Source organism: Saccharibacter sp. 17.LH.SD (genome assembly GCF_009834805.1).
Lineage (GTDB): Bacteria > Pseudomonadota > Alphaproteobacteria > Acetobacterales > Acetobacteraceae > Saccharibacter.
On sequence record NZ_WVHO01000009.1, the window covers coordinates 577,121 to 634,791 of the forward strand.

Here is a 57,671-nt window from a genome sequence, read left to right on the forward strand (position 1 = left end):
TGATGGTGGCTTTGATATGTCTGCAACCGTTAAGGCATATTTTGCTCTCAAAGCAGTGGGGGATGATCCAGAGGAACCTCACATGCGCCGGGCGCGGGCTGCTGTTTTGCAGCATGGTGGGGCCGAGCGTAGCAACGTGTTTACACGTATTACACTTGCAACCTTTGGTGAAGTTCCTTGGAAAGCTGTCCCTGTTATGCCGGTGGAGCTTGTTTTGCTTCCACGTAAGGCGCTTTTCTCCATTTGGAACATGTCCTACTGGTCCCGTACCGTTGTTACGCCATTGCTCGTGCTAGGCGCGCGCAAAGCACTGGCGAAAAACCCTAAAAAGATTCATGTTCAAGAGCTTTTTGTAACGCCTCCTGCGAAGATTAAAGATTGGATCCGGGGGCCATATCGTTCCGTTTGGGGATGTTTGTTTAAATATCTCGATAGTTTCTTGCGGCCTATTGTCCCTCATTTTCCGAAGACGTTACATGAAAAGGCCATTCGTCAGGCTGTATCATTCACAGAAGAGCGTTTGAGTGCAGGGGGACTAGGGGCCATTTTCCCGGCGATGGCGGGTGTTATGATGATGTATCGTACGCTCGGTGTGTCGGATGATAACCCTAAAGTAAAAGAAGCGTGGCAAGCTCTTCAGGATCTTATCGTTGAGAAGGGTGATGAGATGTATTGCCAACCATGTGTTTCCCCCGTGTGGGATACAGGGTTGGCTGGTCTTGCGATGATAGAGGCGGCTTCTGGGCCACAGGCTACGAAACGAGAAGAGACGATGGCGGCGCTGAAGAAAACGGCGTCTTGGCTACGGGACCATCAAATTCTTGATGTTAAGGGCGATTGGGCAGTTAACGCTCCAAACCTAAGACCTGGTGGTTGGGCATTCCAATATGAGAATGATTACTATCCAGATGTTGATGATACCGCAGTCGTTGGGATGTTGCTTCACCGCATTGATCCCGTAGAAAACCACAAAGCGATTGAGCGGGCGCGGGAATGGATTATTGGGATGCAAAGCTCCAACGGTGGTTGGGGAGCTTTTGACATTGATAATGATCTTGAAGCCTTGAATCATATCCCTTTTGCAGACCATGGGGCCTTGTTAGATCCGCCAACGGCAGATGTGTCCGCACGGTGTATTTCGTTCCTTGCACAGTTAGGTCATCCTGAAGATCGCCCTGTCATTGAGCGAGGACTGGCTTATTTGCGGTCTGAGCAGGAAGCCGATGGAAGCTGGTTTGGCCGGTGGGGAACAAATTATATCTACGGGACATGGTCTGTTCTTTGCGCGCTTAATATTGCAGGCGTGCCGCATAATGACCCTATGATTAAGCGTGCCGCTGACTGGTTGGAGAGTGTGCAGAATGCGGATGGCGGCTGGGGTGAGGATTGTGCCAGCTACGAGGGGGCAACACCTGGACGGTATAAAGAGAGTCTACCGACACAAGCTGCTTGGGCAGTTCTGGGGCTAATGGCCGTGGGACGGCGCGATAGTGAGGCGGTGAAGAAGGGGATAGAGTATCTCGTTAAAACGCAGGATGAAAATGGCGAGTGGCATGAGGAGCCTTTTAATGCTGTTGGTTTCCCGAAAGTATTTTACCTGCATTATCATGGCTATAGGCAGTTCTTCCCGCTAACGGCTTTGTCACGCTACCGTAACCTGGGGGCAAGTAACTCTGGACGCGTGGAATACGGGTTCTGATGTTGGGTGTTGTTACAGGTTTGCAGCAAGAAGCACGTTTGATTACGCGCGTGATGCCAGGTGTGCCTCTTGTGCTGAGTCATGCAGATGAGGAACGGGCCTATGCCGGTGTACAGCGTTTGCGTGAAGAAGGTGTTACGGAGCTCCTGTCTTTTGGCTATGCTGGAGGGCTAGCGCCGTCGCTACATCCGGGGATGGTGATCGTCGCGAACCGTGTATGCCAAGATGGGCATTTTTTCCCAACCGATGAGGCTTTAAGTAAAAAATTTGGAGCTTTGGGGGCGATAAGGGGGGACATTCTGCATAGTCCCTCTATCGTAGGAAAGGCGTGGGAAAAGCGACATCTCTATCAGGAAACCGGATGTATCGCGGTAGATATGGAGAGTGGTGTCGTGGCACAGTCAGGGCTGCCTTTCGCCGTGCTCCGTGTGGTGTGTGACGACGCTGGGCGTGATTTACCTCCTGCTGCTTCGGAATGTTTAAAAGATGGGCGTGTGCAAGCTGGTGCTTTATTACGGTCGCTTTTGAAACATCCAGGACAAATTTCTTCTCTTGTCGGCATGGGGCGTGATTCCGCCCTGGCACGCCAGGCGATGGAGACATTTCTAGATGATACCTTGATGTAAGAGGGCTTGTTTTTTTGCTCCCTCTTTCTTAGATAGAGCAGGTCCTCTCTGAATAGAGGGTATTTCGCACGCACGGTCCGGCTATCCTGGTGTCCTCGTCTGCTTGCAGAAGGGCGTTACCGTGCGGAGGATAGAACCAGAGAAAAAAGGTTGCTTTATTATGGCAATGCCTCAATTTACAATGCGTCAGCTGCTCGAAGCTGGGGTACATTTCGGTCACCATACACGTCGTTGGAATCCAGCGATGGCGCCTTACCTTTTTGGTGTCCGTAACCAGGTTCACATTATCGATCTTCAGCAGACCGTTCCTTTGTTGGATCGCGCTCTGAACCAGGTTCGTAACACGGTTGCTGCTGGCGGGCGTGTTCTTTTCGTCGGGACTAAGCGCGCTGCTGCTGAACATGTGGCTGAGGCTGCTCAGCGTTGTGGTCAGTACTATGTGAATCACCGTTGGCTCGGTGGTATGCTCACCAACTGGAAGACCATTACGGGGTCCATCAAGCGTCTGCGTGGCATTGATGAGATGCTGGCTGGTGATACGGCGGGTCTGACCAAGAAAGAGATTCTTGATATCACGAGAGATCGTGAAAAGCTTGAGCGTTCCCTGGGCGGAATCAAAGACATGGGTGGCTTGCCAGATCTTCTGTTTGTCATTGATACAAACAAAGAGAAGTTGGCCGTTGAAGAAGCAAACAAGCTTGGCATTCCAGTCATTGCTGTTCTGGATAGCAACTCTGATCCAAAGGGTGTGACGTTCCCAATCCCAGGGAATGATGACGCTATTCGCGCTATTACGACCTATTGTGATCTTGTTTCTGCAGCTGTTCTGGATGGTATTTCAGCAGAATTGGCAGCATCTGGCCAAGATATCGGTGCTTCTGAAGAGATTCCTGCGGAGGGCATCCCTGCAGAAGGTGAAGCTGAGAAAGCTCAAGCAGAAGCTGCCCCTGCAGCGGGCTAACATATCGCCTTCTGAGCTCTTTGTCTGACAAGATTGAGAGCGTGGCTATATAGTAAAATACGCATGCGGTCAGGGGTAGTGCCTGGCCGCATGGATTTTTAGAGGGTTACGAAAATGGCAGAGATCACAGCAGCACTTGTGCGCGAATTGCGTGAAGCAACGGGCGCGGGAATGATGGACTGCAAAAAGGCACTGACAGAAGCAAACGGCGATAAAGAAGCTGCGGTTGATTGGTTGCGTAAGAAAGGTCTTTCTCAGGCAGCGAAAAAATCTGGCCGTGTTGCTGCTGAAGGTCTCGTTGCTGTGGCTTCTGAGAAGAACAAGGCAGCCGTTGTTGAAGTCAATGCAGAGACGGACTTTGTTGCACGTAATGAGGCGTTCCAAACTGCCGTCGAGCAGATCGCTCAAGCTGCTTTGAAGGTAGGGGATGACCTGGAGACCTTAAAGGCTGCTAAGCTTCCTTCAGGCCGCACAGTTGCTGATGAGTTGACCCATTTAGTGGCAACAATCGGTGAGAACATGTCACTGCGTCGTGCACGTGTACTGAGCGTTTCATCTGGTGTTGTTGCAAGCTATGTGCATGGTGCGTTGCGTCCAGGCGTTGGTCGTATTGGTGTGCTGGCTGCCATTGAAGCTCCTTCAGAGAATGAAGCATTGCTAGCTCTGGGTCGCCAGGTAGGTATGCATGTTGCGGCAACGCGTCCTGCAGCTCTTACTGTAGATGATGTGGATGCAAGCGCGTTAGAGCGTGAGCGTTCCGTATTGGTCGAGCAAGCACGTGCTTCCGGTAAGCCTGAGGCGATTATCGAGAAGATGGTCGATGGCCGTATCCGTAAGTTCTACGAAGAAGTGGTTCTTTTGGAGCAGGTTTGGGTTCATGACGGTGAAAGCCGCGTGAAGAAAGTTCTCGAAAAAGAGGGCGGTAAGCTCGTGGCATTCGAGCGCTTCCAACTTGGGGAAGGTATCGAGAAGGAAGAGAACGATTTTGCTGCTGAAGTTGCGAAGGTTGCAGGTAAGTAAGACCTTTAGCCTTTGAGTTGAGTGAAAAGCCCTCGTTGTGACGGGGGCTTTTTTCGTTGGAGTCATAGTATGGTGGAGTGGGAAGAACCAGCAATTGTCCTTCGTACAACAATGTATGGAGAAACCGGATTGTTGGTCTATCTGCTGACACAAGAACAAGGAGTGTGTCGAGGTTTGGTGAAAGGGGGAATGTCACGTCGGCAGAGGGCAACGTGGCAGGTTGGAACCCTTATTGTCGCACGATGGCGGGCGCGTCTTCCTGAGCAGCTTGGTGCTTTAAGTGGTGAAGTTGTACGGCATTGTGCCGCACCCTTATTGTATTCAGCATTAGGCTTGGGGCTGCTCAGCAGTGCGTGCACCCTTTGTGCCGAAGCTCTTCCCGAGAAGGAAGCCTATCCTGCTCTTTTTACGGAGATGGTTCGCTTTTTAAGCGTGCTCAGTGTTTCACCAGAGAACCCACCTATTGCAGATTATGCACGATGGGAGTGCTTTCTTTTAAAAGAGCTTGGTTACGGACTGGATTTGAGCCGTTGTGCTGTAACAGGACATGAAAATGGTTTATGCTACGTCTCACCGCGTACAGGACGGGCCGTCAGTGATGAAGGAGCAGGGGAGTGGCGAGATCGTCTTTTACCCTTACCTTCATTTCTGTTCGATGAAACGGATGGCACACCATCAGGGTGGCAGGATGCCTTAACGTTAACAGGGTATTTTTTACGTCGGGCTGTTTTTGCTGCGCATCATCGGCCTCTTCCTGCAGCGCGTCAGCGTTTAGCGGATATGGTACGGGATTATAGTGGGGCGATAGAAAAGCTGGACAGTTCTTTCTAGGGCATGGATAAATTGCAGTACGTTATAAGAGGGGAATAGGAGAGGCTATGGCGGGTGATCAGGCTGGGCATATTGAAGATACACGTTTAGTAGAGGCATTGAGTGAACGGTATGTTGCCTATGCTATGTCAACGATTACATCGCGTTCTTTGCCAGATGTGCGTGATGGCCTGAAACCCGTTCATCGTCGTTTACTCTATGCCATGCAGCAGTTGCGGTTGGATCCAACATCAGGATTTAAAAAATGCGCACGTGTTGTTGGTGATGTGATTGGTAAATTCCATCCTCATGGTGATGCCTCTGTTTATGATGCGCTTGTGCGCCTCGCCCAAGATTTTGCCGTGCGTTATCCCCTCGTTGAAGGGCAAGGTAATTTTGGTTCCGTCGATGGTGATGGTGCCGCGGCGATGCGGTATACGGAAAGCCGTTTAACAGAAACAGCTAAAATTATGTTGGAAGGGATCAACGATAATGCCGTTGATTTCCGTGCAACCTACGATAATGAAGATCATGAACCCGTTGTTCTTCCGGGGTTGTTCCCTAATCTTTTGGCAAATGGTGCGGCTGGTATTGCGGTAGGGATGGCCACAAATATCCCTCCTCATAATGCTTCAGAAATTTATCGTGCGGCACGATTGCTGATTGAGAAGCCAGAGAGTGATACAAAAGCGCTTGTTGCGCTCATGCCAGGTCCTGATTTTCCTACGGGAGGGATTTTGGTTGAGGATCGTCAGGCAGTTCTCAATGCTTATGAGACAGGACGTGGTTCTTTTAGGGTTCGTGCGCGGTGGACGGTTGAGAAAGGTCGTGCAGGCACGTGGGCTATTGTCGTGCATGAAATCCCTTATCAAGTTCAAAAAGGTAAATTGATTGAGCAGATTGCCAATGCGATGGAGCAGCGCAAGCTACCGTTGCTTGCGGATGTACGTGATGAAAGTACGACCGATATCCGTCTTATTTTAGAACCAAGAAGTAAGACGACAGATCCAGAAGTGTTGATGGAGACACTGTTTCGGAACACACTGCTAGAAAATCGTTTCAGCCTTAATATGAATGTTCTGGATCAGGGGCGTGTTCCAGGTGTCATGTCGCTCAAAAGGGTGATCCAGGCATGGCTCAATCATATTCATGATGTTCTTGTTAGACGAACGCAACATCGACTTGAGGCTGTTCAACGGCGTTTGGAAATTTTAGATGGCTTTCTGAAGGTTTATCTCAATCTTGATGAAGTCATACGGATCATTCGTGAAGAAGATGAGGCCAAGGCAGCGCTGATGAAAGCTTTTGAACTCAGCGATCTTCAGGCTGAATATGTATTGAATATGCGGTTGCGGTCTTTGCGTCGCTTAGAGGAAATGGAACTGCGTCGAGAGCACGATACTTTAGGGAAAGAGCAGGCTTCTTTGGAGCGTTTACTTGGATCAGAAAAGCGTCGTTGGACGCGGATCAGTGACGACCTGCAAAAAATGGAAACCCTTTTTGCCAAAGGAACGCTAGGCGCACGGCGAACGCTGATTGCAGAAGCGCCTGCGGAGATTGATACATCAGAGGCTTTGGAAGTAGAACGCGAGCCACTGACCGTTTTATTGTCACAAGAGGGATGGATCCGCGCCGTCAAAGGACATGGTTTAGACCCAGAAGCACATCGTTTTAAGGAAGGTGATGGAGCAGGGTTAACGGTTGAATGTCAAAGCACAGATCGCCTTTGCCTCATGGCCAGTGGTGGCCGTGCTTTCACATTGAAGGTCTCTGATCTGCCACGAGGGCGTGGTTTGGGACAGCCTGTGCGGACAATGGCTGATGTTCCGCAAGAGGATCAACCAATTGCATTATTCGTGGTTGGTGATGAGCAAGAAAGACGTTTGATTGTCAGTTCTGATGGGCGTGGCATGCAAATGGTCATGAAAAGCCTTATGGCGGAGCGTCGGACAGGGCGGCAGGTGTTTAACCTTAAAGCGGGGGCGCAGATTCAATTTTGTCTTCCCGTAGAGGGGACGCATGTCTTGTGTCTCAGTGAGCAGAAACGCGCTCTTATTTTCCCTTTAGAAGAAATTCCAGAGATGAGTCGTGGCGGTGGCGTTGCTTTGCAAAGACTGAATAATAGTGCGTTGCGTGACATACGTCTGTTCAATTTGGAAGCGGGGCTTATGTGGCGTGATGGGCAACGTATCAGACCGAAGAGTGATCTGGAGGTCTTTATGGCTCGGCGTGGTGCTGTGGGACGTGCTGCACCGCAATGGATGTTGCGGAAGTAGTTTTTGATCATTCAAGAATTGAGTGGAAGGGGGGATATGCAGCATTTATCTTCCATCGCATTTTTATTTGCCGCTTTACATATTCTCCTCTCCATTACGGTAACGGTTCATGTTCTTTTAACTAAACGTGAAACAACGGCTGCGACGGGATGGATCGGCATTTGCTGGTTTATGCCTTATGTAGGTTCTCTGCTTTATCTTTTTTTTGGGATTAATCGGGTCAGACGGCGTGCTCAAAAATTAATGGATGATGAGCCGCCAGAATTTTCTAATCATCATCTGATTAATTTGGAAAGCAAGGGATTAGAAAATCTTCGACCTCTCGGGTTGATGTTGGACCAATTGTCTGAGCAGCCCCTTTTGGGGGGGAATAGTGTTACCTGCTTACATGATGGAGATAATGTTTATCCACTTATGTTAGAGGCTATTGCTCAGGCGCAGCGTTCTATCCTTTTATGTTCATATATTTTCCGAAATGATACGGTTGGTGAAAAATTTGTTCAGGCGCTTGTTGCGGCACAACAGCGCGGCGTAGAAATACGTGTTCTCGTTGATGGTGTTGGCAATGGTTATTTCTATAGTGGGATTCAAAGCCGCCTTCGAAGAGAAGGAATTATGTGTGCACGTTTTATGCACTCATTTTTGCCGTGGCGAATGCCTTTTGTAAATTTACGCAATCACCGAAAAATTTTGGTTGTTGATGGGCTCATTGGGTTTATGGGAGGGCTCAATATCGGGGCGGAAAATATTCTAGCGCAGCATGATGACGCGCGGAGAATGCCCGTTTCAGATACCCATTTTTGTTTAAAAGGGCCTATTGTTCGGCAGTTAGCAGAAACATTCGTGCATGACTGGTTTTTCACGACGGATGAGAGTTTGGAAGGAGAACGTTACTTTCCTGTTCCAAAATTATGTGGGAATGTTCCCGCACGTGTCGTAACCTCTGGACCAGATGCAGATGTAGAAAAAATTGAATATACCATTCTACAGGCAATTATTTTAGCGCGGCGTCATGTCTGCTTCATGACGCCGTATTTTTTACCCGATAATCGTTTGGCGACAGAACTAGGCTTGGCGGCATTGCGGGGGATACGCATCGATGTCGTCGTGCCGCGCCGGAGTAATCATGCGCCTATTGATCATGCACGAGATGCTGGGCTTTACCGTCTTGTTGAAGTTGGATGTCATGTATGGATGGGGAATCCACCTTTTAATCACTCGAAACTTATGACGGTTGATGGAGAATGGAGTTTCGTTGGCAGTGCTAATCTTGATCGGCGGTCTTTACGTCTTAATTTTGAGGTTAACGTTGAGCTGCATGATAAGGAAACAGCGACGCACTTAGAAGAATTTATGAAACAGCACTGGCACCATGAGGTGACGTTGGTGGAGTTAGTGTCGTTACCTTTATGGAAGAAGCTACGAAACGCAGCCCTTCGTTTGTTCTTACCGTATCTCTAATAGTCTAAGGCGCTCGGAATAAGTGTGACAGCGATGGGGTAATGATCCGATCCGAAGCGTGGGTAGACGCGTGCGCCGAGCGAAGAAAAGCCATGGACGAGGCACCGGTCAAGACGGAAAGGGACGTGGTTTAACATGCGATGTGTTGTCTCTCGTGGTCCGACATCGTGAAAATTAGGCAAGAGGGCGGGGCCGACGATGTTAAAATCTCCCATAATGATGGCACGTTTATCAAGTGAATTACGAATAAGGCGAAGTTGGCGGCGGTTGAGGACCTGCCCGTGAGAAAGATGAACATTCGCAACAGAGAATGGTCCACTTTCTATTTCAAACTTCAAGAGTTGTGCGAAGCGGCGGACAATAAGACCTGGAGGTAAGGGATAAAGTTGAGGTTCAGCGGCAAAGGGGAGACGACTCCAGCACGCTGTCCCATGGACCCGGCCGGGAAGCGTGACGCGATTATAATATCCTCCAATAAGGTCAGGAAGGCGATTAATCATAGTACGCGCTTCCTGCATGAGCAGAATATCCGGTCGTGTCATTTGCATGAGAAGACGGATATCCTCTAACGTGGCTCCATCTTCGTGAAAGAGGTTCCAACTGACGATACGCAGTGCCGATGCCGGGGTAGGGGCGATACTAGGTAAAAGCTGCTGCATAGGAAGTGAGTTGGCCTGTTGCGAGAGTAAAAACGGCACGTTATCGAAACATATAGTGTTTCTTCGCAAGATAAAATTATCGGATAGATAAATCACCACATGAGAGGCCCGTGTCAATGGCAAAAGAGCATAGTCCTTGGGACGCAAAGCAAAAGGATGTCCTTCAAGATGTGGGGCGTGGATGGCATCGCTTATCGACGTTTCTAACGCATGTAGGGCGTCCTACGCCTCATTCTGACGGTGTGTTTGTTAATCACTCTGTTGCGCGTGGATCGACGGTACTGTTCCCGAGCATTTCTGAGATGAATGCCGATGGAGAAAAAGCCTATCAGCATCAATTAGTTTATGGTGCGATGGGTAACCCAGTGCAGCATGAACTTGAAAAGGTACTCACGGCTCTAGAAGAAGGTTTGCATACACAGGTTGTCAGCTCGGGCTTAGCGGCCTGTACAGTGGCGTTGCTTGCTTTTCTGGGGAGTGGGGATCATCTCCTATTGCCAGACTCAGTCTACGGCCCAACACGACGTTTTGCGATGCGGTTTCTAACGCGGTTTGGCGTGGAAACCAGTTTCTATCCTCCTATGGCAGAGGAGGATCAGATCCGCGCGTTGATCCAGCCTAATACACGCGTCATTTTTGCTGAAAGCCCAGGAAGCCATACATTTGAGGTGCAGGATATTCCTATGCTTGCGCGTGTGGCGCAGACTCATGGTGCACGACTTTTGTTGGATAACACATGGGGGATTGGCGCCTTTAAGCCTTTTGATCATGGTGTTGATGTGTCTATCCAAGCATTGACGAAATATCCCTCTGGTCATGCAGACGTTGTTATTGGGGCGATTATCGTTTCACGTGAAGATGATTGGAAACGTCTGCGCAGTGCGGCGATTGAAATGGGAGAATGTGCGGGGGCAGATGATTGTTGGCTGACGTTACGCGGGTTGCGGACTATGGCCGTACGTTTGGAGCAGCAGTCACGTTCGGCATTATCTTTAGCACGATGGTTGAAAGAGCGTCCTGAAGTAGCGCGTGTGCGTCATCCAGCTCTCCCAGATTGCCCAGGTCATCATTTTTGGAAACGTGATTTTATTGGAGCAAGCGGGTTATTCGGTGTTGAGCTGAAGCCAGAATTCTCTGCTTCTATGATGGAACGTATGTTGGATAGTTTTCATTTATTCGGCATTGGTGCCAGCTGGGGGAGTTTTGAAAGTTTGGTGCTCCCAACAACAGGCGGTGTGACGCGGACACATCCAGACGGTTTTGAAGGCCCAGCCTTTCGAGTCAGCGTTGGGTTGGAGGATGTGCAGGATCTGAAGGAAGATTTTGTGCACGCTTTTCGAAAACTTATGGAGTAACGCGCTACTCATCTTGTTCATTATGTGCTGATGGTGCTGGGGGAAGGTGATTATTGATCCACTTGACAGCCAGCCGTAAAACCGTATTGGCGGTTAGAATAAAGAAAGTGAGCAGACCGGCCTCGGCAATCATGTCAGACCCAGCACAAGCCCCGATGGCGGCGGAACACCATAATGTCGCGGCTGTGTTAAGGCCGCGTACGTTAGGGCCATCCTTCATGATAACGCCTGCACCAAGGAAGCCGACGCCAGACACAACATAAGCGATGACTCTAACCGATGAAGCGCTGCCATCAATACGTTGGGCGAGATCAACAAAAGCGGAGGCACCCAAAGCGACGAGCGCGTTGGTGCGTAGCCCTGCGGTGCGTTGTCTGAATTGGCGTTCAGCTCCGATAAGGGCCCCGAAAATAAACGCCGAGAGATAGCTTCCAAAGGTATCTAAAAAGGATTGGAAGTCGAATGTATGCAGGAAATGCATAGGGAGATTCCTCGTGCAAAGGTCTCAGTATTTAGCGTGGGTTTTATACGCGATAACTCAGTGCCTCGGCTATGTGATGGCGTTGGACGGTGTTGCTTTCAGCAAGATCAGCAATGGTGCGGGACACACGAAGCAGGCGTGTCATCCCCCGGTTGGATAGTCTCAGGCGTGTCGCCGCTTGTTCCGCAAAAGAAAGCGCAGCTTCCTCAATATTAAAATGTTCTGGAGAGGCCTGCGCATTGCAACACTCTTGACGCATAAGCTGGCGTTGCCGTGCCGTTTCGACACGCGTTCGAACATTCTCGCTGTTTTCTCCCCGTGGAGCGCGGCTTAATTCAATGGGAGAGAGTGGGGTGATCTCGACTTTTAGGTCAATACGATCGAGCATCGGGCCTGAAATACGCGATGTATAATCTTCTGCGCAGCGAGGAGCTTTACGGCAGCTTCGTTCACTATCGCCCAGATAGCCGCAGCGGCAAGGATTCATTGCCGCAATGAATTGGAAGCGTGCAGGATATTGCGTGTGACGTGCAGCGCGAGAGATTGTGATGGTTCCGGTTTCAAGTGGCTGGCGTAAGGCTTCAAGACACGAACGTGAAAATTCAGGAAGTTCATCAAGAAACAACACACCATGATGAGCGAGACTCACTTCGCCGGGCTTCGCTTTACTGCCGCCTCCAACCATGGCGGGAAGGCTCGCGCTGTGATGAGGGGCACGATAGGGAGGGCGTGAGATAAGACGTCCTGATGTGAGAAGGCCACTGATGCTGTGGATTTGACTCGCCTCAAGTATTTCTTCGCGTGTGAGGTTAGGAAGAATACTTGGGAGACGGCTGGCTAACATGGATTTACCAGAGCCAGGAGGGCCGCTCATGAGGAGGGAGTGCCCTCCAGCTGCGATAATTTCGAGCACGCGTCGTCCTATGACCATGCCTTTAACATCGGCGAGGTCAGGCCCGTAGTCAGGGGATTGGACTGTCGGTTCGGGTACGGAAGGAAGAACCTGATCACCACGGAAATGGGCAATAAGGGCGTTAAGAGAGGGTGGTGCGAGGATATTAAGGTCAGGGTGGCCCCATCGGGCTTCCGCCCCTTGTGACAGGGGGCAGATAAGACCGAGCTCCAAAGAAGCCGCTCCGATGGCCGCACATAGAACGCCACTCACAGGATTGATATTCCCATCCAGTGAGATTTCACCCAAAGCGGCATAAGAAAGAATGCTATCGGAGGGAATGATTCCCATAGCAACAAGAAGACCTATGGCAATGGGGAGATCAAAATGTGCGCCTTCTTTGGGTAAGTCAGCGGGTGTTAAATTGATAAGAATGCGTTTGGGTGGAAGAGACAGTCCCATGGCAGCCAGTGCGGCTCTCACGCGTTCACGGGCTTCTCCGACCGCTTTATCAGCCATGCCGACAATAAGAAAAGAAGGAAGGCCACTCGAGAGCTGCACTTCCACCATGACGGGGATGGCCTCAATGCCCGAAAAAGCGAAGCTTTGAATACGGGCAAGGCTCGGTGCATAGACGGTGGGTGCAGGAGAGGCAGACATTCTTCTGTAACATCCTTTTGAGGCGGACGAAGAGAAGCATCATCCGACGATAACAATTTTCTCGTCGGATGATGAGCTGCTCTTAACCCTGTGAAACAGGGTGTATCAGACGGGCACGCAGTGTGCCATCAAGAGCACGAAGCTTCCTTAAAAGGTCTTGCTCAAGCTCAGTCGCATTGCTTCCCTGATTCGGGGTGGCTTCGACGACGACGTAACCAAGTTCACCATCTGTCTGTAAAAACTGAGAGGTGAGGTTACACTCAGCAGCGGCAAAGATATCGTTAATTTGTTTGATAATGCCGGGCTGATTGGAGTGAACATGCATAAACCGCATGCCACGAGGGCCTTCAGAGAGCTGAACTTGTGGGAAGTTAACAGCACCGATGGTCGAGCCCACGTCAGAATATTCGACGAGCTTGCTAGCTACTTCGACACCGATACGCTCTTGCGCCTCCATGGTCGACCCTCCGATATGAGGGGTGAGGAGAACATTTTCGATCCCTTGAAGAGGCGAAACGAAACGTTCTTGTGCACTTTTGGGCTCTACGGGGAAGACGTCAATCGCGGCTCCCATAAGGTGACCGTCCCGAAGGGCACGTGCAAGAGCTTCAAGATCCACCACTGTTCCGCGTGCGTTATTGAGGAGAATGGAATTCGGCTTCATGGCACGAATTTCTGCTTCCCCAATCAAATTACGGGTGTCGGGTGTTTCAGGAACGTGCAGTGTCACAATGTCAGATTGAGAGAGAAGGTCGTTGAGCGTCTCTGTTGCAATCGCGTTCCCGTGTGGAAGGCGAGGGGCTATATCATAATAGAGGACACGCAGTCCGAAGCTTTCTGCCAGAACAGAGAGCTGAGAACCAATTGATCCATATCCGACGATACCGATCGTTTTACCACGTACTTCCCAGGCGTTGGAGGCTGATTTCTCCCAGTCACCACGATGGCAGGCTTCCGAGCGGGAAGGAATGCGGCGAAGCAGCATCACAATCTCACCCATAACCAATTCGGCTACGGAACGTGTATTGCTAAAGGGAGCATTAAAAACAGGGATACCTGCCATCCGAGCGGCTGGGAGATCCACTTGGTTTGTGCCAATGCAGAAACAGCCAATAGCCATAAGGCGATTAGCGGACTGAATAATATCGGCAGTAAGTTGGGTTCGGCTACGAATTCCGACGATATGCACACCCTGTAGCGCCTCTTTGAGGGCATCGCCTTCCAGAGCGCCTTTCAGGCGTTTTACTTCAAGATAGCCTTGATTCTTGAGGTAATTTACAGCGCTATCATGGATGCCTTCTAAGAGCAGAATACGAATTTTGTGTTTGGGAAGAGAAAGCCGTTGGGAAGAGCTCATACTACAATATCCTCGTCAGGGCCCGGGTAGCCCATCTGGTCTCGTGGAGGTTTCATCGATCTGTAACGAATGCAGCGGGATCAGGAAAGGGTCTCGATGATATGAGGTAAGAGGGTAGGGTTTCCGCAAGCGAGTACAGTTCCGTCACTTTCTAAGTGTAAGGGCTGACCTTTCCAATCGGTAATGGTGCCACCAGCCCCTTCAATGACGGGAACGAGAGCCGCCCAATCCCATGGCTTCATCGTATCTTCGGCGATGATATCGATCTGTCCTAATGAGAGAAGACCAAAAGCATAAGCGTCTCCTCCCCAAGAGGTGCGCCGTGTTGCTTTCTGCAGAGCATGAAAGCCCGCTTTTTTTTCTGGGCGAAGGATATCGGGAGAGGTACAGGAAAGCTCTGCGTCACGTAGAGCGGTATGTTTTCGTGTTCCGATTTTCCCTGCAAGACGTGGTGAATGATAGCGGCTTGGTTGCCCTTTTATGCCTGTCCAGCGTTCTTCTGTGACAGGTTGATCAATAAGGCCAAGCACCGGGCGCCCGTAATGGAACAAAGAAATTAAGGTGCAAAAACTTGGGCGACCTGTGACGAAAGAGCGGGTCCCATCAATAGGATCAATGACCCATAACCACTCAGCATCCATTGTGCCTTCTTGGCCACCTTCCTCGCCCCACATGCTGTGATGGGGATAATGTTTTTTAATGAGGGTGCGCATAACGTCTTCAGCCTGACGATCAGCCAGGGTTACAGGACTATCATCGCTTTTCGAAAGTGTTTCTAGCCCCATACGGAAATGGGGAAGGACAGCCTGACGAGCCGCGTCTGCACATTGATGGGCAACGGTAAGGAAGTGATCAAAAGAGGCTTCAGTCATGGAGAGTATTTCGATCCTTTTGTAAGGCTTCTGATTGACGCTTAGAAGGAGGAGCGGCATCAAGGGGGGATGATGCATCCTGTTATTGTCATTCCTGCTAGACTTGCCTCCACGCGCTTACCACGCAAGGCCTTAGCTGATATTGGTGGTGTGCCAATGATTGTACGCGTGGCCCAACAAGCGTTAAAGGCTGATATCGGGCCTGTCTACGTTGCTGCGGGTGATCAAGAAATTTATGATTGTGTGTCAGATGTTTCTGGCGTGAAGACTGTGTTAACGGACCCGACTCTTCCCAGTGGGTCTGATCGTGTCAATGCCGCGTTAGGGGTTATTGACCCGCAAGGTGTGTATGATTGTGTCATTAATGTTCAGGGGGATTTGCCTCTTATAGAGCCGCAGCAGATAAGAGCAGTTCTACAGCCATTGCATGAACATCAATGGGATATTGGTACGTTGGTGACGCAAATTCAAAGTGATGAGGAAAGAGCAGCGGAATCGGTCGTAAAGGCTGTATGTGCCTTTGGGGATGGGCGTTCTGTCACGCGTGCTTTGTATTTTTCGCGTCAAGCCGTTCCTTGGGGAGAGGGGCCTTTGTGGCATCATGTGGGGCTTTATGCTTGGCGCCGTGAAGCCTTGCAGCATTTTGTCTCTTTACCGCCGTCATTGTTAGAGCAGCGTGAGAAATTGGAACAATTGAGGGCTTTGGAAGCCGGTATGAGCATTGGATGTAGTCGAATCGATAAAGCACCTCTTGGCGTTGATACGCCGGCAGATCTAGAAGAGGTGAGGAGAATGCTATGCCGGTGATTGCCTTTCAGGGACGTCCAGGCGCTTATTCAGACCTTGCTTGTCGGGCGGTCCGACCAGGGTGGGAGACGCTGCCATGTCGTTCTTTTGCAGAGACAATTGATGCTGTTCGCGATGGTCAGGCGGATGAGGGGCTCTTGCCTTGTGAGAATTCTCTTGCCGGACGTGTCGCCGAGATTCATGCGCTTTTACCGCATGCCGGACTTAAAATCGTAGGGGAACATTTCCAGCGTGTTGAACATTGCTTGTTGGGCGTGAAGGGGGCGACCATAGGCGATATTCGACGGGTTCATACGCATCCTGTTGCAATGGCACAGGTAAGGAATCTTCTTCGGGAGTATGGATTTGAGGGAATTACGGAGTTTGATACGGCCGGTGCGGCTGAAATGGTTGCACGATGGGGAAATCCTGAGGACGCTGCGGTTGCGTCGTCTTTAGCAGGGGAGCTCAATGGTCTTGAGGTTCTTAAATCTAATGTAGAAGATGCCACTCATAACACGACCCGTTTTTATCGTGTGACACGGCAGGAAAAGCCAGAGGAAAATCTCAGGGCCGTCCCAACGATGACGACCATGTTGGTGCATGTTCAGAATATCCCTGGATCTCTTTACGAAGTCTTGGGGTGTTTTTCCCGTTATGGGGTCAACATGACGCGTATTGAGAGCTATATGCTTGGGGGCTCTTTTGCAGCAACGCAGTTTTTGGTGGATGTTGAAGGACATCCTGAAGAAGAAAGGTTGCGAAAAGCTCTTGAGGCATTAGCTCAAGAGAAACATAATTATCGCATTCTAGGTGTTTACCAACGTAGTGAATTTCGTGAGGCTTTATCGAAAGATCATCTCCCATAATTAAAGGAGGTGATGAGGTTGATATGGTACAGGCTAGAGCGAAGAGAGATAGGGCGAGGATGACGAATGGCGCACACAATTAATAATGTTTATCGCGGCTCACTAACTGCCCTGGTAACGCCTATGAATAGGGATGGTAGTGTTGATGAGCGTGCTGCCACAGATTTGATTGAACGGCAGATTCAGGGTGGGACAACAGGTCTTATTCCTTCTGGGACGACGGGTGAAAGTCCAACATTGACCCATCATGAACATGGTCAGGTTGTTGAACATTGCGTGAAGGCTGCCAATGGTCGGGTGAAGGTCATGGCGGGGGCTGGTTCCAACAGCACGCGTGAAGCTGTCGAAATGGCGCGTCATGCTCATGATGTTGGTGCGGATTCTGTTCTCGTTGTTGTGCCTTACTATAACAAACCAACCCAAGAAGGGTTATACCGCCACTTTATGAGTGTTGCAGATGCGACGCCTTTGCCGGTTTGGCTTTATTGTATTCCAGGTCGTTCTGTTGTGGATTTAACGCCCGAGACATTGGGAAAACTTGCGAAGCATCCCAATATTGTCGGAACGAAGGATGCAACAGCTAATTTGAGCCGTCCGATTGAGGTGCGGCGTGTTGCTGGGGCGGAGTTTAATCAGCTTTCTGGTGAAGATGGTACGGTTCTTCCTTTCCTCGCAGCCGGTGGGCATGGTTGCATCAGTGTGACGTCTAACGTTGCTCCTGAGCTCTGCGCTAAGATGCATCGTCTTTGGCAGGAGGGAAAAGTAGCTGAGGCTATAGCTTTGCAGGACCGTCTCATGCCTTTGCATGATGCTTTGTTCTCGGAGACGAGCCCTGGTCCTGTAAAATACGCGCTTTCCCGTTTGGGGCTGTGCACGTCGACATTGCGCTTGCCGCTTGTAGAGCCGCGTGAGGAAACAAAGAAAAAGGTCGATGCTGCGCTTCGGTCCGTAGGGCTTTTGGGCTAAATAACGCATTATGGCAGCTAAAAAAGCAAAAACCGGTATGATCTCGCATGGGATCGCCGCTCAAAACCGTAAGGGGCGCTTTGACTACACCATTAAGGAAACTGTTGAGGCTGGGATCGTTCTGAAGGGCGCAGAGGTAAAAAGTCTGCGCTTGGGACGGGCTGCTTTGACAGAGGCCTATGCGATTGAGCGCGATGGTGAGTTGTGGCTTCTTAATTCCTATATTCCGGAATATCAGGGCGGTGTTCTGTCGCGGTTTGATACACGTGCGCCGCGTAAACTTCTTCTGCATCGCAAGCAAATTCGTCATTTTATCGGGGCGATTACACGTTCTGGTGCGACTTTGGTCCCGTTAGACATCCATTTTAATGCCCGCGGTGTCGCGAAAGTTACGCTTGGTTTGGGGCAGGGCCGTAAGAAGGTGGACAAGCGTCATGCCATTGCTGACCGGGATTGGCAGCGAGATAAGGCACGTTTGATACGCAATAAAGGCGCTGATTACTGATTGTTAGGAAAGGGAGCGTCTTTCTGGAGAGATAACGTTCTTAAGGGGAAGGCCCCATCAACAAAAAAGCCCCGCAGATTTCTGCGGGGCTTTTCGTGTTACCAACTGAAATTAATCTGTTGTAACTTCTACGGCTTCAGGACCTTTGCGTCCCTGAATAACCTTCATGCCAATAGCTTGCCCATCAGCAAGGGTCTCAATACCAGAGCGCCCCAGAGCGGAAGCATGAACAAAGATATCCTTCCCGCCATCGTCAGGCGTAATGAAGCCAAACCCTTTGGTGCCGTTGTACCATTTTACGATACCACGAACGTCCTCAGCGGAAGACATATCAGGCGCTGCTGAAAAGCGTGGCTGCTGCGCTGGGCGCGGAGCACGTGGCGCAGGCATTGTCTCGGCTGTGCTGGCATCAAGCGAAACGATTTCAGCTACTTGGCGGCCTTTAGGGCCCTGACCAATGCGGACAACCAAGGTCGTGCCAGGAGCGGGGTCAGCGTAACCAGCGTCATTCAGCGTGTTGGCATGGAGGAAGATATCACCACTGCCATCACTCAAACCGACAAAGCCGAAACCACGTTCCGTGTTGAACCACTTAACTGTGGCACCAACTTCGGGTCCGGTTGGGGTAACTTGTGGGCCACCACGTCCGCCACTTGAGCGACGTGGCGCACCGCCACCAAATCCACCACCACCGCTACTGCGTGGCGCGTTATAGCCACCACTGTTACGGTCGTCATAATAAGAGGGCTGGCTCATAAAGTCGCGGTCAAATCCGCCTCCGCCGCGGCGTGAAGAGAAGGAGCTGCGGTCGGTTCTGTTATTTCTCAACGGTCTAGGTCCCGGAAAACTGGGTCAAATAGAAGGGCGCGGCACATAGTCCACGGCCTCCGGGTCATCACTAGGCGGGATGCAAGGCAACCGCCTATAAGGACCGTAACACGGATTCTTTTAAAATAGCCAGAAGAAAAATAACGAAAGTGATATATTCTCAAAGTGATTATTTTTATTGTCGAAACCCTATAGACATTATCTATGGTGAAATAAACAGGAAATGTCATTATTTGTTCATATTTCTTTAACCGGATATGAGGAGCCGCTCAGGGCTTGCACGATCAAAGAGGTACAAAAGCGCTTGTAATGCAGCCCCTCTTGGCCCGGTGAGTTGTGGGTTTTGTATGAGCTCACGTTGCGTGTCATGGGACATTGTATGTGCGAGGAGGGCAAGACGTGTTTCTCCCGTAAGGCGGAAACCAGGCAGGCCCGATTGGCGATTGCCAGCCAAGTCGCCACCGCCACGAATACGAAAATCCTCATCTGCGATGAGAAAGCCATCTTCCGTTTCGCGGAGAAGGCTGAGGCGTCGCTTCCCTGTTAGAGTGGTTTCTTCGCTATGGAGCAGTAAGCAGTAGGAACGCTCACTGCCGCGGCCAACACGTCCACGGAGCTGATGGAGTTGTGCGAGCCCAAAACGTTCTGCTTGCTCGATGAGCATAATCGTCGCGTTAGGAATATCGACTCCAACTTCAATGACGGTTGTCGCAACAAGGAGGCGTGTTTTCCCGTCACGAAAATCATCTAACGCCTTTTGACGCGTTGTTATATCCTGCTTTCCATGGGCGAGTCCGATAATAGGGCCGAAGCGTTTTGTGAGAGTTGCCCAGCGTTCTTCTGCTGCCGCTGCACTTTGTGTCTCGCTATTTTCGATAAGAGGGCAAACCCAGAAAATTTGCTTCCCATTTTTTAAGGCGCGTTCAATCCCTGCGAGAATATCCTCGAACATAGCCATGTCATGGACAGTGGTGTGGATTGGTTGCCGTCCCTTGGGTTTGCTATCGAGCCGGCTAACGCCCATTTCTCCCCATTCCATCAGTTGAAGGGTTCGGGGGATGGGGGTTGCGGTCATAATTAACAGGTCGGTTGCTGCTCCTTTATTACTGAGTTTCATCCGTTGTTCGACACCGAAACGATGTTGTTCATCAATGACGGCTAGTCCGAGATTGGCAAAGGTAACGCCTTCTTGAAAAAGAGCGTGCGTGCCGATGATGATTTTGGCGGATCCTTCTGCAATGCGCATGAGGGCATATTGTCGGGCTTTGCCTTTGATGCTTCCACTCAGAAACACACTGGAGACAGGGGCCAAGCGTGCAAATGTTTCGGCATGTTGTTGGGCAAGAATTTCTGTTGGCGCCATCAGAGCGGCTTGGGCACCCGCTTCGACCGCTTGTAGCATTGCCATCAGCGCAACAAAGGTTTTTCCTGATCCGACATCGCCTTGCAATAAACGAACCATAGGCGATGGTTTTTCCATGTCCGCGGAAATTTCAGCAATGGCGCGCTCTTGCGCTTGCGTCGGTGGGAAGCCGAAGCGTTCTCGTGCTTGTATTTGAAGGGTTCCATCCCCGCGAAGCGACCGGCCCGGGCGTTGTTGGGCTTGATTGCGGGCGAGACCGAGACACAGTTGGTCAGCGAGCACTTCATCCGCCGCAAGGCGCGCGCGGGCACGTTCTAAAAAGGGGGCAGGGTCTTTTCCTTCCGAAAGCTCAGAAAGGAGAGAGGCGGGTTGATGCATCCATGTGAGTGCTTCTTTAAAACTCGGCCATGTGTTCTTCGTGACGAAAGCTGGATCATGCCATTCTGGTAAGTCAGGAAGGGCGTCAAGCGCACTGCTCATGGCGCGTCTTACCGTGGAGGGGAAAAGCCCTGCCGTAAGGGGCCAAACAGGTTCCAGCCATGGGAATGTTTGGCGTTTTCCCCAGGGGTGGAGATGGTCAGGGCGGGAGAGGGTGAGGCGGTCCTGAAAAAATGTGACTTTGCCTGACACAAGGAGTTCGGTCCCTTGAGTAGGGAGCGGAAATTTCCCCTTTTGGAAAAAGGCAATATCCAGAGAGCCTGTTTCATCCTCCGTGACGAGAACCGTTGGTTGGGAAGGACGGCTAGGGCGTCGGATAGCGGTGACGCGAACACGGGATGTCAGAATATCGCCGTGAGCAAGGTTCCGTCCTTCAGCAATGCTTATGAGATGTCGGCGATCAATGAGTTTTTCTGGTAATGTAAAAAGTAGGTCAATAACGCGTCGGCCTTCGCTGATTTTTTCAAGCAAAGAGGCATGGCGTGGTCCAACGCCTGGAAGCGTTTTAAGAGGCGCTAAAAGTGGGGTGAGCACGCTAGACGGCGGAAGAATGGACATAAACGTTCTGACCAAGGCCTTTGGGCTGACAGAGTGAGACGAGATGGCTATAGAGTAACTTCATTATAACTCAACACGGAACTCTTGCCTAAGAGGGGCTTGCCCATGCCAGCTGATACATCCCTTATCGCGTCTTTTGGTCCGACGGTGTGGGGGGTGCCAGAAGGGTCTGTCGCTTTTTTGTTACGACAGCGTTTGGCGGAACATCAAGGGCCATTACTGCATGTTGCGCGTGATGATGCGTCTATGGCTTCTTTGGCAGATATGCTGGCGTGGCTTGTGCCTGAGGTTGAGGTGTTGCGTTTTCCCGCGTGGGATTGCTTGCCTTATGACCGTGTTTCGCCGAACCCAGCATTGGTCGCTGAACGCGCAGCAACATTGAGCCGGTTGTTAGAGCCTGCACCTAAAGCAGGGCGTATTGTGCTCACAACCGTTCATTCCTTGCTGCAACGGGTACCGCCGAGAGCTGTTTTCGAAGGGCAGTCCATTCATATCCGCGTTGGGGAGATATTGGATGCCTCTATGTTAGCTGAGCTGCTTATAGGGCACGGTTATACGCGGGTCGATACGGTGATGGATCGCGGTGAGTTTGCAACGCGTGGGGGGATATTTGATCTGTTCCCAGCAGATGCAGGAGAGCCCGTTCGATTAGATTTATTTGGCGATGAAGTCGAAAATATCCGGGCCTTTGATGCCGCGTCACAACGGTCAACGTCTGAGCTAAAAGAGTTTCGTCTCTCGCCTGTCTCTGAATATGCGTTAGATGCTGCCAGCATCAGCCGGTTTCAGACAGGGTGGCGTGATGCTTTTGGGGCGGGTGCCTTGCAAGATGTTCTGTATCGGCAGCTTTCAGAGGGGCGCCGTGCTGCAGGGGCGGAGCATTATCTTCCACTTTTTCATGATGGTGATGGCCATCATATGGAAACGCTGCTGGATTATTTGCCTCAAGTCGCGCTGAGTTTTGAGCGTGATACGCCAGAGATTCTCGCCAATCGTTTAGAAATGATTGCGGACCATTATCAGGCACGATGTGCGGCAAAGCTGGAAGGAGAAATGCCTTATCGTCCCTTGCCGCCACATCGCTTATATTTGAATCAACATGGTTGGGGTAGCATGTTGAAAGACCGTCCTGCGGTGATTTTAGCCCCATTTGCTCAGCCTGATGAGGGGCAAGGCCTTGATGCAGGATATCGACCAGGTCCTGTTTTTGCGAGTCTTGGTGGCGCGGCACGAGAAGGTGTTTTTGAGGCCTTTGGCCGTCAGGTAGAAGAGTGGGCTAAAGCGGGGCGACGCACATATGTAACGGCTTGGAGCCGTGGCTCACAGGAGCGCATTGCGCATTTGTTGCAAGAGCATGGTGTTAAGGCGGTTCAATTTCACAATTGGGCAAAAGCCGCGGGAATGCCCAAAGGCGAGGTTGGGCTTGTTGTTCTAGGATTAGAACGTGGTTTTGTTGCGGATCGACAGGTTTTTGTTTCTGAACAAGATCTTTTAGGGGAGCGTATTTCCCGCCCGCCACGTCGCCGGCGCAAAACAAGTGATTTTATTACACAGATTGGCGAAATCTCCGATGGCGACCTGGTGGTGCATGAGGAATATGGCATTGGGCGCTACGTGGGGTTAGAGACGGTTACGGAAGGCCGTGTTGCGCATGACTATCTCTCTATTCTCTATGATGGAGAGCAGCGCCTTCTTCTCCCGGTAGAAAATATTGATCTCTTAAGTCGTTTTGGGTCAGATCACGAGACAGCGCAGCTTGACCGCCTAGGGGGGACGGCATGGCAAGCGCGTAAAGCGAAGATGAAAACGCGTTTGCGCGAGATGGCGAGTGAGCTGATTCGCACAGCTGCCGCGCGCGCCATGAAGCAAGCGCCGCTCATGGTCCCGGAAGAGGGATTATGGGACGAATTTTGCGCACGTTTCCCCTATGTCGAGACGGATGATCAATCGCGCGCTATTGCTGATGTTCTCGAGGATATGAATAGCGGCCGCCCGATGGATCGCCTCGTCTGTGGTGACGTTGGGTTTGGAAAAACAGAAGTGGCGCTAAGGGCGGCTTTCGTGGCGGCTCTATCGGGTATGCAGGTTGCGTTGGTTGTCCCGACGACATTGTTGGCTCGCCAGCATTATCAAGGTTTCAAACAGCGTTTTGAAGGGATGCCGGTCAAGATAGCCCAGCTCTCACGTATGGTAACGGCTAAAGAAGCGACAAAAGTAAAGGAAGGGCTGGCCGACGGGTCAGTTGATATTGTGATCGGAACGCATGCTCTTTTGGCAAAGAGCGTTTCTTTTAACCGCCTTGGGATGCTGATCATTGATGAAGAGCAGCATTTTGGCGTGTCGCATAAAGAAAAGCTTAAGGCATTACGAGAGGATGTGCATGTTCTAACGCTTTCAGCGACACCTCTGCCGCGCACCTTACAGCTCTCACTCACGGGTGTGCGTGAGATGAGCTTGATTGCTACCCCGCCGACGGACCGCTTATCGGTTAGAACATTTATAACCCCCTTTGATCGTGTGATGATCCGTGAGGCCATTCAGCGTGAACGTTTTCGAGGAGGGCAGATTTTCTGCGTGGTGCCGCGTCTGACAGATATGCGGCATATGGCAGAGCGCCTGAAGGAGATTGTGCCGGATGCTAAAATTACAGAAGCACATGGGCGCCTAACGCCGACAGAACTTGAAAATGTCATGACGGAATTTTCTGAAGGAAAATACGATATCCTTCTTTCCACCAATATTGTGGAAAGTGGGTTGGATATGCCGGCGGTGAATACCATTATCATTCACCGTGCGGATATGTTTGGGCTTGGGCAGCTTTATCAGTTACGTGGGCGTGTAGGGCGTGGCAAACAACGTGGTTATGCGTACCTCACATGGCCACAGGCGCATGTCTTGTCGGCGTCATCCATCAAGCGGCTTGAAATTATGCAGACGCTTGATTCATTGGGGGCTGGGTTTACGCTCGCGTCTCATGATTTGGATCTTCGTGGTGCTGGGAATCTACTAGGGGAAGAGCAGTCAGGGCATATTCGTGAGGTCGGCATTGAGCTGTACCAGCAAATGTTGCAGGAGGCTGTGACAGATCTTCGCAATAGTCGCGGGAAGGAACTGTTAGAGGATGAAAGTTGGACGCCAACGATCATTCTTGGTTTGCCTGTGCTGTTGCCAGAAAGCTATGTGAAGGATCTTTCAGTACGTCTGGGGTTATATCGCCGTATTGCGAACCTGAAAGATGAAGCTGATGTTGATGCAATGCGCGTTGAGCTGGTGGATCGCTTTGGGTCCTTGCCTGAAGAAGTTCAGAACCTGCTTGATGTTGTGATGATTAAGAAAATGTGTCGCGAAGTAGGGGTGGAACGCGTAGAGGCTGGACCGAAGGGAATGGTGCTTCAGTTTCGAGGGAATCACTTTGCGAATGCGGATGGGCTTATCCGCTGGGCCGCCAGAAATCAGCGTGCTGGTGTGAAGATCCGTCCTGATCAAAAATTGGCTATTGTAAGGGAAATGACGAATGCCGTGCGGATCAGTATGGCTCGTAAAATACTGACGTCATTACAGAAGCTTCTTCAAAAAGGGGCGGAGAAAAAGCGTGAAGCAGCATAGAACTTCTATGCTGCTTTGGAGGCTCCTCGGCTCCTGAATATGGAGAGAAAATTTGTGACAGAATGACGCACAAAGACGCGCAAAATGTATAATTATGTACAATGCGTTAATGTGATTTCGTCAATGCACCCAAGAGAAAAAATCTATAGGCGAAGGGGGCGGCATGTGATGAGGTGCCTAGGTGCAGCGATTTTGTCCGTTACAGGGGGAGGGGCGCACAGTGCGACTGACACTTCATACCGACTATGCCTTTAGGACATTGATCTATCTTGAGACACAGAAAGATCGTCTTGTTTCGATTAGCGAAATCGCCCGTCTTTATCAGATTTCAGAGAGCCATTTGATAAAGGTCGTTCATCGCTTGAGCAAGCGGGGGGTTGTGCAGGCCTTTCGGGGACGCAAGGGTGGAGTCCGTCTCGCTCGACCGGCCCATGAGATCTATTTGGGTGATGTGATCCGTTGTATAGAGGATGATCTCCCGCCTGCAGCGTGTTTGCAAGCGCAAGAACTACCTAAAGGGTGTTTGCTCGTAGGTGGATGTCGCCTCAAACAAACCCTTATCAAGGCGCAACATGCCTTTATGGATGTGTTAGACGAGGTAACATTGGCAGATGTTACTGCCCGGCATGAACGGACTGTGTTAATGCAGACCGTTCATGCCATGCAGGAAGATTTGATGATGCCGTCTTTAATGGATTAATCGATATTTTCGCCGTGGAATCCTTGCGCGACCACGTAAAGTTCACTTGACTCTTTACGAGAGGCAGGGGGTTTTACGTGGTGAACGGTTTTAAAATTTCGCTTCATAATCGTGAGCATGTCTTTTTCTGACCCACCCTGAAACACTTTGGCAATAAACGTACCATTGGGGGCGAGAATTTTCAGCGCAAAATCAAGAGCATTCTCTGCTAGGCTGACAATCCGAATATGATCTGTTGCTGCGTGGCCTGTTGTATTAGGGGCCATGTCAGACATGACAATATCCGCTGCGCCACCAAGCATCTCTTGTAGTCGCTGTGGCATAGCATCATCCATAAAATCCCCTTCGATGATTTCTGCACCATCAACAGGATCTACAGGTAAGAGATCAACACCAACAACAATACCTGCTTGTCGTTTAACGGCAATTTGCGCCCATCCGCCGGGGGCAGCCCCTAAATCAATAACACGACAACCGGGGGAAAAAATGTGGAAGCGATCATCTATTTCAATCAGCTTAAAGGCGGCACGTGAGCGCCAGCCATGCTGGCGCGCGGCAACAACATAGGGATCATTCAGTTGCCGGTTGAGCCAACGTTGTTGGGCCGGTGTACGACCGCGTGCTTTTTTGAGCCTGACGCTGGGGTTGCGTAGTTGCTTGGATGAGGCTGAATCATCTTTCGGGTCGCGCGTGCCCGGCGTGCGTGACTGGCGGAGCGGCTTCCCTGGAATGCGCGGTGGGGAAGAAGAGGGGCCACGTGATGATGGAGGGGTCTTTTTTGACGAACTCATGATGGAACAGCAAAAGCTCCTGGGGGTAAATAGGAAGAAGAAGGGCGACGATGACGTCGCGATGTTTTCCGGCGTTGTTCACGGGCCATACGCACCACCATACCATCACGCAACCCACGGTCAGCAATCATGATACGATCGGTTGGCCATAGAGATTGAATAGCATCGAAAATGGCACATCCGAAGAGTACCATGCTCGACCGACGTCGGCCTATGCAGGGATGGCGTGCAATGAGGTCGAGGGGCATATCATATAATTTTTTGAGGGCATGCACTAATGTTTGTCGGCCAAGGGAAAGACCGTCAATAAGGGAGCGGTCATAATGACCCAACTCCAGGGCGACGCTGGCTAAAGTTGTCACCGTGCCAGACGTGCCGATCATGCGGACGTTTCCTTTTTCAATATCCCGGCGAATACAGTGTACATCTTCGAAAGCGCGTAATGTTTGCGTTGCTTGTTGGAAAGCAGCTTTATAAGCGTCCTGTATAGGGAGATGTGCAAAACGCTCCGCAAAAGAGGCTGCACCAAGTTTAATGCTGGTTGTGCCAATGAGGTAATGGCGAGAGGATGCGTGATCAAGGCGTATCCATGAGAGCTCTGTGGAGCCACCACCAATATCGAAAAGCAAGGCGCGGTTTGGTAAAAATCCTTCTCCATTGACCACAGCCATAGGAAGCCATGGGTCTATAAAACGAGGGTGGACACCTAGGAGCGGAGAGCAGCTTTCAAGGGCGAGTTCTGCTTCTTCACGACTGCTGATGATCCGGAGGGCAAGACCTGTCTCACGTCGTGCTCGTTCAATAAAATCATGCGCATTGGCTGCGCGACGGCATGCTTCTGTTGTAACGGCGCGTATTCCGGCAATGGGCCAGCGTTTCAAACGTTGTACATAACGCTTCAGTGTTGCTAGAGTACGGGACATGGCTTCCTCGGTAAGGAAGCCATTGTGGTTAAGACCTTCCCCTAGCTGGACGGGCCGACTACAGCGTTCTAAAACGTGAACTTTATTATGAGAGTAGCGCGCTACCAGCAGACGACAGCTGGTCGTTCCAAGGTCAATAGCGGCATAAATGGCTGAAGAGGAAGCGCGTGTAAAAGAGGGCAACGCTTTCTGAGAATGAACATTTCGTATGTGAGGGGGCATGTGGGAAGTTACCTTTCGCCCATTAGTGAGCAGGCAGAATGGAATGGTATGGTGCTGTATGTAAAGAAAAATCCAAAACTATGAAAAAACATTTCATGCTCCCTCTTGCATTATAGGCATCCTCTCGATAGAAATCCCGAGCATACCGACTTTGGGAGATAGTTTAGCGGTAGAACTACCGGCTCTGACCCGGTCAGCCCTGGTTCGAATCCAGGTCTCCCAGCCATTTTGACATGGTCGAGATTACGATCTCGGATTGTAGGCTGTAGGAAGTCGCTATGATGGGAGATAGTTTAGCGGTAGAACTACCGGCTCTGACCCGGTCAGCCCTGGTTCGAATCCAGGTCTCCCAGCCATTTCTTTAATCTTCAGAAAATTAATAATCTTCCTCTTCCCATGAGGGGGTGTGCTGCGTTATAAAGCCCCGCCAACGGCCAGAGCGCCTTGGCCTCTGGTTTATTTATCGTCATCGCGAGATGTGTGAACAGGGGGCAAGGGAATGACCGATTTCAAAAATAACAATCCACTCTACGGGCGTGTGCGGGATGCGTTGGCTTTTGATGATGTTCTCGTCCAGCCTGCTGCGTCATCTGTTCTTCCCGCGCAAGTGTCCACCCAGACACGTTTAACACGCAAATTGGGGCTCAATATTCCTTTGCTTTCTTCCGCTATGGATACGGTGACGGAAGAGGGCATGGCTATCGCCATGGCGCAGCAAGGTGGCTTGGGTGTTATTCATAAAAATTTGAGCGTTAAAGAGCAGGCTGAGCAGGTCCGGCGTGTTAAACGTTTCGAAGCGGGTATGGTGGTTAATCCTGTGACGGTTGGCCCGGATCAAACACTCGCTGAAGTGAACGCGATCATGAAGCGCTACGGTTTTTCTGGTCTTCCTGTTGTCGCAGAAAAAGGTCATTTGGTTGGAATTTTGACCAATCGTGACATGCGTTTTGCCAGCGATCCTCATCAGCGCGTGCGTGAATTGATGACGCATGAGAAGCTGGTAACAGTGCAGAATGGTGCATCCCCTGAAGAGGCTCGGGAGTTGCTCCATCGTCATCGGATTGAAAAACTTCTCGTCGTTGATGATGAAGGCCGTTGCGTTGGTTTGATTACGGTGAAGGATATGGACAAAGCGACGGCTTATCCATTGGCCGTGAAAGATGCCAAGGGAAGTTTGCTCTGTGCCGCGGCTATTGGTGTCGGTGCAGATGGATCGAGACGTGCTGAAGCTTTGGTGAATGCGGGGGTAGATGTTCTCGTGATTGATACAGCGCATGGTCATTCACAAGGTGTATTGAAGACGATTGCTCAGTTGCGTGAGCGTTATCAGGATGTTCAGTTGATTGCTGGCAATGTGGCCACACCTGAGGGGGCGCAAGCCTTGATTAAGGCGGGTGCTGATTGCGTAAAGGTTGGTATTGGTCCTGGTTCTATTTGTACGACACGTGTTGTGGCAGGGGGTGGTGTTCCTCAGTTCTCCGCTGTTTTGGAAACAGCGGCGGCTTGTCATGAGCTAGATATTCCTGCGATTGCTGATGGTGGTATCCGTACGTCTGGCGATATCGTGAAAGCGATTGGCGCAGGGGCTGATGCTGTCATGGTAGGATCATTGCTTGCAGGGTGTGAAGAAAGCCCTGGTGAGACCTTCTTGTATCAGGGCCGTTCGTACAAAGCCTATCGTGGAATGGGCTCCATGGGCGCGATGGCAAATGGTTCTGCCGATCGGTACTTCCAGGCGGAAGTTCGTGATACGTTGAAGCTTGTTCCAGAAGGTATTGAAGGACAAGTCCCTTATAAGGGTCACATGGCGGCTGTTGTTCATCAATTGGTCGGCGGTCTGCGCGCGGGAATGGGGTATACGGGGTCGGCTGGAATAGCGGATCTTCAAACAAATGCTCAGTTCCGTCGTATTACCAATGCAGGTTTGCGTGAGAGCCATGTTCATGATGTGACAATTACGCGTGAGGCTCCAAACTATCATCTTGATTAAGGGAGCTTAAGGCTTCCGAGCCGTTTGTAGAGAGAAGAAGTTTTTTGTCCCTTCGGGCTTTCCCTCTTTTCTCTGCTGACGAAACCGGGTAGGCGGGGGACATGACCCCCGCTGCTCGTCTTTCTGGTGCGATTGATCTGCTTTGTGCGATTCAAAATGCGCCCCATCGTCCCGCTGATGCGGTTGCTAACAGTTTTTTTCGTGAACGCCGCTACATTGGCGGTGGTGACCGTCGCGCAATTTCTAATATAACGTGGGATGTATTGCGCTCTTGGCGCCGTCTGCATTGGCATTTACGTGCAGATGTGAAGGAGCGCCATAGTGACGTGTCACCGCGTCTTCTGTGCGGTGGTATGGTTCTTTTTTCGGGGAAAAGCCTGCGAGATGTGCAGGAGCTCTTTAGTGGCGAGCGTTATGCCCCTTCGGTTCTCACGCAACGTGAAATAGTCATGTTGCAAGGGCTTGAGGGAGAGGCGTTGACCGTAGAGAGGCAGCCTCTTGCGGTTCGTTTGGAAATTCCTGATTGGATTATGCCTTATCTGCAAGCTGACTTTGGTGATCGGCTTGAGGAAGAAATGGCTGCGTTGCTTGAATCTCCTTCGCTGGATTTACGCGTGAATCTTCTCAAGTCTTCCCGTGCGGGGGCTATGAAAGCATTGCAGCGTGAAGGCTTCGATGTTGAGGAGACACGTTATTCTCCTTGGGGTATGCGCCTAGAAGGACGCCAGCCTGTGACATCGTCACAGACATTTCGTGATGGTGTGGTCGAAATTCAGGATGAAGGAAGTCAGCTTATTGCTGCGGCGATAGGTGCACAGCCAGGACAGCGCATTCTGGATTACTGTGCTGGTGCTGGGGGGAAAACACTTGCACTGGCGATGACAATGGAAAATCGTGGGCAAATCGTTGCCTGTGACGTGTCACGTGTGCGTCTTGATGGTGCCGTAAAAAGATTACGGCGTGCAGGGGTGCATAATGTGATGCGTCACTTGCTCGTGTCAGGTGATAAGTGGGCGAAGCGTCGTGAAAAGAGCTTCGATACGGTTCTAGTGGATGCACCATGTTCTGGTACGGGGACATGGCGGCGTAACCCGGACGCGCGTTTACGCCTGACAGAGCAAGATATTCAGGAATTATGTGTCAAACAGGCGCATATTATAGAGATTGCTGCGCGACTTGTGCGCCCAGGTGGGCGGTTGATTTACGCAACATGCTCCTTATTGAGTGTTGAAAATTATAAGCAAGTTTCAGCTTTTCTAGAGAAGCATCCAGACTATCAATGGCTGTCTCCTGAACAAGGGTCTGCTTTGTTACCAGAAGCGTTACGTCAAAAAGCACATTTTGCTTTAACGCCCTATCAGCATGGTACGGATGGATTTTTTGTCTCTATTCTCCAGAAGCAATCGCCATAATTCTGATGAAATAGGGTGATCTAACTCGGTACTACTCTTTGGGTATTCGATAGCAGCAGAGGAGCTATCGGAGACAATAGTCTCCTGCTATGTTATAAGCGCATATCAGGATATAATTCGATGTACAATGTCGATCGTGATGGTTAAGGTCTCCTGGTCGACAGGATGGCGAGACGATGTGTGCCGCGGAATAAGCACCTAAAGAGTGATTCTGGCCGAAAGGGGGACAGCGCACCTATATGCAATACGATATTCTTCTCGGTGTAGTGACAACATTTGGTGCGGGGATGCTCGCGCAATGGGTGGCATGGCGCTTTAAGCTGCCAGCGATTGTTCTTTTATTCGCTTTAGGTCTGCTTTTTGGTCCCGTCATGGGATGGCTCCATCCTTCAGAAGCTCTGGGGGGAGCATTCCGCCCGATGGTATCAATGCTGGTGGCATTGATCGTGTTTGAAGGTGGGATGGCCCTTGATATCCGTCAGCTTCGTGAGGCAGGCGAAGGTGTTGCGCGCCTCACGATGCTTGCTTTGCCGATCAATTGGATTCTTGGGGCTCTCGCGGCACATTATATTGCCCACCTTGAATGGGGAATTTCGTTTTTATTTGGTGCGATTGTTGTCGTAACTGGCCCTACAGTTGTGTTGCCTTTGTTGCGAAGTGCAAAATTGAAGCCACGGGTGGCGGCATTCTTGCGGTGGGAAGCAATTGTTAATGACCCGTTGGGAGCCATTCTTGCCGCAGTTGTGATGCAGGTCTTGATTCTGCATGTTGATTTTCAAAATGGGCTCTTTTTTACAAAAACACTGCCAAACATCTTGATTGCGGGAGCCATTTCGATCGCAGCAGGTATTTTACCAGCTTATTTGATGCGGTTTCTCTTCACCCGGGATCTGATGCCGGAGCTTTTGAAAGCGCCCGTATTGCTGTCGATGGCATTGGTGATTTTTGAGCTTTGCACGCTTGAGATAGAAGGAGCAGGCCTCATTGCCGTAACGGTGTTTGGGATGGCATTAACCAACCTGCACATTCCGGGTATGAACGAGTTGCGGCGTATCAAAGAGTCTCTTGTTGTTCTTATGGTCTCTGTGCTGTTTATTCTATTAACAGCTGATCTGCATCGTGATGTTTTAGCACGGTTGTCTGTGCCGATCGTTTTATTGACGCTTGCCGTTATGTTTGTTGTGCGTCCATTGGGTATTTTCCTCTCCACACTCGGTGGGACGGCCACGACGTGGCAGGAGCGTCTTTTTGTTGGGTGGATTGCCCCACGTGGGATTGTGGCTGCGGCCGTGGCCGGGGCTGCGGGTATTCGCCTGAGTGAGGCGGGCTATGCATCAGCAGACCTTGTCATGCCTGCTGTGTTTGCTGTCATTGCGGCGACGATGCTGTGCCATGGTTTTTCCTTAGTGCCGCTTGCACGTGCTTTAAAACTGACCTTGGTCAATGAATCAGCCATAGCTATTTTGGGAAGTAGTACGTGGTCGGCGAATTTGGCGCTGTGTTTGCGTAAAGCAAAGGTGCCGGTGCTGCTTATTGATAATAATGCACGTGACCTTATGAAGGCCGCCCGTGATGGTGTTCCCGTGCTCAAAGCGGAGTTGCTTTCTGACCATGGGCAGGAATCTTTGGAAGAACGTCCTGTTGACTATCTTATCGCAACCACGGGTGATGGGATTTATAATGGGATGGTGTGCGGGCATTTAGCCCCACATATGGGCCGTCAGCGTGTGTTTCAAATTAGCCCTGGCGTGGCACGTCTTGATTTGTATCGTGGGCTTTCAAGGGATGCCCGCGGAAGAGTTTTGGGCGAGCCATCGTGGAGCTATTCATTTTTTGACACACTCTTTAGTCGGGGATGGCGCTTTGTTAGCCGTTCTATGACAGAGGAAGATGTTCAGAATTTTAAGCAGGATGAAAACCGTCTTGATATTCTTTTAGTCAGGCGAGGAACCGGCATTCTCATTCGTTCTGCTGAAGATTCGATCCATATTACGCCAATGGCAGGAGATATCATGGTGTCTATGGTGCAAGAAGTGGAAGCGCCTGTGGAGAAAAAGGAGACGGTAAGCCTCCCTTCCGAAGCATTGTCGGGCTAGGTTCAAAAAAGTTCCACATCGTGTATGACTTGTAGGCTTTTGATAAAGAGATAAAGTCATACTGCGATGTGTGAGGCCAGGGGGAGATATGAGTAGTCGTCATTTTGTATTTATTGTGAATAGTGACGATACATTAAGGCTCCAACTGAAGGAGTATATCTGTCAGGAAGAGAGCCTAGAAGTCTTTAGTGTTGCGACCTGTGAAGAAGTGAGACAAATTTTTGCAGATGGTGAGCAGCGCGTTGATCTCCTTTTGATGGCGGATACGCTTTCCGATGGAGATGGTATTGAATTCTGTCAGGAGTTACGCCTGATTGGTGTAAAAATTCCCATCGTTATGATGACGGATTCATATGACGAAGAACATATCGTCAAAGGGTTGGATTCCGGTGCGAATGACTATGTTATTAAACCCTTTCATTTCAAAGAATTACTGGCACGTTTGAGAGCTCAATTGCGTGCTTTTGATACAAGTGAAAATGTTGTTTTTGATATAGGTCCCTACATCTTTAGGCCATCATTCAAGCAATTAATTGACCCAAACAAAGGGTACCGTATTCATTTGACAGAGAAAGAAACGGCGATCCTGAAATATTTATCCCGAGCGGGGCATCAGCCTGTTAGCCGTCAAATATTATTGGATAAAGTGTGGGGCTATAATGCGACTGTGACAACCCACACATTAGAGACCCATATTTATCGGCTGCGCCAGAAAATAGAGCCGGATGCGACACGGACGTCGTTACTCATGACAGAAGGCGGAGGTTATCGCCTAAAAATGGATTAACGCTGAGAGCGGGCGATATATTCTGTAGGTCAAGGGGCGCAGTAATGGCGCCCCCTTTTGTATTAAAGTTCAAGATCGAGAAGCACAGGAACATGGTCGGAAGGACTGTTCCAATCGCGTATATCCTTCAGCACATCAATGGATTTGAGGGCAGGTAAAAGGTCAGGCGTGAGCCAGACATGGTCCAGTCTACGTCCTCTATTAGATTTTTTCCAATCCCGATTGCGGTAAGACCACCATGTATAGAGCTTTTCAGTCGCTGGGATGACATGACGCATCGCATCTTCAAAACCGGTTTCGAGCCATTTTTGTAAGCGTTCGGTCTCTGGTGGTGTGTGGCTGACAATTTTGAGAAGCTGGCGGTGACTCCAAACGTCATTTTCAAGGGGAGCGATATTGAGGTCACCAACAAGAATACTGCGCGTTGGAGGGTTTTTCTGAAACCAGTGTGTGACTTCTTCAATAAAAGAAAGCTTATGCGCGAATTTGTCATTCACATGAGGGTCAGGGATATCGCCTCCAGCGGGAACATAGAAATTGTGAAGCTGAAGCGGTTTTTGATGTGTTTCAACAAACGCAGCAATATGGCGGCAATCTTCTTTATGACACCAAGTTGGCGTTGTTTCGACGAGCTCTAGTGGCAAGCGTGAGAGGATGGTTACCCCATTATAGCTTTTCATGCCGCGATAAAGCTGATGGGTATAGCCAAGCTCTTTGAGGGCTTCGAAGGGAAAGAGAGGGTCGGGAACCTTCGTTTCCTGCAAACAGAGTATGTCAGGGCTGTATTCATCCACAAGACGCTGGACAAGAGGAAGCCGCAAGCGAAGAGAATTAATATTCCATGTAAGAAGACGCATGGGCTTCTGATGCCCTGAATCTCTTTTTTGATGCAAGGGGGTTGTGAGATTGTATGAGGGGCGCAATGTAGAAAAGACACAGTGTGAGGAATTTTATGACACAGCCGCCTCTTACCGCCTTTGATACGCATATTGATATTCCATGGCCAGAACGGACAGCTGACGGATTGCCAGCATGGGAAGGTGGAGCACGAGAGGATGTGTGGTCTGTGGAAACAGCGCGTCGTTTCACGGTTCCTAAAGCGCGACAAGGACAGGTGGGGGCGGTGTGCCTGGCGGCTTATATTCCTCAAGCTACTTTAAATACGGCAGGCATAGAGGCAGCCTGGCGACGGACACAGGCTATGTTGGATGTTATTCATCAGATTTCGTCTGGAGGGCAGGCTGAAGACGTTCGTCTTTGTCGTACAGCAACAGAGATTCGATCCGCCATTGAGGGCGGTGCGTTGGCCATTGTACCTGTTGTTGAGAATGGCTATGGTATTGGGGATCATCCAGAGCGTGTTGCCTATTTGGCGCAGCATTACGGTATTCGGTACATTACGTTGACGCATAATGGTCATAACCAGTTGGCCGATGCTGCCGTTGCGCGTGGTGAGGATGCACGGAAGTATGGTGGCTTATCGGATTGTGGTCGCGCTGTTATTGTTGAAATGAATCGCCATGGTGTTCTTGTGGATGTGTCTCATGCGTCCAAAGAAACCATGATGCAGGCGAGTGAGCTCTCTTCGACACCGGTTTTTGCGAGCCATTCATGTGCTAGAGCGTTATGTGACCATCCGCGTAATCTTGATGATGAGCAGTTGGATCGTTTGCGTGAAACGGGAGGGGTTATTCAGGTGACGGCTATGGCTCCTTTCCTCCGTCGGGGGGGGGGTGGAACGTTAGAGGATCTTGTGCGCCACATAACTTATATTGCGGGGCGTATTGGTGTGGAGCATGTTGGCTTTTCATCAGACTTTGATGGTGGCGGTGGGATTGAAGGATGGCAGGATGCGAGCCAAACCCATCACGTGATGCGAGCCTTACAGGAGGCTGGTTTTAGTCGAAATGAGTGTTACGCCTTATCAGGAGGTAACATGCTACGTCTTCTAGAAAAGTCCGAGGAAGTGGCAGATGGTATTGTGTCAAGGGGGAGTAACGGCCTTTTCACGTAAGATCCTTAAAAATTGTCCACTATTTTTTTCGTGAATGGGATTGACATGAATAGGAAGAGGAGAAGGAATCAGAAAAGAGTGATGGAAAGAGAATTGGAGTAAGAATTGTTTATTTTCATAGAGTTAAGTCTTTTGATTAAAAATTAGGCAATCTGAAGCCGAGAAAGAAAAAGCCTGCCTTGTGTGAATCTGCCCTGAGAGTATTCACAGGGTTGTCCACAGGAATAGTGGATGAGTGGCGTAGGGCGCCCTGTGTTAGGTTCGTGATGATATGGAAGAGAGAGGCACAACCATAGAGGAGCAAGAGAGAAAGCATGGGGTGGCGGTTATTAAAGAGCAGCTCCGCCATATTCCAGAAAGCCCAGGGGTTTACCGTATGCTTGGGGCTAAAGGAGAGGTGCTCTATGTTGGAAAGGCTCTAAGTCTTAAAAAGAGAGTAGCATCCTATACACGCATAGGACGTTTAGAAGAGCGTATTCGTCTTATGGTCTCCCTTACGGCCGATATGGAAATCGTCGTTACCAGGACCGAGGCTGAGGCTCTTCTTTTAGAAGCGAACTACATTAAAAGGATGAAGCCTCGTTTTAATATTCTGCTGCGTGACGATAAAAGTTACCCGTGGCTTGTGTTGACGGGGGGGCATCCTTTTCCCCGTCTCATGAGGCAGCGTGGTAAACCGCTTAAGGGGGCAACCTATTGGGGGCCTTTTGCATCCTCTTGGGCTGTTGATCAGACGATACAGGTGATCCAGCGTTCTTTCTTATTAAGGACATGCACGGATACTGTGTTTTCATCACGGAGTCGTCCGTGTCTTTTATATCAAATCAAGCGTTGTTCAGCGCCATGTGTAGAGCGTGTTTCAGCTTCTGAGTATGAGGCGTTGGTGAAGCAAACACGAGCGTTTTTGGGGGGCGGGGGACGAGAGCTTCAGCAGCAATTAACGCGTGAAATGGAAAAGGCCTCTGAGGCCATGGCGTATGAGCAAGCTGCATTGATTCGCGATAGAATCCGTGCCTTTGCGAGTTTGCGTGCGTCTAATGCGATTAACCCAACGACGATTGATGAAGCGGATGTTGTGGCCTTATGGCAGGCGGCTGGTCAGACTGGGATACAGGTATTTTTCATCCGAGGAGGACGAAATAACGGGAACCGTGCCTTTTATCCTCTTCATGATACGAACGAATCAGCGACATCGGTGTTAAGTGCTTTTTTGTTGCAATTTTATGATGATAAGCAGCCGCCAGCTCAGATTGTCACAAATATTAAACTTGCTGAGCATGAGCTTCTTGAAGAGGCGCTGTCTCTCAGAAAGGGGCGGAAAGTAGAGATCATTTATCCTCAGCGTGGGGATAAAAAAGAAGTTCTAGATCATGCTGTTTTAAATGCGCGCGAGGCATTAGAGCGTAAATTGGCCGAAAATGCTGGTCAGAAACAACTTCTGGAGGGTGTTGCGCAGCTCTTTCATCTTCATAAGATTCCTTCTCGGATAGAGGTGTATGATAACTCCCATTTAATGGGGCAAGCGCCTTATGGTGTGATGATTGTGGCGGGGGCTGAAGGCTTCATAAAGCGCGCCTATCGTAAATATTCCATTCGTGGCCCTGTGGCGCCAGGGGACGACTTTGGAATGATGAAAGAAGTGATGATGCGCCGTTTTGCCGTGACAGCAAAAGTAGAAGATAATGTTTCGACCCCAGAAAATAGGCCTGATCTTTTGTTGATTGACGGAGGGAAGGGACAAGTCAGCGCTGTAACGCAGATGCTTGCAGAAATGGGAGTAGAAGGAATCCCAATTGTTGGGATAGCAAAAGGGGTTGATCGTAATGCTGGGCGTGAATGGTTCTTTGCTCCTGGGCAGGAGCCCTTTCAGCTGCCGCAACGAGATCCCGTATTATACTATCTTCAGCGATTACGTGATGAAGCGCATCGTTTCGCCATTACAACCCACCGGACGGGGCGTTCTAAGCTGCTTACGCGTTCTGGCTTAGATGATGTGCCTGGGATTGGACCGATCAGAAAGAAGGCGCTTTTGACGCGGTTTGGGTCTGTTAAAAATGTGATTCAAGCCACAATAGAGGAGTTGAGTCACGTACCAGGTATTAATCGAGAGCTTGCAGAGAGTCTTTATGGCCATTTTCATCCAGAATGGGTAAGAAAGGGGGGTGCCCTTGTTGATCAACATAAAAGAGATGAGGCATGATACTTCTTGGAAAAAATTAGATAATTTTCATACATAGCCCCCTGGATAAAAGTGGATGCTGACAGACCTTCCGAATATTTTGACGCTTTTACGTATTGCGGCCATCCCTGTTCTTATTGGGTTGGTTGCAAACCAGTCGGGTGGGATGGATGTCCTGGCTTGGGGGGTCTACATTGTTGCTTGTGTAACGGACTATCTTGATGGAGCCTTGGCGCGTAGCCGTGGCCAAATGTCGGATTTAGGGCGTATGATGGACCCGATTGCTGACAAGATGTTGGTTGGGGCTCTATTGCTTATGCTGGCCGGGATAGGGCAGCTTCGCCTTTTTTCTCTCTATGCGGCGATCATAATTATGCTACGAGAGATTGCGATTAGCGGGCTGCGGGAATACATGGCGACATGTAATGAGAAGGTGCCTTCCACACAGTTAGCCAAATGGAAAACGGCGATACAAATGTTTGCCATTGGCTTCTTAGTGCTTGGAGATAAAGGCGCAGCAATACTCAATCTTTCCTTTATTCCATGCGTTTATATTGGAAGTGTTTTGCTGTGGCTGTCTGTTATTCCAACAGTTCTAAGTGGATGGGGATATTTACGGGCTGGTTTTACGCGTATGAATGTGTAAAATCACATTGATTACGTTTTATATTGATATAAAAACAATGGCTTCCAGATAATGGTGGAGTTGTTGTTTTTTTGATACCAGTAGTGGTATCTTTCGCGAAACGACTTGGGGCAAAAGAGAGGTGGAATGAAGAAGGTCGCCGTCCTGATGCTGTGTCTTGCGGCGAGCGGGTGTTCGGGCCTCGGAAAGCATATTGGGGATACCTCCTGGATATTTGGTGGTGATCCTAATATGCCCCATGGCGACAGTGAGACGTTTCGCCGCGTACGGGGTGAGGCGGTCACGGAAACACCGCTCATGGCGCAGAAGGACGATATATGGCCTGGTCAGCCTGACGCTGTGCCAACGATTCAGGATGTTAACAATCCGAACAGTCACTTCAGTCATTTGTTTCGTAACTCTCTTGGTGATCTTAATGAGGACCTCGATGAGCAGTTATTGGCGAATGGTGAAGCACTTTCTATGGGAGAAAGTGTAGAGACGCGCCATGGTGTTCAGAGGCGGAGTACGGCAATCGGCCCGGCTCTTCCTTCTCATGTGACGGATCATGCCCCCAATTATCTAGAGGGGCCTAATCGCGATACGGTGGCTATTCCTAACGGGGATGGTACGACGACACTTGTCGCGCCTAATGGTTCTGTTCGTGTTGTAAGAGGCGATCCATCACTTATTGCCAAACACAATAAATTGGCCACGGCTTCTAGAAAAAGACGGGCGAAACGGGCATATCGCCAGGTGACGCCAGAAGAGAACATGCCAGAGGAGGCAACTAAGACAGAGATAGCACGTCCTCATAAGCATAGGCATCATCACCATCGGGTAAAGCAAGAGAGCCCATTGGAGGAGAAGCCTGTCACAGAGACAGAGGGAGTGTCTCCGCATCATAAACATCATCATCACCGTCATCATCGGATTAAACATCGGGACCATAGTTCTGATGGGGATCTGTATTATCGTGAAACAACGCTGTGATAGTGGGGTTTTTAGTCTCTTGAGGTAAGATATAGGGCAGGGAGGACGTTTCTTAGGCGAGAAAGACTTGACCTTGAGAGCACAACGCATCATTCTCCCCTCCCAAACAGTGGATGTCCTGCTTGAGCGAGAATGAAGCGGCATCCTTAATGCGGCAGTAGTTCGAGGGTATTATGGCCAAGACAAATGTTATCCAGATCCGTCTCGTTTCATCAGCGGAGACAGGTTACTTCTACGTGACGAAGAAGAATGCACGTTCTGCTACAGGTAAGATGGAAGTACGTAAGTATGACCCTGTTGTGCGGAAGCACGTTGTTTTCCGTGAGGCGAAAATTAAGTAATTTCGCCTTGTTTCGTTAGAAAAAGCGGCCATATAGGCCGCTTTTTTTGTATTAAATTCAAATTGTTTTACTCGTTTTTAATAGAGACGGTCATGCTCGCCGTAGGGAACGATAATATCGCCTTCTTGAGCACTGTTAAGCATGGCTCGGCTGCGTTCATCAAGCATGTCCGAATCAAGGGCGTTCTCCCCTAAAGCCGCGACACGCCGGTGCCAAATATCTTGTTCTTGATGCGCGTCGTGGAGGGCTAATTCTGCTTGGTCGCGGAGTTTTAGCTGACTCTGATAGGCTTTAACACCATGGGCACCATTAAGCGTATTCCAGATAAAATAACCTGTTAGGAATAGGAAAATGGCAGGGGGGAGGATATTCCGTATTCCCTGCCTAAGAACCATGAAAGCATTCATTTATCAGAATCCTCTGAGTGCAGCGCCTTGAACCCTTTTATAAGCTCTACAGAGGATAATGGTAAAAAAAAAGCCCCTGCATTAAGCAGGGGCTCCACTCACCGTATTGATAGAGTGATGACTCTACTTAGTGATGAGTTTTTAGGATGCTACGGCCAGCGTATTTAGCGCTCGCACCGAGTTGTTGCTCAATGCGGATAAGCTGGTTGTATTTTGCCATACGGTCAGAACGAGACATGGAGCCTGTTTTGATTTGCCCTGTGTTCACAGCAACAGCAAGATCCGCGATTGTGGAGTCTTCTGTTTCACCAGAACGATGGCTCATCACTGTTGTGTAACCAGCGCGCTGTGCCATTTGAACAGCATGCAACGTCTCAGAAAGTGAGCCAATCTGGTTCACCTTAACGAGAAGTGAGTTAGCAACGTGTTTCTTGATACCTTCTTCTAGACGAAGTGGGTTTGTGACGAAAAGATCATCACCAACCAGCTGGAGGCGGTGGCCAAGGCGCTTTGTAAGCTCTGCCCAACCTTCCCAGTCATCTTCAGCCAAACCATCTTCGATAGAAACGATTGGGAAGCGGTTGCTGAGGTCTTCAAGGTAAGACACCATCTCGCTGGAAGAGAAGCTCTTGCCTTCACCCTTCATTTCATAACGACCGTTCTTGTAGAACTCGCTAGAAGCGCAATCCAGGGCAAAAGTAATATCTTCACCGAGGCGATAACCAGCGTCTTTAACAGCCTTAGAAATGTATTCCAGGCCTTCCTGCGTTGATTTCAGGTTAGGTGCGAAACCACCCTCATCACCAACCGCTGTATTCAAACCGTTGGCAGCAAGATCTTTCTTCAGGTGATGGAAGATCTCAGACCCCATACGGATTGCTTCAGCAATAGAAGACGCACCGACAGGCTGGATCATGAACTCCTGAAAATCGATGCTGTTGTCAGCATGCTCACCACCGTTGATGATGTTCATCATAGGAACAGGCATCACGTGAGCAAAAGTGCCACCGACATAGCGATACAGAGGAAGGTCAAGCTCTTCTGCTGTAGCGCGGGCAACAGCAAGAGAAACGCCCAGGATGGCGTTGGCACCTAAACGGCTTTTATTTGGTGTGCCATCTAGGTCAATCATTGCTTGGTCGATAGCGAGCTGATTTTCAGACTCGAAACCACGAAGCTTCTCAACGATTTCCGTGTTGACGGCGTTAACAGCTTTTAGAACCCCTTTGCCGAGGAAGCGTTTCTTATCACCGTCGCGAAGTTCAACTGCTTCGTGAGCACCGGTGGATGCGCCTGAAGGAACAGCAGCGCGACCAACGACACCAGAGGCAAGTTCAACATCTACCTCAACAGTCGGGTTGCCACGGCTGTCCAGGATTTCACGGGCGGTAATATCAATAATGGCGCTCAAGGGAACTCTCCTGACTCTATACGGCGAGGTCAGCCCGGCCTATGATCAGCCCGGGTCACCCCGCTAACGTCTTATTTCAGTCTCAAAATCGGCGCCCGAGGTCAATTGACATGAAGCCTTTTCCTGTCACAGCAGCCATGTTTCTTTTGCTTGGCGGTCTTTTTGGTTTATCTATGGGAGGATGGCTCTTCTTGGCCGGTGTCCTCACATCGTTGCCACATCTGAGCTTGATATTGCTGGCTTATGGGGGCTGTTTCTTGGCTTTTCAGGGGGCAATCCATTGGGGGTTAACCGCCGAAAATCCAGATATTATTCCTCCGCAAGGAATGGGGCCTATTGAGCGGAAAAGGATTCTTTTAGGCAGCATATTTTTCCTATGGGGATGGGTCTCGTTGTGCGTTGGTTTGCTCTATACCCCGCAAAGTGGCTACTGCATGGAAATTGTTGGGTTTGTTGGTGGTTATGCATTGGAACGAGTCGCTGCGCGGCGTGGGCAATTATTGTCACAGGGGCTTCTGCTCATAAAAGCCGTATTTTCTTTTCTGATGGTGCTTGGGCTCATATTCGCTCTTATATCGCCGCAGGGGCGCTTTTAACGCTTACGTCACATCATCCAGGCTATGAACGGGTAAAGCGCGCCCTAGCCCTCTTGCGGGTCTTAGCAAGAAGGTCAAAGAGTTTGTGGGCATGACGATTCTTTTTAAATCTTATCTCGGAGATGGAGATTCTTTTACGAAATCATCTAGTGCTTTGAGACGTTGGAGAAGGGCGCGCATATGCTCCAACGGGATCATGGTTGGCCCATCGCTCGGTGCATTGTCGGGGTCTTGATGTGTTTCAATGAACAAAGCGGAGACGCCCACAGCGAGGGCTGCACGCGCGAGGGGCTCAACGAAAGAGCGTTGTCCTCCTGTTGCTGTCCCCAATTTCCCTGGTTCCTGCACGGAGTGCGTCGCATCGAACACGACAGGAAAGCCTGTGGCGGCCATAATCGGCAACGCACGCATATCATTGATGAGATTGCCATACCCAAAGCTTGTGCCACGCTCACATAAAAGGATGCGCTTATTTCCCGTGGAGGTGAGCTTCTCAACGATATTTTTCATATCGTGCGGGGCAAGAAACTGACCTTTTTTGACATTAATGGCACGTCCTGTCTGTGCTGCGGCGAGTAGAAGGTCAGTTTGGCGGCATAAAAACGCGGGAATTTGCAAAACATCGACGGATTCAGCCGTTTGAGCGCATTGCTCCGCTGTGTGGACATCCGTCAGGACGGGCACAGAAAAGCGCTGACGTATCTCTGAGAGGATCGCAAGGCCCTTCTCCATCCCAACCCCTCGAGCCCCCTGGAGAGAGCTACGATTGGCCTTATCGAAACTGCTTTTATAAATCAGGGGAACATTAAGTTCATGGCAAAGGCTGGTGAGAGCCTCTGCCATGAAAAGAGCATGGTCACGCGACTCGATTTGGCACGGGCCTGCGATAAGCGTGAAAGGCTGATGCGGGCCTATGGTGAGCGAGCCGAGTTGGAATGTCACGATGACTGACCTTGCGCTGTTTGCCGTTTGAGGCGGTTTTGCTTTGCTGCTTCCACAAAACTCACAAAGAGGGGATGGGGGTCGAAGGGTTTTGAAAGCAGTTCAGGATGGTACTGCACGCCGATGAACCAGGGATGATCCGCGTATTCCACAACTTCAGGGAGTACACCATCAGGGGACATGCCTGAGAAATGGAGAGACGCTTTTTCCAACACATCACGATAATGAAGGTTAACTTCCCAGCGGTGACGATGGCGCTCACGCACTTCTGTGCGGCCGTAAATCTGGGCGACGCGTGATCCTTCTGCGAGCTTCGCCGTGTAAGCCCCTAGACGCATCGTTCCACCGAGATCTCCACCTTCGCGGCGACGCAACAGCTCGGTGCCTTGTGCCCATTCTGTCATAAGGCCAACAAGTGGTTCGCTGGTTGGACCAAATTCCGTTGACGATGCTTTACTGAGGCCTGCCAAAGAACGCGCACACTCAATGACAGCCATTTGCATCCCGAAGCAAATGCCGAGGAATGGAATTCCATTTTCACGAGCATGGCGGACCGCGTTGATTTTTCCTTCAGAGCCGCGTGCTCCGAATCCACCTGGAACCAGGACGGCGTCTGCACCCTGCAGGAGCGCTTCAACATGCTCTGGCTTATCAAGCTCCTCAGAATCGACCCAATCCATGCGCACACGAACGTTTTGCGCGATTCCTCCGTGCAACAAAGCTTCGGCGAGTGATTTGTAGCTATCAAGGAGGGCGGTATATTTACCCACGATGGCGATTCTTACTTCGCCTTTCGGTTCTCTAATGCCCCGTACGATACGTTCCCAGCGTGACAGATCTGGAGACTCTTCATGCGGTAAACCGAAATAGCGGAGGACTTCACGGTCCATTCCCTGCTGATGGTATGCAATTGGGCAGGCGTAAATGGTATCAACGTCTAAAGCAGCAATAACAGATTCTGGGCGAACATTGCAGAAATTAGCAATTTTCTGGCGTTCATTTTGGGGGATGGGTCGGTCTGACCGACACAGGAGAATCTGTGGCTGTAGCCCAACATTCTGTAATTCTTTGACGGAATGTTGCGTTGGTTTGGTTTTTAACTCACCCGCAGAGGGGATGTAGGGAAGAAGGGTCAGATGCACGCACATGGTCTGGTCGTAGCCGAGATCATTGCGGAGCTGGCGAATCGCTTCCAGGAAGGGAAGACTCTCGATATCTCCGACCGTTCCCCCAATTTCAACGATGACAAAGTCATAACCATCTGTGCCAGAGACAACGGCCTCTTTGATGGCGTCTGTAATATGGGGGATGACCTGCACGGTGGCACCCAGATAATCACCACGCCGCTCTCTGGCGATGACATCTGAGTAAATACGCCCAGTCGTAGCGTTATCAGACCGTCGGGCATGAACACCTGTGAAACGTTCATAATGGCCAAGGTCAAGGTCAGTTTCAGCACCATCGTCGGTGATGAAAACTTCACCATGCTGATACGGACTCATCGTACCTGGATCAACGTTCAGGTAGGGGTCGAGCTTCCGCATGCGGACCTTATGCCCACGGGCTTGGAGGAGGGCAGCTAATGCTGCCGAGGCGATACCTTTACCGAGGGAGGAAACAACCCCGCCGGTGACAAATACAAAGCGCGTCATGGGAGGTCTTTATATACTGAAGACAGGGGCAGGGGGAAGCAGCAAGTCATGCTGATTCCCACAAATTCCTACAAATGATGAATTAATGTTTTTGCTCAGGTGCAGGTGCAGGTGCAGGTGCTGCTGGAGCTGTTGGCGTGTTGTTACTTGCTTGTGGTGCTGTCTGTGAGGACGCCGCTACTGGTGGGTGTGCCAGAATATCGCGTGCACCAGAGGAAGCCCCACGGTTGAGGATAGCCAGAATAAGGCAAAGAACCATGAATAACCCGGCCAAAATCCCCGTGCTGCGGGTGAGTAATGTGGCCGTGCCGCGTCCGGTCATGAAGGCCCCTACACCTTGGCCGCTGCCAATTCCCAGCCCCCCTCCTTCGCTACGCTGAATCAGGATAACGCCGATCAGGGCCAAGGCAACGATAACCGTGACGATGAGCAGAAAAGTGGTCATGGGTGTTAAAAGATCCAAATAGTTATGAAGGCGATGACGATAGGCTCTCTGTAGCAGCACGAATAATGTCTAGAAAGCTTTTTGCTTCCAGACTGGCGCTCCCCACAAGAACACCATCCAGGCCTTTTATGGAGAAAAGAGATGAGGTTTGGGCCGCCGTAACGGAGCCACCATAGAGGACTGGAACACGAAAGTCATCTACCATAAGGCGCATGGGGAGTAAGGCATGGATAACGTTCAGCTTACGCTGCAATTCTTCGCGGGAAGGTGTAATACCGCTACCAATGGCCCATACGGGTTCATAGGCGACGATTCCTCTGAAGCCACGAGTGAGAGACCCTTCTATTTGGCGCGCTAGAACGCTTGCCGCACGTCCTTCATTTCGTTCAGCCAAATGTTCACCAATACAGACAATAGGGATAAGGCCAGCGGCTGTTGCGGCTTTGACTTTTTGACGAATGGCTGCGTCCGTCTCTCCATGGTTTTGCCGACGCTCTGAATGCCCAAGAATGACGTAGGTGACCCCGAGATCAACGAGCATTTTCGCAGAAATATCGCCCGTGAAAGGACCAGAAGGCGCAGGGTAACAGTCTTGTGCCCCTAAAGCCGGACATGAGGGGGATTCATGATGCGCAAGGTTTTTATGGATTTCCGAGAGCTGAGTATAAGGCGGGCAGATAACGGTCTTGATAAAGGGTGGGGGAGGAGCTTGCTCTAAATTTTCCGTCACTTCACGAGCAAGTTTTAAGCCGTGGTCGTGGCGGGCTTGCATCTTCCAATTCCCAATGACGTACTTATTGGATGCAATGCTCATTCTGCTCTCTCCGTCGACATACCGCATTACGTGATAGAAAATGATTCTGAAGATGTGCGGTGCTAGTCAATTTGTCTCGGCATCAGTATGCTGCTTTCCACTCTAACCGGGTTTACCCGTTAATGCCATCCTCTCCTCTGGATAAGTGACATTCGTTTCTATGATTACTGCTCTGCGTCATTTCGTTGTTGACACCTGGATTGGCCGGGTTATCGCTCTTGTATTATTTCTAGCGTTTGTCGGTTTAGGGGGTAGCTTTGTCGGGCTGTCAGGTGGCTTTGGTGGGCTAACGCCTCAAGATGTGACGCAGGTTGGGCCTTATAAAGTCACAGTGGATGATGTCGAGCGAGAAATTCAAAAGCGCTTAAATTATCTGCAGCAGAGTGGGGTCTCTCCAGAAGCGCTGCGTGGACCAGGGGTTGCAGAAGACTTAACGCAAGAGAGTTTGCGGGACGTCGTTGTTGCTAAAGCGGCTCAGGCTGTCGGGGAAAAGAGTGGGATTAACCCAAGTGATGCTCTTGTTCGGCAGACTGTTTTTTCGATGCCTGAATTTGCTGATGCCCAAGGGCAATTCAGTGCACAAAAAATGGACCAATTGCTTACCCAGAGCGGGATGTCCCATCAGGATCTTGTTAACCAGGTTCAGCAAACCTTGATGATGCGGACGATGATGTTCGGGTTTGGGCAGGCCCCACAGGTTCCGTCTGCTGAAATTGAGCAGATCGTGCAATTCTATACACGTGCTCGAAAGGTCGATATTGCGCGTTTTCCTTTCTCAGAGGGGCAGGTTAGTGGGAATCCTACAGAACAACAGTTGCATCGTTTTTACGACAACCATCCGTGGATGTTTCGAACAGCCGAGTTTCGGCATGTGAAAATTGTTACACTTTTGCCAGACTCTGTTGCGGCGTCCATTGAGGTTCCTGACGATGTCTTGCAGAAACTCTATAAGGAGCGTGGACGGGACTATAATTTACCGGAGTTACGTACAGTTCAAGTGCTTGGCTTTGCGGATATGAAGTCAGCTGAAGATGCTGCACAAGCATGGCGTTCTGGCGCACGATGGGAAGATGTGCAAAAGCAGTTCCCCAGCGCTATCCCGGCTTCTCTGTCGGACGCTCGCCAAGGGGATTTTCCAGACCCAGCCTTAGGGAAGGCCGTTTTTTCTGCTAGTGCTCAGAGTATCGTAGGGCCTGTGAAAACAGCCGCTGGGTGGAGTGTGATCCATGTTGTTACCGTGACACCGGCGCATGTCGTAACATTTGAGCAAGCACGTGATGGGATGCGATCCGAAATTCGACATGCTGAGACAGCAACGCGTTTAGGGCAGGTCATGAAGCCTTTTGAAGAGGCAGTCGCAGGATCAACCGAGCTTGATAAAATTCCTACAAATTTGGGAGCGGTACCTGGGGCTGGGACACTTGATGAAAGAGGGATGACCCCCGAGGGTGAGGCGGCACCTTTGCCAGGGGATGAGGCAACGCGCAAAGCGATTCTTCATCAGATTTTTCTACAGAAAAAAGGTGAGCTTCCTCATGTCGTGTCGCTTCCTAACGGAGGAGCTTTCGCTGTTCTGGTCGATCAAGTGAAACCAGGTCATGTAAAAGCCTTTAATGATGCTCGTGCCGATGTTGTGACGGCTTGGCAAGACGAGCAGAAAAAACATGCCCAAGATACTCGCGTAACCTCTCTTTATCAGGACGCTAAGAAGAATGGGCTGCGTGCGATATTCAAGGCTCAGCAAGAGAAAACAGTCCTGCAAAAGGATGAGATATTCTCACGTTTGCATCCACGCAATGATGTGCCAGAGCTGATCACACGTGCTGCGTTTGATCAGAAAATAGGTCAGACGGTGATGCTTGAGGTGGGAGATGCCTATTGGCTCGTCCAGGTTACGGGTGAGCAAGAGGCTGAGCCCTCTGAAGAAAATATGCTGCGTCAGAAAGTGGGGCAGCAACTCCAGCAGGAATATGCAGGTGATTTGCCAGAGGCTCTGGGAATGGCGTACCTTCACCAAGTTCCGGTGCATCGCCAAAATTATGATATAATTCATCAAATTACGACGCAATTACAGCAGCGTATGTCAGGTAATGTAAGGTAGAAATAAAAGTGAGTGATATTCTTCATACTATTGAGGCAGCGGATCTTTTAACGCCTCTTTCTGTATTTTTACGTCTTAAAGAATTAGCAGATGACCCATATCGTCTGTTTTTCGAAAGTGTCGAAGGTGGGGAGACACGGGGGCGTTACTCAATTATCGCCCTCATGCCGGATACGGTTTGGATTTGTAAGGATGGGAAGGCCACACGAGATGGTGTGGTGCAACCAGAAGGGCCGCTGCCTTCGCTTAATAAATTAATTGAAGAAAGTCAGATTGATCTGCCTGAAGAGTTACCTTCAATGATTGGAGGTGTCTTCGGTGTGTTAGGGTATGACATGGTCAGGCAAATGGAAGTTTTGCCGCATGCTCCGAAGAATGATCTCGACTTGCCTGAAGGGGTGATGATTCGTCCCCGTTTATTTGCCGTATTTGATACGGTTAAAGATGAGCTTATTCTGGCCGCTCCTGTACGGCATGAAGACGGGTATCACGAGGCAAAACGTTTATTACAACAAGCTCGGGAGGCTTTGCGTAAGCCGTTGGTTGATGAGATCAACCGCCTACCAGAAGGCACGGTGTTGCAAGAACCTACCGCGAATATGTCGCATGAACGTTTTCTTGAGAATGTCGTGCGCATTAAGGAGTATATTTCGGCGGGGGATGCGTTTCAGGTTGTTCCAAGTCAGCGTTTTCAAACACCGTTTCCGCTTTCTGCTTTAGCGTTGTATCGTAGCTTGCGGCGGGTGAACCCGGCTCCTTTCCTGTTCTTGATGGAATTGGATGGGTTTACTCTGGTTGGCTCTTCTCCAGAAATTCTTGTGCGATTGAATCGCGGGGAAATGACGGTACGTCCCTTGGCAGGGACCCGTCCACGGGGGAGAGATCGAGAGCATGATTTGGCATTAGAAAAAGAATTGCTCGCTGATGGGAAGGAATTGGCGGAGCATCTGATGCTTATTGATTTGGGACGAAATGACGTGGGGCGTGTTTCGCAGCCTGGGTCCGTTGCTGTTCCGGATCGTTTTGTGATTGAGCGCTATAGCCATGTTATGCATATCTCATCGACAGTGACCGGGCAGGTTCGCCCTGAGTTAAGCATGCTTGATGTATTGTCGGCTGGTTTCCCAGCGGGAACCCTCTCAGGGGCGCCGAAAATTCGTAGTATGGAAATCATTGATGAATTGGAGCCAACTCGACGAGGACCTTATGCTGGATGTGTAGGGTATTTCGGCGCGAATGGTGACATGGACACATGTATTGGTTTGCGTATGGCTGTGTTAAAGGACGGTCAAATGTACGTGCAAGCCGGCTGCGGTGTTGTGGCTGATTCGGACCCAGAAACGGAATATGAGGAGACGCGGGCGAAGGCGCGTGCTCTTTTTAAAGCGGCTGAAATGGCTGTGCGTCATGCCGCGACCTCTAGAAAAGGCACGCTCTCATCCTTATCTGACTCAGCGGTGAGTCACGAGAAAGAAGGGAATACGCTGTGATTTTGCTAATCGATAATTACGATAGTTTTACCTTCAATCTCGTCCATCATTTTGGGGCGCTTGGGGTTGAATGTGTTGTTAAACGTAATGATGCTCTCAGTGTGGAGGAGGCGCTTGCCTTAAAGCCTTCTGCCATTGTGCTCTCTCCTGGGCCATGCTCGCCTAATGAAGCGGGCATTTGCTGTGACCTCGTGCGGGAAGCCGCGGGGAAAATACCGGTGTTAGGGGTCTGTTTGGGGCACCAGGCCATAGGGCAAGTTTTTGGGGCAAAAGTGGTTCGTGCACCTGTACCAATGCATGGCAAAATTAGTGAAATTTTGCATGATGGGACGGGAGTATTTGAAGGGCTTCCGGAGCCTGTCGGTATGGTGCGGTATCATAGCTTGACGGTTGCTCCAGAGACGATCCCTGATGATCTTATCGTGAATGCACGGACAGAAGATGGTGTCATTATGGGATTGCGTCATAGGGCGTACCCCATACATGGCGTTCAGTTTCATCCAGAAAGTATTGCGTCTGAGTCTGGGCGTCAGCTTTTGGAGAATTTTCTGAAATCCGTCGCCGTGGAAGCTGCTTAATGGCGGCGTCAATGGCTGGAGGGTTTCCGGTTTTTCTTCGCATGGTTGCTGAAGGAAAGGTGCTTTCATCGAAGGATGCTGAAAGTGCCTTTGAGGCGATTATGGGGGGAGATGTCTCTGAGGTGCAGTTGGCGGCTTTTCTAACAGCTTTGCATGTGCGTGGGGAGACGCCAGAAGAGTTGTTAGGTGCTGTTCGGGCTGTACGTCGTCACATGCTGAAGCTTTCTCATGTGCCGCCTCATGCCATTGATGTTTGCGGGACAGGGGGGGACGGCCTGAAAACACTCAATGTGTCGACAGCGACGGCGTTTGTTTTGGCTGGGCTTGGAGTTGATGTGGCCAAGCATGGGGGGCGTGCTCTGTCATCTCGTACGGGCGCGACGGATGTTCTAGAAGCTTTGGGCATTCCTGCCGATGGCAATATAGAGAAGCAAGAAGAGCGATTACTTACGCAGCATCTTGCTTTTTTAGCCGCACCTTTGCATCACCCAGCTATGAAGGTCGCTGGTTCGGTTAGGAAAGCGCTTGGTTTCAGGACATTATTTAATTTGCTCGGGCCGTTATGTAATCCGGCTGGGGTGAGACGTCAGCTTGTTGGTGTGTTTTCTAGCCAGTGGTGTGCCCCTGTTGCGCGTGTTTTGGGCGAGCTTGGTGGTGTGTCATGTTGGGCGGTGCAGGGGGAAACGGATGAAGGCCCGATTGATGAGTTAACGCTTGCTGGCCCAACAAAAATTACAGCTTGGGAAAAAGGCAAGCTTTTGCAGCTGGACATAACGCCTGAAATGGCTGGGTTACCTTCTATGCCAGTGAGTGAGCTGCGTGGAGGTGATGCTGTGGAAAATGCACAATGCATGAAAGCCCTTTTCGAAGGAGAAAAAGGGTGTTACCGCGACACGGTTTTGTTAAATGCAGCCGTGGCTCTCCATGTGGCTGGTCGCGGTTCTATTCTGACAGAGGGACGCGTTTCATCGCAGGCGTTGAAGGAAAATCTTGCTATGGCAATGCATTCATTAGAGAGTGGTCTTGCTTTAGGGGCTTTGACACAGGCGCAAAGAGGTGTAAGCCCTCTGTCAAGCGGTGACGCCGCTTTACCTATTCTAAGTTAGAGTTTCGGGACGATCATGATATTTTTGCCACAACGGCCGATGGTTGCCTTTGCTCCCCCAGAGAGTGACGGGCCGTCCCCGGCTTCGGATATGGCTTCCGAACAGACACCTGAAGTCGGAAAAGCTGATGTGTCGAAATCAGGTGGCGCGATTTCGATGACGGAAGCGGAAAATGAGAGTGAAAAAGGTGCAGACGTGCTTGAGCGTATCTGTGCCCGTACGCGTCTTGATGTTGAGCAGCGTATGCAGGTGATGCCCTTAAAGGATATTGCTGCGAAAGCGCGTGAGGTGACGATCCCGACACGGGGATTTGGCCAGGCTCTGCAGCATATTACGGCTGACCGCAGGGTTGGGCTGATTGCTGAAGTAAAGAAAGCGTCACCTTCAGCGGGGATTATCCGTCCTGATTATGATCCAGCAGGGATTGCGAAATCCTATCAAACAGCTGGAGCTAGCTGTATTTCTGTGCTGACAGAAGGATCGTGCTTTCATGGGAGCACGGATGACCTGGAAGCGGTACGTGCTGCGTGTAGTCTGCCGATTTTGCGGAAGGATTTTATCCTCCATCCTTGGCAGGTACATGAAAGCCGCATAGTCGGGGCTGACTGTATTCTGCTCATTATGGCGGCTTTGGAAGAAAATCAGGCAGCAGAGCTGATTGCTTTGGCCCGTGGGTATGGCATGGATGTTCTGCTTGAGGTTCATAATGAGGAAGAGCTTAATCGCGCTTTGGCTTATGAGAGCTTCCTTATTGGCATCAATAATCGTGATTTGAAGACACTCAAAACCGATTTGCAGACGACTGTTGACCTTGCACCGTCTGTTCCTCCGGATCGGCTTGTGATTTCGGAGAGTGGAATTCGTGTCCCAGCTGACCTTGAAAAAGTAGGTGAGGCAGGGTGCAGCGCGGTTTTGGTTGGTGAATCTCTTCTAAAAGAGCCAGATCCGGGTTTAGCGGCGCGTCGTTTGCTCGGCTTCTAATTCATATGACAGAGAGGGAACCAGTGGGACGGGAAGGGGATGTTTTTCCCTTTTCTTGTAGTGAATCTGGTTTCTATTAAAGTTTTAATAATCCCCAGGAGACTGCCATGGGTATCACGGTGGATGCGTCGTCCCCACAGAATGGTCCGGTATTATCAAAAGAGCAGATGGAACGTGCCTATCGGGACATGGTCCTTGTTCGTCGTTTTGAAGAAAAGTCCGGACAGCTTTACGGTATGGGAAAGATTGGTGGTTTTTGCCATCTTTATATCGGCCAAGAGGCGGTTGTTGCTGGGATAGGCCTAGCGATGAAGAAAGGGGACCGCTCCATTACGTCTTACCGTGATCATGGTCAGATGCTCGTAGCTGGGATGACGTCACGTGGCGTCATGGCTGAGCTGACAGGACGATCGGGTGGCTACTCCCGTGGTAAAGGTGGCTCCATGCATATGTTCTCGCGTGAGCAAGAGTTTTACGGGGGACATGGCATTGTTGGGGCACAGGTCGCGTTAGGTACGGGCCTGGGTTTTGCGAGTGCTTATCGCGATGAGGGGCGTGCCTCTATCGTGTATCTAGGTGATGGTGCGATTAACCAAGGTCAGGTTTATGAGAGCTTTAATCTAGCGGCTCTTTTTAAACTCCCATGTCTCTATGTGGTTGAAAATAACCGCTATGGGATGGGGACCGCTATTGACCGTGTGTCCGCCTCCAAAGATCTGTCGAAAAACGGGGCTCCGTGGGGAATTCCATCGCGTAAAGTTGACGGGATGGATGTCGTAGCGGTGTATCATGCAGCTCAAGAAGCGCTTGAGCATTGTCGCTCTGGGAAAGGGCCTTTCCTCCTTGAAATGGAAACGTATCGTTATCGTGGGCACTCTATGTCAGACCCCGCGAAATATCGTCAGCGTTCCGAAGTAGAGGAAATGCGTCAAACGCGTGACCCTATTGAAACGCTCAAAGCTGAGATGAAGCGGCAGGGCGTGGAGGAGAGTTTCTTCAAGGCTGTGGATGCTGACGTCAAAGATATTGTGAAAGACGCTGCAGAATTCGCACAAACAAGTCCTGAGCCTGATGAGTCAGAGTTGTGGACTGACGTTTTGGTGGAGGTGTAACCATGGCTTCTCCAATTCTTATGCCGGCTCTTTCTCCGACGATGACCGAAGGCACAGTGGCGCGGTGGCTCAAGAAAGAGGGGGATCGCGTCACTTCTGGTGAAGTGGTGGCTGAAATCGAGACTGATAAAGCCACGATGGAACTTGAGGCTGTTGATGAGGGTGTTTTAGGGCGTATCCTTGTGCAGGATGGCGCTGAGCATATTGCGGTGAATACACCTCTTGCTATCTTGCTTGAGGAGGGGGATGACGCCTCGGTTCTGGAGACCTTTGATCTCAAAGGTGATGAAAAACCGTCATCGGAAGCTGTACAACCCTCTTCAGAAAAAAACGTTCCAGCCGCGCCAGCAGCGGCGTCCCAAAGTTTGGTTGAGCCAGAGTGGGGTGAGACGGTCGAGATCACCGTGCGTGAAGCGCTTCGTGAGGCGATGCGTGCTGAGATGCAGCGTGATGAAGAAGTCTTTCTCCTCGGTGAAGAAGTAGCCGAGTATCAAGGGGCTTATAAGGTCAGCCAAGGGCTTCTTGATGAGTTTGGTAAAAAGCGTGTTATTGATACGCCGATTGCCGAGCATGGTTTTACAGGGATGGCCGTGGGGGCTGCTCTTGCAGGGTTGAAGCCAATTGTTGAATTCATGACAATGAATTTTTCCATGCAGGCGATCGATCATATTATCAATTCTGCCGCAAAAACGCGTTATATGTCGGGTGGTCAAATGTCTTGCCCGATTGTGTTTCGTGGGCCCAATGGGGCTGCAGCTCGTGTCGGGGCTCAGCACTCTCAGTGTTATGCGAGCTGGTATGCTCACGTGCCAGGGTTAAAGGTTGTCGCACCATGGTCTTCTGCTGATGCAAAAGGGCTTTTGCGGGCGGCTATTCGTGATCCTAATCCAGTTGTCGTTCTGGAGAATGAAATTTTATACGGGCAAAAATTTCCTTGCCCCGTAGCGGATGATTTCGTTCTTCCTATTGGGAAAGCTCGTATTGAGAGAGAGGGGCGTGACGTGACGCTTGTTGCTTTCTCTATTATGGTCGGTGTGGCCCTTGAGGCTGCTGAACAATTGGCAAAGCAGGGGATCGATGCAGAAGTGATTAATCTGCGTTCTCTCCGTCCACTTGATACAGAAACGATTATCAAAAGTGTTAAGAAAACCAGCCGAATCGTTTCTGTAGAAGAAGGGTGGCCGGTTGCTGGGATCGGTGCTGAAATTTGCACGGTCGCTGTTGAGCAAGCCTTCGATTGGCTCGATGCGCCGCCAGCGCGTGTCTGTGGGCTTGATATTCCGCTACCCTATGCCGCTAATCTTGAAAAATTAGCTCTTCCGAAGCCCGAATGGGTGGTGGATGCTGTGCGCAAGCAGTTTGGAGATTAAGATCCATGGCCACTGATATTTTAATGCCAGCTTTATCACCAACCATGAAAACCGGCACGTTGGCTCGGTGGTTGAAAAAAGAAGGCGATAAGGTTCTTTCAGGCGACTTATTGGCAGAGATTGAAACCGATAAGGCCACAATGGAATTTGAGGCAGTTGATGAGGGAATTCTGGGGCGTATTTTGGTCCCAGAGGGAACAGCAGATATTCCGGTCAATACGCCTATCGCAATCTTGGTGGAAGAAGGTGAAGCGGTGCCGGAGGCTCCAGCCAGCGTGCCTTCAGGAGAGAAAGAGGGCGGTGGGGCGTCTGCTGACAAAGCTTCAGTAGCGGCTGCGCCAACATCTTCTTCTAAAGAAAGTAAGGGTAGCGGAACGAAAGAGGAAAGAATATTTATCTCTCCTCTCGCGCGCCGTTTGGCGAAAGAGCATGGTCTCGATATTGCATCGCTGAAAGGAACGGGCCCGAACGGCCGTATTTTGAAGCGTGATATTGAGGCGGGATTAAAAGCGGCATCGGGTCAGAAGGAAGAATCGACTTCCGGAGAGAGTGTCGCTGAGCAAGCAGGCTCTATTGAACGTGTTCCACACTCGACGATGCGGAAAGTTATTGCGCGCCGTTTAACAGAGTCAAAAACACAGGTGCCGCATTTCTATGTCTCGGTTGATATTGAGCTTGATGCGCTTTTGGCTTTGCGGAGTAAATTAAATGCTTCGTTGGTCGATGAGGGGGTTAAGATCTCTGTCAACGATATGATGATCCGGGCTGTCGCGTTGGCGCTGAAGAAGAGGCCGGGCTTAAATGTCCAGTTCACTGAAACGGAGATGTTGCATTTTAGTGATGTTGACATCGCTATGGCTGTTTCAATTCCGGATGGGTTAATTACGCCGATCATTCGTAAGGCAGATCAAAAAACGTTACGGCAGATTAGTGCGGAAGCGCGTGATTTGGCGATACGGGCCCGTAAAGGGAAGTTGAAGCCTGAAGAATTCCAAGGTGGGACGTTCTCAATTTCTAATATGGGAATGTTTGGCGTGAAAGATTTTGCCGCGATTATTAATCCACCTCAGGCGGCTATTTTGGCCATTGCGGCTGGTGAGAAACGCCCTGTTATTCGTGATGGCGAAGTGCGTGCAGCAACGATGATGACGGCGACGTTGTCTGTGGATCATCGTGCTATTGATGGCGCATTGGGCGCACAATGGCTCAACATGCTGCGTGATCTTGTCCAGAACCCTTATTCTCTGGTGATCTGACCGATGTCTAATCTATTTGACCTTATTGTAATTGGTGGTGGCCCAGGGGGCTATGTGGCAGCGCTACGGGCGAGCCAGCTTGGTATGAATGTAGCGCTCGTTGAGGATGCGCAGTTAGGAGGGGTGTGCCTTAATTGGGGGTGCATTCCCACCAAAGCTTTACTGCGTTCCGCTGAAGTTTATCAGTCTCTATACAAGCTGAAAGAATACGGATTATCGGCTGAGAATCCGTCTTTTGATCTCCCAAGTGTTGTGAAACGTTCACGCGATATCGCGGCTCGTATGGGGCGCGGTGTGGCGCATCTTTTAAAGAAAGCAAAGGTGAAGACCGTCGAAGGGCGTGCTCAACTGGCTGGGCGTTCTGGTGATGTGCATACCGTGTCCGTGTTGAAAGGTGGGCAGGAGACGACGCGCCTTCAGGCTCCCCATGTTATTCTGGCAACAGGTGCACGGGCCCGTCAGCTTCCAGGTCTGGAGACGGACGGTAAGCTTGTATGGGGTGCGCGTGAAGCGATGACGCCTGACATGTTGCCAAAGCGGCTTTTGGTTATTGGCTCCGGGGCGATTGGGGTCGAGTTTGCTTCTTTCTATCGCGATATGGGATGTGAGGTCACAATCGCTGAAGTTGCGGACCGTATTTTGGTGGCAGAAGATGCTGAGATCAGCATGCAAGCACGTAAGGCCTTTGAAAAACGCGGGATTGTGATCCATACCAGCGCGAAAGTGGGCTCTCTACAAAAAGGGGATGATCACGTTTCAACAATCCTTGAGACACCTAAAGGGACTGTTGAGCTGACGGTTGATCGTGTCATTTGTGCGGTTGGTATCACCGGGAATGTAGAAAATCTTGGCCTTGAGCAAACCCGCGCTCAGGTTGAGCGTGGTCATATCATTGTCGATGAGTTTTGCCGCACGGATGAGCCTGGTTTATATGCGATTGGCGATGTGGCTGGGGCTCCATGGCTCGCTCATAAAGCAAGCCATGAAGGCGTGCTGTGTGTCGAGAAAATTAGTGGGCGTTCTCCAGAGCCTCTGCATCCACGGAATATTCCAGGATGCACGTATTCTCATCCACAAATTGCATCAGTGGGTTTGACAGAAGAAAAAGCAAAAGAAGCGGGTTACCGTATCAAAGTCGGGAAGTTCCCTTTCTTGGCGAATGGGAAAGCTGTTGCTCTTGGTGAGACCGAGGGTATGACGAAAACCATTTTCGATGCGGAGACAGGAGAGCTTCTTGGGGCCCATATGATCGGGGCTGAAGTTACCGAAATGATCCAGGGTTATGTGAT

Annotated in this window: 49 protein-coding genes and 2 tRNA genes (2 of these 51 running past the window's edge); 35 read left to right on the forward strand and 16 right to left on the reverse strand. The window is 50.4% G+C overall.

The window, feature by feature from the left end:
• The 7 genes from shc to GS501_RS03995 form a co-directional block, all read left to right on the forward strand.
• On the forward strand, positions 1 to 1,699 hold the 3' portion of the coding sequence (gene shc / locus GS501_RS03965) for a squalene--hopene cyclase (RefSeq protein ID WP_160830702.1). The gene continues 233 nt to the left of window position 1, outside the view; only the last 1,699 of its 1,932 coding nucleotides appear in the window; the start codon falls outside the window, past its left edge; its stop codon occupies positions 1,697 to 1,699.
• Entirely contained in the window at positions 1,699 to 2,325 is a 627-nt protein-coding gene (locus GS501_RS03970; protein WP_160830532.1) for a hypothetical protein, read from the forward strand. The genes shc and GS501_RS03970 overlap by 1 nt, the downstream gene beginning before the upstream one ends.
• Before the next feature lie 160 nt (positions 2,326 to 2,485).
• Positions 2,486 to 3,286 (forward strand): 30S ribosomal protein S2, encoded by an 801-nt coding sequence (gene rpsB, locus GS501_RS03975; protein ID WP_160830533.1) that lies wholly within the window; start codon positions 2,486 to 2,488, stop codon positions 3,284 to 3,286.
• 114 nt (positions 3,287 to 3,400) lie between these two features.
• A complete protein-coding gene (gene tsf / locus GS501_RS03980) occupies positions 3,401 to 4,306 on the forward strand; it encodes a translation elongation factor Ts (RefSeq protein WP_160830534.1) in 906 nt (301 codons plus the stop codon).
• A 72-nt stretch (positions 4,307 to 4,378) separates the two neighbouring features.
• Entirely contained in the window at positions 4,379 to 5,137 is a 759-nt protein-coding gene (gene recO / locus GS501_RS03985; protein WP_160830703.1) for a DNA repair protein RecO, read from the forward strand.
• A gap of 47 nt (positions 5,138 to 5,184) precedes the next feature.
• Positions 5,185 to 7,392: a DNA topoisomerase IV subunit A gene (gene parC, locus GS501_RS03990; protein WP_160830535.1), complete on the forward strand. Its 2,208-nt coding sequence runs from the start codon at positions 5,185 to 5,187 to the stop codon at positions 7,390 to 7,392.
• A gap of 36 nt (positions 7,393 to 7,428) precedes the next feature.
• Entirely contained in the window at positions 7,429 to 8,853 is a 1,425-nt protein-coding gene (locus GS501_RS03995; protein ID WP_160830536.1) for a phospholipase D-like domain-containing protein, read from the forward strand.
• Here GS501_RS03995 and GS501_RS04000 read toward each other — a convergent pair.
• Positions 8,850 to 9,512 (reverse strand): endonuclease/exonuclease/phosphatase family protein, encoded by a 663-nt coding sequence (locus tag GS501_RS04000; RefSeq protein ID WP_160830537.1) that lies wholly within the window; start codon positions 9,510 to 9,512, stop codon positions 8,850 to 8,852. The two genes, GS501_RS03995 and GS501_RS04000, sit on opposite strands and share 4 nt — an antisense overlap.
• A gap of 116 nt (positions 9,513 to 9,628) precedes the next feature.
• Between GS501_RS04000 and metC the strand changes: the two genes are divergently transcribed.
• Positions 9,629 to 10,867 carry a cystathionine beta-lyase gene (gene metC / locus GS501_RS04005; protein ID WP_160830538.1) on the forward strand — a complete coding sequence of 413 codons (1,239 nt, stop codon included), beginning with the start codon at positions 9,629 to 9,631 and terminating at the stop codon, positions 10,865 to 10,867.
• 4 nt (positions 10,868 to 10,871) lie between these two features.
• On the opposite strand, the gene GS501_RS04010 is transcribed toward metC, so the two are convergent.
• From GS501_RS04010 to GS501_RS04025, 4 genes are all read right to left on the reverse strand, one after another.
• Positions 10,872 to 11,348: an MgtC/SapB family protein gene (locus tag GS501_RS04010; RefSeq protein ID WP_160830539.1), complete on the reverse strand. Its 477-nt coding sequence runs from the start codon at positions 11,346 to 11,348 to the stop codon at positions 10,872 to 10,874.
• Positions 11,349 to 11,391: 43 nt separating this feature from the next.
• Positions 11,392 to 12,900, reverse strand: a complete 1,509-nt coding sequence (locus tag GS501_RS04015; RefSeq protein ID WP_160830540.1) for a YifB family Mg chelatase-like AAA ATPase — start codon at positions 12,898 to 12,900, stop codon at positions 11,392 to 11,394.
• Between the two features lie 82 nt (positions 12,901 to 12,982).
• Positions 12,983 to 14,257 carry a phosphoglycerate dehydrogenase gene (serA, locus tag GS501_RS04020; protein WP_160830541.1) on the reverse strand — a complete coding sequence of 425 codons (1,275 nt, stop codon included), beginning with the start codon at positions 14,255 to 14,257 and terminating at the stop codon, positions 12,983 to 12,985.
• 80 nt (positions 14,258 to 14,337) lie between these two features.
• Positions 14,338 to 15,129 (reverse strand): inositol monophosphatase family protein, encoded by a 792-nt coding sequence (locus GS501_RS04025; protein WP_160830542.1) that lies wholly within the window; start codon positions 15,127 to 15,129, stop codon positions 14,338 to 14,340.
• Between the two features lie 69 nt (positions 15,130 to 15,198).
• On the opposite strand from GS501_RS04025, the gene GS501_RS04030 reads away from it, so the two are divergent.
• From GS501_RS04030 to smpB, 4 genes are all read left to right on the forward strand, one after another.
• The gene (locus tag GS501_RS04030) at positions 15,199 to 15,936 is read left to right on the forward strand and encodes a 3-deoxy-manno-octulosonate cytidylyltransferase (protein ID WP_160830543.1); all 738 of its coding nucleotides are present in this window, start codon (positions 15,199 to 15,201) and stop codon (positions 15,934 to 15,936) included.
• Complete coding sequence (locus GS501_RS04035; protein ID WP_160830544.1) at positions 15,927 to 16,784, forward strand: prephenate dehydratase; 858 nt, start codon at positions 15,927 to 15,929, stop codon at positions 16,782 to 16,784. The genes GS501_RS04030 and GS501_RS04035 overlap by 10 nt, the downstream gene beginning before the upstream one ends.
• Before the next feature lie 66 nt (positions 16,785 to 16,850).
• Positions 16,851 to 17,750 (forward strand): 4-hydroxy-tetrahydrodipicolinate synthase, encoded by a 900-nt coding sequence (gene dapA, locus GS501_RS04040; RefSeq protein ID WP_160830545.1) that lies wholly within the window; start codon positions 16,851 to 16,853, stop codon positions 17,748 to 17,750.
• 10 nt (positions 17,751 to 17,760) lie between these two features.
• Entirely contained in the window at positions 17,761 to 18,255 is a 495-nt protein-coding gene (gene smpB / locus GS501_RS04045) for an SsrA-binding protein SmpB (protein WP_160830546.1), read from the forward strand.
• A 111-nt stretch (positions 18,256 to 18,366) separates the two neighbouring features.
• Here smpB and GS501_RS10080 read toward each other — a convergent pair whose 3' ends face one another.
• Both GS501_RS10080 and recG read right to left on the reverse strand, forming a co-directional pair.
• Positions 18,367 to 19,083 (reverse strand): cold-shock protein, encoded by a 717-nt coding sequence (locus tag GS501_RS10080; RefSeq protein ID WP_160830547.1) that lies wholly within the window; start codon positions 19,081 to 19,083, stop codon positions 18,367 to 18,369.
• Positions 19,084 to 19,330: 247 nt separating this feature from the next.
• Positions 19,331 to 21,442 carry an ATP-dependent DNA helicase RecG gene (recG, locus tag GS501_RS04055; RefSeq protein WP_160830548.1) on the reverse strand — a complete coding sequence of 704 codons (2,112 nt, stop codon included), beginning with the start codon at positions 21,440 to 21,442 and terminating at the stop codon, positions 19,331 to 19,333.
• A 105-nt stretch (positions 21,443 to 21,547) separates the two neighbouring features.
• Between recG and mfd the strand changes: the two genes are divergently transcribed.
• Together mfd and GS501_RS04065 are read left to right on the forward strand one after the other, a co-directional pair.
• Positions 21,548 to 25,048: a transcription-repair coupling factor gene (mfd, locus tag GS501_RS04060; protein ID WP_160830549.1), complete on the forward strand. Its 3,501-nt coding sequence runs from the start codon at positions 21,548 to 21,550 to the stop codon at positions 25,046 to 25,048.
• 220 nt (positions 25,049 to 25,268) lie between these two features.
• Positions 25,269 to 25,748, forward strand: coding sequence for an Rrf2 family transcriptional regulator (locus GS501_RS04065; protein ID WP_160830550.1), 480 nt, complete (start codon positions 25,269 to 25,271; stop codon positions 25,746 to 25,748).
• On the opposite strand, the gene GS501_RS04070 is transcribed toward GS501_RS04065, so the two are convergent.
• The gene (locus GS501_RS04070; RefSeq protein WP_160830551.1) at positions 25,745 to 26,539 is read right to left on the reverse strand and encodes an RlmE family RNA methyltransferase; all 795 of its coding nucleotides are present in this window, start codon (positions 26,537 to 26,539) and stop codon (positions 25,745 to 25,747) included. The two genes, GS501_RS04065 and GS501_RS04070, sit on opposite strands and share 4 nt — an antisense overlap.
• Positions 26,536 to 27,684 carry a Ppx/GppA family phosphatase gene (locus tag GS501_RS04075; protein ID WP_160830552.1) on the reverse strand — a complete coding sequence of 383 codons (1,149 nt, stop codon included), beginning with the start codon at positions 27,682 to 27,684 and terminating at the stop codon, positions 26,536 to 26,538. Before GS501_RS04075 ends, GS501_RS04070 begins: the two co-directional genes overlap by 4 nt.
• Positions 27,685 to 27,836: 152 nt before the next feature.
• Between GS501_RS04075 and GS501_RS04080 the strand changes: the two genes are divergently transcribed.
• The 6 genes from GS501_RS04080 (at position 27,837) to GS501_RS04105 (ending at position 33,969) form a co-directional block, all read left to right on the forward strand.
• Positions 27,837 to 27,910: transfer RNA gene (locus GS501_RS04080), tRNA-Gln, on the forward strand.
• A gap of 56 nt (positions 27,911 to 27,966) precedes the next feature.
• A tRNA-Gln gene (locus GS501_RS04085) sits at positions 27,967 to 28,040 on the forward strand.
• Positions 28,041 to 28,183: 143 nt separating this feature from the next.
• The gene (gene guaB / locus GS501_RS04090) at positions 28,184 to 29,674 is read left to right on the forward strand and encodes an IMP dehydrogenase (RefSeq protein ID WP_160830553.1); all 1,491 of its coding nucleotides are present in this window, start codon (positions 28,184 to 28,186) and stop codon (positions 29,672 to 29,674) included.
• Between the two features lie 101 nt (positions 29,675 to 29,775).
• Positions 29,776 to 31,086, forward strand: a complete 1,311-nt coding sequence (locus tag GS501_RS04095; protein WP_160830554.1) for an RsmB/NOP family class I SAM-dependent RNA methyltransferase — start codon at positions 29,776 to 29,778, stop codon at positions 31,084 to 31,086.
• A gap of 239 nt (positions 31,087 to 31,325) precedes the next feature.
• On the forward strand, positions 31,326 to 33,182 hold the full coding sequence (locus GS501_RS04100; protein ID WP_160830555.1) for a sodium:proton antiporter: 1,857 nt from the start codon (positions 31,326 to 31,328) through the stop codon (positions 33,180 to 33,182).
• Positions 33,183 to 33,270: 88 nt separating this feature from the next.
• Positions 33,271 to 33,969: a response regulator transcription factor gene (locus GS501_RS04105; protein ID WP_160830556.1), complete on the forward strand. Its 699-nt coding sequence runs from the start codon at positions 33,271 to 33,273 to the stop codon at positions 33,967 to 33,969.
• A gap of 62 nt (positions 33,970 to 34,031) precedes the next feature.
• Here the strand turns inward: GS501_RS04105 and xth are convergent, their stop codons facing one another.
• Positions 34,032 to 34,826, reverse strand: coding sequence for an exodeoxyribonuclease III (xth, locus tag GS501_RS04110; protein WP_160830557.1), 795 nt, complete (start codon positions 34,824 to 34,826; stop codon positions 34,032 to 34,034).
• A gap of 95 nt (positions 34,827 to 34,921) precedes the next feature.
• Between xth and GS501_RS04115 the strand changes: the two genes are divergently transcribed.
• The 5 genes from GS501_RS04115 (at position 34,922) to rpmG (ending at position 40,121) form a co-directional block, all read left to right on the forward strand.
• Entirely contained in the window at positions 34,922 to 35,983 is a 1,062-nt protein-coding gene (locus tag GS501_RS04115; protein WP_160830558.1) for a dipeptidase, read from the forward strand.
• Between the two features lie 271 nt (positions 35,984 to 36,254).
• Entirely contained in the window at positions 36,255 to 38,183 is a 1,929-nt protein-coding gene (gene uvrC / locus GS501_RS04120) for an excinuclease ABC subunit UvrC (protein ID WP_160830559.1), read from the forward strand.
• Positions 38,184 to 38,238: 55 nt separating this feature from the next.
• Positions 38,239 to 38,808: a CDP-diacylglycerol--glycerol-3-phosphate 3-phosphatidyltransferase gene (pgsA, locus tag GS501_RS04125; RefSeq protein WP_160830560.1), complete on the forward strand. Its 570-nt coding sequence runs from the start codon at positions 38,239 to 38,241 to the stop codon at positions 38,806 to 38,808.
• Positions 38,809 to 38,934: 126 nt separating this feature from the next.
• Complete coding sequence (locus GS501_RS09835; RefSeq protein WP_202405289.1) at positions 38,935 to 39,780, forward strand: hypothetical protein; 846 nt, start codon at positions 38,935 to 38,937, stop codon at positions 39,778 to 39,780.
• Between the two features lie 173 nt (positions 39,781 to 39,953).
• Complete coding sequence (gene rpmG / locus GS501_RS04135; protein ID WP_160830561.1) at positions 39,954 to 40,121, forward strand: 50S ribosomal protein L33; 168 nt, start codon at positions 39,954 to 39,956, stop codon at positions 40,119 to 40,121.
• A gap of 77 nt (positions 40,122 to 40,198) precedes the next feature.
• Here rpmG and GS501_RS04140 read toward each other — a convergent pair whose 3' ends face one another.
• Positions 40,199 to 40,528 carry a septum formation initiator family protein gene (locus GS501_RS04140; RefSeq protein WP_160830562.1) on the reverse strand — a complete coding sequence of 110 codons (330 nt, stop codon included), beginning with the start codon at positions 40,526 to 40,528 and terminating at the stop codon, positions 40,199 to 40,201.
• A gap of 127 nt (positions 40,529 to 40,655) precedes the next feature.
• Entirely contained in the window at positions 40,656 to 41,939 is a 1,284-nt protein-coding gene (eno, locus tag GS501_RS04145) for a phosphopyruvate hydratase (protein WP_160830563.1), read from the reverse strand.
• 110 nt (positions 41,940 to 42,049) lie between these two features.
• Between eno and GS501_RS04150 the strand changes: the two genes are divergently transcribed.
• Positions 42,050 to 42,535: a DUF3429 domain-containing protein gene (locus tag GS501_RS04150; RefSeq protein WP_160830564.1), complete on the forward strand. Its 486-nt coding sequence runs from the start codon at positions 42,050 to 42,052 to the stop codon at positions 42,533 to 42,535.
• Between the two features lie 111 nt (positions 42,536 to 42,646).
• On the opposite strand, the gene kdsA is transcribed toward GS501_RS04150, so the two are convergent.
• From kdsA to tpiA, 4 genes are all read right to left on the reverse strand, one after another.
• A complete protein-coding gene (gene kdsA, locus GS501_RS04155) occupies positions 42,647 to 43,477 on the reverse strand; it encodes a 3-deoxy-8-phosphooctulonate synthase (RefSeq protein ID WP_160830565.1) in 831 nt (276 codons plus the stop codon).
• On the reverse strand, positions 43,474 to 45,129 hold the full coding sequence (locus tag GS501_RS04160) for a CTP synthase (protein ID WP_160830566.1): 1,656 nt from the start codon (positions 45,127 to 45,129) through the stop codon (positions 43,474 to 43,476). Before GS501_RS04160 ends, kdsA begins: the two co-directional genes overlap by 4 nt.
• 82 nt (positions 45,130 to 45,211) lie before the next feature.
• On the reverse strand, positions 45,212 to 45,574 hold the full coding sequence (gene secG, locus GS501_RS04165; protein WP_160830567.1) for a preprotein translocase subunit SecG: 363 nt from the start codon (positions 45,572 to 45,574) through the stop codon (positions 45,212 to 45,214).
• A gap of 22 nt (positions 45,575 to 45,596) precedes the next feature.
• Positions 45,597 to 46,388, reverse strand: a complete 792-nt coding sequence (tpiA, locus tag GS501_RS04170; protein WP_160830568.1) for a triose-phosphate isomerase — start codon at positions 46,386 to 46,388, stop codon at positions 45,597 to 45,599.
• A 160-nt stretch (positions 46,389 to 46,548) separates the two neighbouring features.
• Here tpiA and GS501_RS04175 point away from each other — a divergent pair, with 160 nt between their 5' ends.
• The 9 genes from GS501_RS04175 to lpdA form a co-directional block, all read left to right on the forward strand.
• Positions 46,549 to 48,489, forward strand: a complete 1,941-nt coding sequence (locus GS501_RS04175; RefSeq protein ID WP_237442389.1) for a peptidyl-prolyl cis-trans isomerase — start codon at positions 46,549 to 46,551, stop codon at positions 48,487 to 48,489.
• A gap of 8 nt (positions 48,490 to 48,497) precedes the next feature.
• Entirely contained in the window at positions 48,498 to 49,979 is a 1,482-nt protein-coding gene (gene trpE, locus GS501_RS04180; protein ID WP_160830570.1) for an anthranilate synthase component I, read from the forward strand.
• Positions 49,976 to 50,557, forward strand: a complete 582-nt coding sequence (locus GS501_RS04185; RefSeq protein WP_160830571.1) for an aminodeoxychorismate/anthranilate synthase component II — start codon at positions 49,976 to 49,978, stop codon at positions 50,555 to 50,557. Before trpE ends, GS501_RS04185 begins: the two co-directional genes overlap by 4 nt.
• Positions 50,557 to 51,663: an anthranilate phosphoribosyltransferase gene (trpD, locus tag GS501_RS04190; RefSeq protein ID WP_237442390.1), complete on the forward strand. Its 1,107-nt coding sequence runs from the start codon at positions 50,557 to 50,559 to the stop codon at positions 51,661 to 51,663. Before GS501_RS04185 ends, trpD begins: the two co-directional genes overlap by 1 nt.
• 156 nt (positions 51,664 to 51,819) lie before the next feature.
• Entirely contained in the window at positions 51,820 to 52,644 is an 825-nt protein-coding gene (gene trpC, locus GS501_RS04195) for an indole-3-glycerol phosphate synthase TrpC (protein WP_370517939.1), read from the forward strand.
• 107 nt (positions 52,645 to 52,751) lie between these two features.
• A complete protein-coding gene (pdhA, locus tag GS501_RS04200; protein WP_160830573.1) occupies positions 52,752 to 53,756 on the forward strand; it encodes a pyruvate dehydrogenase (acetyl-transferring) E1 component subunit alpha in 1,005 nt (334 codons plus the stop codon).
• A gap of 2 nt (positions 53,757 to 53,758) precedes the next feature.
• Complete coding sequence (locus tag GS501_RS04205; protein WP_160830574.1) at positions 53,759 to 55,126, forward strand: pyruvate dehydrogenase complex E1 component subunit beta; 1,368 nt, start codon at positions 53,759 to 53,761, stop codon at positions 55,124 to 55,126.
• A 5-nt stretch (positions 55,127 to 55,131) separates the two neighbouring features.
• A complete protein-coding gene (locus tag GS501_RS04210) occupies positions 55,132 to 56,382 on the forward strand; it encodes a pyruvate dehydrogenase complex dihydrolipoamide acetyltransferase (RefSeq protein WP_160830575.1) in 1,251 nt (416 codons plus the stop codon).
• A gap of 3 nt (positions 56,383 to 56,385) precedes the next feature.
• Positions 56,386 to 57,671, forward strand: the 5' portion of a protein-coding gene (gene lpdA / locus GS501_RS04215) for a dihydrolipoyl dehydrogenase (protein WP_160830576.1). It continues 121 nt past the right edge of the window; only the first 1,286 of its 1,407 coding nucleotides appear in the window; its start codon is at positions 56,386 to 56,388; its stop codon lies off the right edge, out of view.

What these genes read in the sequence shown, in the direction of transcription:
- uvrC (WP_160830559.1), top strand. Translation starts at nt 36,255, where the DNA reads ATGGAAGAGAGAGGCACAACCATAGAGGAGCAAGAGAGAAAGCATGGG.
- guaB (WP_160830553.1), top strand. Translation starts at nt 28,184, where the DNA reads ATGACCGATTTCAAAAATAACAATCCACTCTACGGGCGTGTGCGGGAT.
- GS501_RS04210 (WP_160830575.1), top strand. Translation starts at nt 55,132, where the DNA reads ATGGCCACTGATATTTTAATGCCAGCTTTATCACCAACCATGAAAACC.
- GS501_RS04140 (WP_160830562.1), bottom strand. Translation starts at nt 40,528, where the DNA reads ATGAATGCTTTCATGGTTCTTAGGCAGGGAATACGGAATATCCTCCCC.
- GS501_RS04070 (WP_160830551.1), bottom strand. Translation starts at nt 26,539, where the DNA reads ATGAGTTCGTCAAAAAAGACCCCTCCATCATCACGTGGCCCCTCTTCT.
- GS501_RS04035 (WP_160830544.1), top strand. Translation starts at nt 15,927, where the DNA reads ATGCCGGTGATTGCCTTTCAGGGACGTCCAGGCGCTTATTCAGACCTT.
- smpB (WP_160830546.1), top strand. Translation starts at nt 17,761, where the DNA reads ATGGCAGCTAAAAAAGCAAAAACCGGTATGATCTCGCATGGGATCGCC.
- GS501_RS04150 (WP_160830564.1), top strand. Translation starts at nt 42,050, where the DNA reads ATGAAGCCTTTTCCTGTCACAGCAGCCATGTTTCTTTTGCTTGGCGGT.
- pgsA (WP_160830560.1), top strand. Translation starts at nt 38,239, where the DNA reads ATGCTGACAGACCTTCCGAATATTTTGACGCTTTTACGTATTGCGGCC.
- GS501_RS04015 (WP_160830540.1), bottom strand. Translation starts at nt 12,900, where the DNA reads ATGTCTGCCTCTCCTGCACCCACCGTCTATGCACCGAGCCTTGCCCGT.
- secG (WP_160830567.1), bottom strand. Translation starts at nt 45,574, where the DNA reads ATGACCACTTTTCTGCTCATCGTCACGGTTATCGTTGCCTTGGCCCTG.
- GS501_RS04105 (WP_160830556.1), top strand. Translation starts at nt 33,271, where the DNA reads ATGAGTAGTCGTCATTTTGTATTTATTGTGAATAGTGACGATACATTA.
- recG (WP_160830548.1), bottom strand. Translation starts at nt 21,442, where the DNA reads ATGTCCATTCTTCCGCCGTCTAGCGTGCTCACCCCACTTTTAGCGCCT.
- GS501_RS04115 (WP_160830558.1), top strand. Translation starts at nt 34,922, where the DNA reads ATGACACAGCCGCCTCTTACCGCCTTTGATACGCATATTGATATTCCA.
- parC (WP_160830535.1), top strand. Translation starts at nt 5,185, where the DNA reads ATGGCGGGTGATCAGGCTGGGCATATTGAAGATACACGTTTAGTAGAG.
- GS501_RS04095 (WP_160830554.1), top strand. Translation starts at nt 29,776, where the DNA reads ATGACCCCCGCTGCTCGTCTTTCTGGTGCGATTGATCTGCTTTGTGCG.
- trpD (WP_237442390.1), top strand. Translation starts at nt 50,557, where the DNA reads ATGGCGGCGTCAATGGCTGGAGGGTTTCCGGTTTTTCTTCGCATGGTT.
- rpsB (WP_160830533.1), top strand. Translation starts at nt 2,486, where the DNA reads ATGGCAATGCCTCAATTTACAATGCGTCAGCTGCTCGAAGCTGGGGTA.
- metC (WP_160830538.1), top strand. Translation starts at nt 9,629, where the DNA reads ATGGCAAAAGAGCATAGTCCTTGGGACGCAAAGCAAAAGGATGTCCTT.
- GS501_RS04205 (WP_160830574.1), top strand. Translation starts at nt 53,759, where the DNA reads ATGGCTTCTCCAATTCTTATGCCGGCTCTTTCTCCGACGATGACCGAA.
- serA (WP_160830541.1), bottom strand. Translation starts at nt 14,257, where the DNA reads ATGAGCTCTTCCCAACGGCTTTCTCTTCCCAAACACAAAATTCGTATT.
- GS501_RS04160 (WP_160830566.1), bottom strand. Translation starts at nt 45,129, where the DNA reads ATGACGCGCTTTGTATTTGTCACCGGCGGGGTTGTTTCCTCCCTCGGT.
- tpiA (WP_160830568.1), bottom strand. Translation starts at nt 46,388, where the DNA reads ATGAGCATTGCATCCAATAAGTACGTCATTGGGAATTGGAAGATGCAA.
- GS501_RS04030 (WP_160830543.1), top strand. Translation starts at nt 15,199, where the DNA reads ATGATGCATCCTGTTATTGTCATTCCTGCTAGACTTGCCTCCACGCGC.
- mfd (WP_160830549.1), top strand. Translation starts at nt 21,548, where the DNA reads ATGCCAGCTGATACATCCCTTATCGCGTCTTTTGGTCCGACGGTGTGG.
- GS501_RS04175 (WP_237442389.1), top strand. Translation starts at nt 46,549, where the DNA reads ATGATTACTGCTCTGCGTCATTTCGTTGTTGACACCTGGATTGGCCGG.
- GS501_RS04100 (WP_160830555.1), top strand. Translation starts at nt 31,326, where the DNA reads ATGCAATACGATATTCTTCTCGGTGTAGTGACAACATTTGGTGCGGGG.
- GS501_RS09835 (WP_202405289.1), top strand. Translation starts at nt 38,935, where the DNA reads ATGAAGAAGGTCGCCGTCCTGATGCTGTGTCTTGCGGCGAGCGGGTGT.
- pdhA (WP_160830573.1), top strand. Translation starts at nt 52,752, where the DNA reads ATGGGTATCACGGTGGATGCGTCGTCCCCACAGAATGGTCCGGTATTA.
- GS501_RS04010 (WP_160830539.1), bottom strand. Translation starts at nt 11,348, where the DNA reads ATGCATTTCCTGCATACATTCGACTTCCAATCCTTTTTAGATACCTTT.
- GS501_RS04000 (WP_160830537.1), bottom strand. Translation starts at nt 9,512, where the DNA reads ATGCAGCAGCTTTTACCTAGTATCGCCCCTACCCCGGCATCGGCACTG.
- rpmG (WP_160830561.1), top strand. Translation starts at nt 39,954, where the DNA reads ATGGCCAAGACAAATGTTATCCAGATCCGTCTCGTTTCATCAGCGGAG.
- GS501_RS04025 (WP_160830542.1), bottom strand. Translation starts at nt 15,129, where the DNA reads ATGACTGAAGCCTCTTTTGATCACTTCCTTACCGTTGCCCATCAATGT.
- tsf (WP_160830534.1), top strand. Translation starts at nt 3,401, where the DNA reads ATGGCAGAGATCACAGCAGCACTTGTGCGCGAATTGCGTGAAGCAACG.
- GS501_RS04075 (WP_160830552.1), bottom strand. Translation starts at nt 27,684, where the DNA reads ATGCCCCCTCACATACGAAATGTTCATTCTCAGAAAGCGTTGCCCTCT.
- xth (WP_160830557.1), bottom strand. Translation starts at nt 34,826, where the DNA reads ATGCGTCTTCTTACATGGAATATTAATTCTCTTCGCTTGCGGCTTCCT.
- trpC (WP_370517939.1), top strand. Translation starts at nt 51,820, where the DNA reads ATGACGGAAGCGGAAAATGAGAGTGAAAAAGGTGCAGACGTGCTTGAG.
- GS501_RS03970 (WP_160830532.1), top strand. Translation starts at nt 1,699, where the DNA reads ATGTTGGGTGTTGTTACAGGTTTGCAGCAAGAAGCACGTTTGATTACG.
- dapA (WP_160830545.1), top strand. Translation starts at nt 16,851, where the DNA reads ATGGCGCACACAATTAATAATGTTTATCGCGGCTCACTAACTGCCCTG.
- GS501_RS03995 (WP_160830536.1), top strand. Translation starts at nt 7,429, where the DNA reads ATGCAGCATTTATCTTCCATCGCATTTTTATTTGCCGCTTTACATATT.